The sequence below is a fragment of the Leclercia sp. UBA2479 genome (assembly GCF_002341985.1).
GTDB lineage: Bacteria > Pseudomonadota > Gammaproteobacteria > Enterobacterales > Enterobacteriaceae > Enterobacter > Enterobacter pneumoniae.
This window is the reverse complement of the sequence record NZ_DDPB01000006.1, coordinates 57,672-114,864: the sequence shown is the minus strand read 5'-3', so window position 1 is coordinate 114,864 and position 57,193 is coordinate 57,672. Positions and strand designations below refer to the sequence as shown.

Here is a 57,193-nt window from a genome sequence, read left to right as displayed (position 1 = left end):
GTGGGCGGTGATTTGCGCCAGCAGGGTATCCATGCTGCTCTGCTGCACGATTTTCATCTCATCGTTATGCAGGCTCGAGAACGTTTCACCGATGGCGAGCGCCAGATGTGGCTCGCGCGTCAGCGTCTGCGGAAAGTGCAGCGAATAGCTGCCAGGCGTAGATTCATACAACCCCTGCAGGGTGTTAGTCAGCCATCGTTCATCCAGATAAAAGGTCAGGTAGGTAAAGCCGCCTTCTACGGGCGCATCGCCGTCGTGGATCTCCCCCGGCTCCAGCAGAAACGCATCGCCCGGACGGCTATGATAACGCTCGCGACGGCAGTGAAACTGCTGCGTGCCGGAGAGAGTAATCCCCACCAGATAACTGTCGTGCCAGTGCGGATCGAAGGCGTGTCCTTCAAAGTGCGCCTTAATCGTTTCGATACCCGTTTCTGCATGCTGACGTAGCTCAAGCCAGTCTTTCGCCATACTTCCCCCTCTTTCACCGCCAGCATTGCCTGGCCTTGCGCGCCTGTCTGGAAGATTTGTGCAAATGCGACGCGCAAACCGCCAGATTGCCGTAATCTTAAGCAGTTGAACAGCTTTTCCCGAAATAGGGTTGACGGCGTTACGCGATTGCGGTTTAATGCGCCCCGTTGCCCGGATAGCTCAGTCGGTAGAGCAGGGGATTGAAAATCCCCGTGTCCTTGGTTCGATTCCGAGTCCGGGCACCACTATTTAGAAAAACCCGCCTATGGCGGGTTTTTTGCTTTCTGAAAGCGGACTCTCCCCTTCGGAACCGGTGCGACAGGCGCGCGATTCCACGCTTTCTACATAAGTCCCTGGCAAGCCATCACGAAATACCCATCCTCCCCTCATTCTGCGCTTGCTATAATTCAGCCACACTCACCCGCAGGCTTCCTTATGAATACATACCGTCTAACGCGCGACTGGCGATTGCCCACGGCAGGGTTGCTGGCCTTGATAGTCCTCTTTGCTGGCTTCACGCTGCACACTCACTGGAACGGCTTTATCCAGTGGTGCCTCGCCACCCAAATCACGCTGCATCGTTATCTGGTGATGTATCTGCTGCAACTGAATAACCATCAGTTCAGCGGCGGGCTATGGCTACTGACGGGGGCCTTTTTTTATGGCGTGCTGCACGCTATCGGCCCGGGGCATGGCAAATTTATCGTCACCACCTGGCTCAGCACCAATACCGAGAGCCAGCGGGCATCTCGCGTGGTGCCGTTTCTCGGGAGCCTGATGCAGGGTGTCAGCGCCATTCTGTTTGTGTTTATCCTCGCCGTCGGCCTGAATATGGCGTCTGGCGATCTCAGCACCAGCCGCTGGTACGTCGAGAAAATCAGCGCCGTGATGATCGGTTCATTCGGTGCCTTCATCATCTATCAGGCGCTAAAAAGCCTGCTGCCCCGCAAAATGACCCTCTTTGCCATCAAACCGCTGCACGAACACAGTGACCAGTGCGGATGCGGCCATCACGGCGTAGGGGCCGGGATGACGCAAGGCGACTGGAAAACGCGTCTGGGTGTGATTCTGGCGATTGGTGCGCGGCCCTGCAGCGGCGCCATCATGATTTTGCTGTTCTCGAATGCGCTGGGGATTGTCAGTTGGGGAATGGCGGCGGTCATGACCATGTCGCTTGGTACCGCGTTATCCATTATGGGCCTGTCCCTCGCGGTACGTTATGCCCGTGAGCGCACCGTGGCGCTGTTTGATAGCCCTGCGTCGTTACGCTGGCTGGCGCCCGCAGCCAGGATAGCCGGAGGCGTGGTGCTTATTCTGTTTGCCGTCGTGCTCTTTTTAACGGTGATCCCCATCAGCGCGGACGGCGACTTTATCGCCGCTGGCTGCTAATAAAAAACCCGGCTTGCGCCGGGTTTTTTATTACTCATTAATTCTCGGATGTTGATCAACAAGGCGAGAACGTTTTTTCTGTAACGCCTCAATTTCGGCGTCAATATCTTCAATCTTCTGCTCGACGTTATCGTAATGTTCGCGCAGGATCTCTTTCGCTTCCGCAATATCCGATGCCGCCGGTGTCGCGCCTTTCAGAGGACGGTTCGCCGTCTCCTTCATGGTCAGACCGGTCGCCAGACCAATGACCGCAATCACCATCAGGTAGTAGGCAGGCATCATCAGGTTCTGCGTGCTCTCTACCAGCGAGGCCGCCAGGGTCGGCGTCAGGCCGGCAATCAGCACTGAAATGTTAAACGCTGCCGCCAGTGCGCTATAACGAATATGCGTCGGGAACATCGCCGGCAGAGTGGATGCCATCACGCCAATAAAGCAGTTCAGGATCACCGCCAGCATCAGCAGACCGGCGAAAATCAGCCCCAGCACGTTACTGTTGATCAGGATAAAGGCCGGAATCGAGAGCGCGAACAGAGCAACGCTGCCGAGAATAATGAACGGTCGACGACCGAAACGGTCACTCAGCAGGCCCATAATCGGCTGCACAAACAACATCCCCACCATGATGGCGATGATAATGAGTACGCCGTGATCTTCCGAGTAGTGCAGGTTATGCGACAGATAGCTCGGCATGTAGGTCAACAGCATGTAGTAGGTCACGTTGGTGGAGATCACCAGACCAATACAGGTCAGCAGGCTACGCCAGTGTTTAGTGGCAATCTCTTTAAACGAGACTTTAGGCCCTTCCTGCAATCCTTCGCGATCGCCCTGCTCCAGCTTTTCGACATGCTGCTGGAAAGCCGGAGTCTCTTCAAGCGCGTGACGCAGATAGAGACCAATCACCCCGAGCGGCAGCGCCAGGAAGAACGGGATACGCCAGCCCCACTCCAGGAAGTTCGCTTCACCCACCACGGTGGAAATCAGGACCACCACACCCGCACCCAGCACAAAGCCTGCGATGGAGCCAAAGTCCAGCCAGCTTCCCATAAAACCACGCTTACGGTCCGGCGAATACTCAGCCACAAAGATTGACGCGCCGGTGTACTCACCACCGACCGAGAAGCCCTGGGCCATCTTACACAGCAGCAGCAGGATGGGCGCCCAGATACCAATACTGGCGTACGACGGTATCAAGCCAATACAGAAGGTACTGACGGACATGATAACAATAGTAATCGCGAGTATTTTCTGGCGACCATATTTATCGCCAAGCATCCCGAAGAACAGACCACCCAGCGGGCGGATTAAGAAGGGAACGGAGAACGTACCTAACGCTGCAATCATCTGCAGGCTAGGATCGGCGCCGGGGAAGAACACTTTACCTAACGCGTAGGCCACAAAGCCATACACGCCAAAATCGAACCATTCCATTGCGTTACCGAGCGAAGCCGCGGTTATCGCTTTGCGCAATTTACCGTCGTCAATGATAGTGACGTCACGCAGGGTGATGGGTTTAACCTTTTTCCTTTTAAGCATTGCTAACCTCGTAGACTAAGCCCTGTCCTTACCACAGTGCTTTAAGAGCACCTTGTGGACCCGGGAAGCGCATCGTGCGCATTCTCCTCTTTCAAGCGTAGCAGGTTTACTTACACTGACGTTCAAAGTCAGTACAACCGAACCTGTTGACGCCTGTCTGGGCAGTTAATGACCTCCTTACCCTACCAGCGTTTATATTTGTGATCAACTTCACATATATATTTAGCGACCTTAAGCCTACGTAATGAAAGGTCAATTTTCTCAATTGAGATACGTCTCAACCCCCACCTCTTAAATATCATTCCTTAAGTTATTATTCACACGAAAACAAAAAATAAACGACATTTCTTCACATCCAATTTACAGCAATTTTAATAATCAAAAGGGCGCCGATCGGTTTCCGAAAAATATGTGATCCAGATAACTAAAACACTGTTTTATTTTCATTGAATCGCCATTCCATCGATCGCATCATAAGTCTGGTCAACAGGGTTTAAATGCTTTCAGTCGAAGGCCAAAACCCAAACCGAATTATGTTTGCTGTATGAATAACGGATTGCCAGGCGCACAAAGCCCTCAATGCGTTGAATTCATTAAATTATTGGTTTCTAACTTGTCCGCCGGCGATGCGTGATGAGATGCGAGGGTACACGATGAAAATTAAAGCCGCGATTGAGCGCATTCCCGGTGGGATGATGTTGGTTCCGCTGGTGCTGGGTGCCATTTTAAATACCTTAGCGCCTAACACCGGGGCTTATTTCGGTGGATTCACTAAAGGTATGATTACCGGTACGGTGCCGATCCTGGCGGTATGGTTCTTCTGTATCGGTGCTTCCATTAATTTACGTGCAACCGGAACGGTATTACGTAAGTCCGGCACGCTGGTACTGACTAAAATTGCCGTTGCATGGATTGTGGCGATGCTCTGCGCGATGTTCATCCCAGAGAATGGGATCCAGACGGGCTTCTTTGCGGGTCTCTCCGTACTTGCCATCGTCTCTGCCATGGACATGACCAACGGCGGTCTCTACGCCAGTCTGATGAACCAGTATGGCACCAAAGAGGAGTCCGGTGCTTTCGTTCTGATGTCGCTGGAGTCCGGCCCGCTGATGACCATGCTGATCCTCGGCTCTGCAGGTCTGGCCTCGTTTGAAGCGCACCATTTTGTTGGCGCCATCCTGCCATTCCTGATCGGTTTCGCCCTCGGTAACCTGGACCACGACCTGCGTGACTTCTTCAGCAAAGCAACGCCGGTACTGATTCCCTTCTTCGGTTTCGCCCTGGGTAACACCATCAACCTGAACGTGATCCTTCAGACCGGCCTGCTGGGTATCGTGCTGGGCGTGGCGGTGATCATCATCACCGGTATTCCGCTGATTATTGCCGACCGCGTCATTGGCGGTGGCAATGGGACTGCGGGGGTGGCGGCATCATCCGCCGCGGGCGCTGCGGTGGCTAACCCGGTCATCATCGCGCAGATTAACCCGGCCTTTGAACCGGTTGCCGCATCCGCTACCGCACTGGTTGCGGCCAGCGTGATCGTCACCGCGATTCTGGTGCCAATTATCACTGCACTGTACGCCAGACGCTTCGGGAACATCCCGGCGCCGGAAGCTGAAGAACAAAGAGTGGAATCGCTGCACCACTAAGTGACTGACCCTCTCCCACGGGAGAGGGTTTTTACTCTGCGAAGACCTCTTCTACCATGGCTTTCGCCAGTCTTGTCGCCGAACAGAGTCTCGGCATCCCCAGCGCCACGTTTTGCCAGCTTTGCGTCACCGACCAGCAGACCGGATGACGGTCCACATCACACCAGTCGCCCAGCCAGCCCAGCATATCTTTATGATCGATCAGACCCGGAGACGCCGGTGTGGCAAGCCATTGATGGTAAAAATGGCGCGTGGCTGGCGCCGCATTAATGCCCAGCGCCAGGTAGTTCGCCACCTGATTTTGCAGCTCATCTTTCAGCATGGCGCTCACGTCGGCATTGGCCAGCCGGCAGGCGTCGCCAAACGCTCCCCAGCGCAACTCTTCCAGCGCCACATAACCGCGCCCGGCCAGGGACCAGCCGTCGTAATGGCCGGCCCGCCAGCGGGTAAAGATCTGTTCGGTATGCTCACCGGCCTGCACCGTTAAGCCGCGCTGGCCTAACGCTTTGACTTTCCAGACCGCACGCTGCTGGAAATGAGAAGAGAGGGTATCGTACTGCTGCAACAAGCCTGGCGGGGGCGCATTGCGCAGACCCGTGTGCTGGCGTAATGCGTCCAGTTTCTGTGTCATGCGGGTAAGCGCAAGATGGCCGGGATCAAACATGCCCGCCAGTTTCTCTGCCAGCCCAAGCCGCAGCGCAGCATTTTCGCTGAACATTCCCGCCATCGCCCATGGACGAAGCTGAGTCTGCGTCATGATCTCCTGGGTTAAACGTTCACGAAACTGCTGTTGCTGTGGCACGAGCGGGGTTTGACGCGTGGCATCCACCCCTTGCACCAAATCGACCATAAATTTGGGATGGATACACTCCAGCGTCCGCCCGGGACCGTCCAGTAGTTGTTTTGTCATGGTTGCTCTGCCGCGAATAGAGTTTGAATATCATCGCGTAACAGTCGGGTATCTTCCTGAATCCACGTCGCGGTGGAGATACACTGTGAAAGCAGCTGAGTGAGCGACCGGGTAGCATGCTCATTCTGCTGGCGCACCGCGAGGCTATCACGCAAGCTTTCTTGTAATCCTGCAAGACATAGCGAAAATTCCGCAAAGAAAGTCGCCATGCCTGCCGTAACAGAGACATCGACCTGCGCGGCCAAAGCTTTACGGATTTGTGCACAAAACTGCTCAATATGGTGATTAATTTTGTCATGCAGCTCAGCCACGTTGATCACGTAACGGGTATGTGTCACGACGTAGTCATCCCAGCCCCAGCCAGGATTATTCAGCCAGCGAGAGACCGTTTCACGCACGCTACTCGTGCCTGCCACCTGGCTCGCAGGAAGGTTCTCACGGGCAATCACGTCGTTAAACAGGCCGCGGGTATTAAAGTTAAGCTGGCTGGCCTGGAAGGCCGGGAAGCTGATCCGCGCCCGGAAACCGGCGTGGCTCAACTCTTCTTTGATACGTGTCTCAATGGGGCGCATGGCATCATTCAGCGAGCGCGCCAGGGTGGATTCAAGCTGATCGAAACGCAGAGCCAGTTCACGGCTGATACGCTCTTGCGCCGCCAGCAGAATCATTTCGCAGGAGGAGCGGATTTTACTGAGCACAATCTGCGCCTGGCCTTCATCTTCCAGCACCAGTAGCTCCGCGGCTGCAGGATCATCACTACGCAAACGCAGGTCATAGCCGGTCAGATCGCGCAGATTATTGCTGCTGAAGACCTGGCTTATCGCCTGCTGGATTTGCCCCTTCTGCCCGTTAATAAACCCCTCTGCCGTGCAGAGCGCCTCTTCGACTTCATGCCTCACCTCATCGCTGACCGACTCCTGACGACGCTGTAACAGGGCCATGTCCTCTTCCAGACGGGTGATATTGAGCTGTAGCTCATCAAAGGCTACCGTCAGCCCCTGATAGCGAAAATCGAGATATTCACGGGCATTTTGCGCGTAGTTTAATAACTTATGCGATGCAGAACGCAGGGCATACAGCGAAGCATTAGCATAAGCGGCATAAATCAGCTTGCGGATCGGCTGTTCAAACAGGGAATCTTCCCACAGCAGATCGGCAGAGTGACGAACATGCTCAATGTCGTCGAGATCGGCGGTGCGCCAGCGGCGGCCAAGCGCCGCTTCGGCAAAATCCTGTACCCAGCGCTGGCTCTGGTGATCCGGCAATTTACCGCGTTGATCCAGCTCGTGACGCGCACGGTTTGCCAGATATCCCCACATGGAAGAGACCGGGTAAATCTGCCCCGGAGAGATATACCCTTTCATCAGGGTGCCGGAGATCATTGCCCGCACCTGCTCTTCGTCATCGCTATTACGATCTTTCTGGTCGAATTTATTGACCAGCGCATAGAGCGGCACTGATCTCCCTGCCGCCGAAATGGCCTGACGCACCTCTTCGTCGGAGATCGACTTAAGTTGGGTGTAATCCATCACCGCCAGCACCGCCGAGGCGCGGGAGATCTGTTCTGCCAGCATCTTCTGCAGATGCGGTTGCCCGGCCTCGTTCGGCCCGGGGGTATCAAGAAGTGTTAAGTGTCCGAGATGCGCATCTAGCCCGGCCAGATGAACAAACTCCACCTCAATCACCGGAATGTGTTCGATAGCCGCATATTCAGAGAAGGGAAAGTCGGTTTCCAGCGCCTGGGAAAGCCGCACCAGATCATTTAAGTTTTTCAGACAATAGAAGATGGGCTGGGCGCCAAGATAACGTTTTTCAAACGCCTCCCCTTTTTCAATACGCCCCAGCAGGGCATTCATGTCTTTATCAATTTCCAGCTGTTGCGCCAGCTTGCCGCGATCGCAATTACTCAGCTTTATTTGCAGTTGCTTAATTAAGGTATCGATCGGCGCGACGTGCGAAAAGTTCAGCACTGGCTCCTTCTGGCCCGGCGTATGACGAATAAGCGTGGGGAGGGCCGTCATTGGGCGGTTGCGGTTTGGCAACACCTCCGTACCAACGATGGCATTGATGGTGGTCGATTTTCCGGCCTTCATGGTGCCAACAATCGCCAGCACCATCTCCAGCCGGGTAATTTTGCGCAGTTCATTGTTCAGCATCGACTGCTGGGCGTCTAAACCCCGGGCGCTGAAATGCAGCGGCAAGACATTATTGCTTTCACCCGTCAACGCCGTGGTAGTACTGTCCATTATCGCGACAGGCATCGCTTTTAAGGTTTCAAGGTTTTGCAAAGAGAGTTGCAGTAGCCGTTCCGCTTCCTGGCTCAATTCAAATATTGTTTGTGTGTGCATGCAATAACTTCCCTTAACGCAAATTTCTTAATTTTATTAAACCGAATAATTTTAATAATGAAGGATCGGTTTTATTGATTACATGTGGAAAATATCCCCACTAAAATATAAGCGATTGATGCTGTTGAAATTTTATATTTAAAAAATACATTAACAACGGAGCGAGCCCCTCGGTCAGGGAAACCGAAAGAGTAAGAGCGTAGCTCAAATTTAAGAAAGGTCAGGATATATCATTATTATTTCCCCTACCCAAAATGAGAGGGAGGAGAGCTCTACCCAAACAAAGTGTGGGTAGTTCGGGAAATCTAAAAAATAGCAAAGCTGCTCTTACCTTATCCGAAATGGCAGTACGTAGCAATTTGCCGCAATAAAATTCTGATTAATTCAATCATGGCCGTTACTCCGTTGGATGTGGGAGTTAGCATCGCTTAATTGACTGACAGAAAATGTCATCCGCCATACTTTTTTTTAAATTTCTTGATAAAAACAATGTCACCGACAACAGTAAGGTTTTACGTTATACTTGCCGCCTTTTTCGACAATACGTCGGTTTTTGGCGGGCACACTCCCGCCGCTTCGCACTATTTCAGGAGTCCATCATGCAGCTACCTCATTGCCCAAAATGCAATTCCGAGTACACCTACGAAGACAACGGTCTGTTTATTTGCCCGGAATGCGCCCACGAGTGGAACGATGCCGAACCGGCACCAGACAGTGACGCACTGATCGTGAAAGATGCGAACGGCAACCTGCTGGCCGATGGCGATAACGTAACCGTAATTAAAGATCTGAAAGTAAAAGGCAGCTCTTCCATGCTGAAAATCGGCACCAAAGTGAAGGGCATCCGTCTGGTTGAAGGCGATCACAACATTGACTGCAAAATCGACGGCTTTGGCCCTATGAAATTGAAATCTGAGTTCGTCAAAAAGAACTGATTTCTCCGCCCGGTGAGGCTTCGCTTACCGGGCGGACGAGAACAACACGTAACGGGCTTCTCTTACCTGAGGTAACGATTATGCCGTTAAGCCTCTGCCTCTCCTTCGCCGGCACTTGTGCAGAGGCAATCGCCTGTCATCGCCATCGCTTCAACTCTTCAAACTCCCGCAACCAGTACTTAACCTAAATGTCACATTGATCCGCCAGCATGAGGCCACATTTATCGTGAGGCCCGACACATGCACACTGTCATTCGCGTCGAAAAACTGAGTAAGTCTTTTAACCATAATAAGGCGCTGCATGCCGTTGATCTGACCGTCCAGCAGGGCGAAATGGTGGCGCTGCTGGGGCCTTCCGGTTCAGGAAAGTCGACCCTGCTGCGCCATTTAAGCGGCCTCATTACCTGCGATAAAACGCCGGAAAGCCACGTCGAGCTGCTGGGTAACACCGTCCTGCGCGCCGGCCGCCTGGCACGTGACATCCGTAAAAGTCGCGCCCAGACAGGCTACATCTTCCAGCAGTTCAACCTGGTGAACCGCCTGACGGTGCTGGAGAACGTGCTGATTGGCGCGCTCGGCAGCACCCCGTTCTGGCGCACTTGTCTGCGCTGGTTCTCCCCTTACCAGAAACAAGAAGCCCTGCAGGCGCTGACCCGCGTCGGCATGACCCACTTCGCCCACCAGCGCGTCTCCACCCTCTCCGGTGGACAACAGCAGCGCGTCGCCATTGCCCGTGCCCTGATGCAGAAAGCGAAAATCATTCTGGCCGACGAACCCATCGCCTCGCTGGACCCCGAGTCGGCGCGCATCGTGATGGAGACCCTGCGCGACATCAACCAGAACGACGGCATCACCGTGGTGGTCACGCTGCATCAGGTGGACTATGCCCTGCGCTACTGCGAGCGCATCGTCGCCCTGCGTCAGGGACATGTCTTCTTTGATGGCGCAAGCCATCAGTTCGATAACGAACGCTTTGACCATCTCTACCGCAGCATTAACCGCGTCGAAGAGCGCGCGCAGGCTGCTTAATTCACCCGATCCGAGGAAAGTACATGAGCTACAAAGCCGTTGCCGCGCTGGCCTTCACCAGCCTGTTCAGCATCAGCACCCTGTTAAGCCCGGCGTATGCCGAGGAGCAGGAGAAAGCGCTGAACTTTGGCATTATTTCGACGGAATCACAGCAGAACCTGAAACCTCAGTGGGAACCGTTCCTGAAAGATATGGAAACCAAACTGGGGATCAAAGTAAACGCCTTCTTCGCCCCGGACTACGCGGGCATCATCCAGGGGATGCGCTTTAACAAAGTCGACATCGCCTGGTACGGCAACCTCTCCGCGATGGAAGCGGTAGACCGCGCCAACGGCCAGGTCTTTGCGCAGACCGTGGCGGCAGATGGCTCTCCGGGCTACTGGAGCGTGCTGATCGTGAACAAAGACAGCCCGATCAATAACCTCAACGACATGCTCGCCAAACGTAAAGAGCTGACCTTTGGCAACGGCGATCCGAACTCCACTTCCGGGTTCCTGGTGCCGGGCTATTACGTCTTCGCCAAAAACAATATTTCAACCAACGAATTCAAACGCACCGTCAACGCCGGGCACGAAACCAACGCCCTGGCCGTGGCCAACAAGCAGGTGGACGTGGCAACTAACAACACCGAAAACCTCGACAAGCTGAAGACCTCCGCGCCGGACAAGCTGAAAGAACTGAAGGTGATCTGGAAATCACCGCTGATCCCGGGCGACCCGATCGTGTGGCGTAAAAACCTCTCAGAAAGCACCAAGGACAAGGTGTACGACTTCTTTATGGCCTACGGCAAAACACCGGAAGAGAAAGCCGTTCTGGAGAAGCTGGGCTGGGCACCGTTCCGCGCCTCAAGCGACCTGCAGCTGGTCCCGATTCGCCAGCTGGCGCTGTTTAAACAGATGCAGGGCGTGAAGGACAACAAGGGTCTGAAGGAGGAAGAGAAGAGCAGCAAATTGTCTGAAATTCAGGCACAGCTGGACGATCTCGACCGCCTGACCGCCGCGCTCGGCGCGATGACCAGCGTGAATAAAGCGGTGCAATAAATCTTTTCTCCTTCTCCCTGTGGGAGAGGGTAAAAACCGCACCGGACAGTCCCCTCTCCCTTGAGGGAGAGGGTTAGGGTGAGGGGGAAATGCACACGCTGATGCCCTCACCCCGGCCCTCTCCCACAGGGAGAGGGAGAACAGATTAAGGAGTCGCCATGCAAACCATCACTCTCCCACCGCCAAAGCGCAGCTGGTTCTCGCTGATCAGCTGGGCCATCCTGCTGGCGGTGCTTGTTATCTCCTGGAAGGGCGCGGAAATGGACCCGCTGCTGCTGGTGAAAGATTCCGGCAACATGGCCACCTTCGCCGCCGACTTCTTCCCGCCGGACTTCAGCCAGTGGCAGGACTACCTCGGCGAAATGGCCATCACCCTGCAAATCGCCGTCTGGGGCACCGCCCTCGCGGTCATCCTCTCGATCCCGTTTGGCCTGATGAGCGCCGAAAACATCGTGCCATGGTGGGTGTACCAGCCGATGCGCCGCCTGATGGACGCCTGCCGCGCCATTAACGAAATGGTCTTCGCCATGCTGTTCGTGGTCGCCGTTGGTCTCGGTCCCTTTGCCGGCGTAATGGCGCTGTTTATTCACACCACCGGCGTGCTCTCCAAGCTGCTCTCCGAGGCGGTGGAAGCCATCGAGCCTGGCCCGGTCGAAGGCATCCGCGCCACCGGCGCCAACAAAATTGAAGAGATTCTGTATGGCGTGTTGCCGCAGGTGATGCCGCTGCTTATCTCCTACTCCCTCTACCGCTTTGAATCCAACGTTCGCTCGGCCACCGTGGTCGGCATGGTTGGCGCAGGCGGTATCGGCGTCACCCTGTGGGAAGCGATTCGTGGTTTCCAGTTCCAGCAAACCTGTGCCCTGATGGTACTCATCATCATCACCGTCAGCCTGCTGGATTTCCTCTCTCAACGTTTGCGTAAGCACTTCATCTGAGAAGCGAGGCTTTGATTTCTATGCACTTATCCAGACATCCGACCAGCTACCCAACCCGTTGGCAAGAGATTGCGGCAAAGCTCGAAGTGGAACTTCGCACCCACTACCGCTGCGGGGACTATCTGCCCGCCGAGCAGCAGCTTGCCGACCGCTACGAAGTGAATCGCCACACCCTGCGCCGCGCCATTGACCAACTGGTGGAGCGCGGATGGGTACAGCGCCGCCAGGGCGTCGGCGTGCTGGTGCTGATGCGCCCGTTCGACTACCCGCTTAACGCGCAGGCGCGCTTTAGCCAGAACCTGCTCGACCAGGGCAGCCACCCCACCAGCGAAAAACTGCTCTCAGTATTACGTCCGGCCTCCAGCCACGTGGCGGACGCACTGGGCATTACCGAGGGTGAAAACGTTGTACACCTGCGCACCCTGCGCCGGGTCAACGGCGTGGCGGTGTGCCAGATCGACCACTACTTTGCCGACCTCTCCCTCTGGCCGGTGCTGCAACATTTCGCCAGCGGTTCGCTGCATGATTTTCTGCAGGAGGCCACGGGCATCGCGCTCAAGCGCACCCAGACGCGCATCAGCGCCCGCCGCGCGCAGGCAAAAGAGAGCAAGGTGCTGGAGATCCCCAACATGGCCCCGCTGCTCTGCGTGCGCACCCTCAACCACCGTGACGGCGAGATCAACGCGACGGAGTACTCCGTCAGCCTGACCCGCGCCGACATGATTGAATTCACCATGGAGCACTGAATGCACTTCGATACCGCCACCCGTCAGCACTGGATGCGCGTCCTGGCACATAGCGATCCCGGGGCGTTGCAGGCGCGCGTTTCTGCCCTTGCCCTCACGCCGACCTATGAACTGATCCGCGCACCGGAGAGTGGCCTGGTGCAGATCCAGGCGCGCATGGGCGGCACCGGAGAACGCTTTTTTGCCGGTGACGCCACCCTCACACGTGCTGTTGTGCGCCTGTCCAGCGGTACTCTGGGTTACAGCTATCAGCTGGGGCGTAACAAACATCATGCCGAGCAGTGCGCCGTTATCGACGCCCTGCTGCAAGAACAACCCTATTTCCAGTCATTGATGGAAACCTTGATTACCCCGCTGGAAGCTGACCGCGCCGCACGCCTTGCTGCGCGTAAGGCTGAAGTTAACACCAGCCGGGTCGACTTCTTTACGCTCGTTCGCGGAGATAACGCATGACGCTTCAACCCGCTTTTACCCTCGCCGTACAGGATGCCCAACAAAGTTTTCGTCGCCTGCTGAAAGCGATGAGCGAGCCGGGCGTCATCGTCTCGCTGCATCAGCTTGCGCAGGGCTGGTTGCCGCTGAACCTCGCCACCACCAGCGTGCTGCTGACGCTGGCCGACAACGATACCCCGGTGTGGCTCTCCGGTGCGCTGACCAACGACATCGCCTGTCAGAACCTGCGTTTTCACACAAACGCGCCACTGGTTGAACAGCCCCAGCAGGCGGTCTTCGCCGTGGCCGACGAGCAGATCAGCCACGAGCAGCTCAACGCCCTGAGCGAAGGCACTGCCGTGGCGCCAGAGGCCAGCGCCACGTTGATTTTGCAGGTCACCAGCCTGAGCGGTGGCCGCATGCTGCGCCTGACCGGGGCAGGCATAGCCGAAGAGCGCATGGTCGCCCCGCAGCTGCCGGAGTGCATTATTCATGAGCTGACCGAGCGTCCGCACCCGTTCCCGCTGGGTATCGACCTGATCCTCACCTGCGGCGAGCGCCTGCTGGCCATCCCGCGAACCACCCACGTGGAGGTGTGCTGATGTACGTTGCCGTCAAGGGGGGCGAGAAGGCGATTGCCGCCGCCCACATGCTGCAAGAGCAGAGACGACGGGGTGATGAACAGCTTCCCGAGCTGAGCGTCGCCCAGATAGAACAGCAGTTAAACCTGGCCGTCGATCGGGTGATGACCGAAGGGGGCATCGCGGATCGCGAACTGGCGGCGCTGGCGCTGAAGCAGGCCAGCGGCGATAACGTCGAAGCGATTTTTCTGCTGCGCGCCTACCGCACCACGCTGGCGAAGCTGGCGGTAAGCGAGCCGGTAAATACCCTGGAGATGCGTCTGGAACGCCGCATTTCGGCCGTTTACAAGGATGTTCCCGGCGGTCAGCTGCTTGGCCCTACCTACGACTATACCCACCGCCTGCTCGATTTCACCCTGCTGGCGAACGGCGACGCACCGTCGCTTGTCACCTCCGATGCCGCGCAGGAAGCCTCTCCGCACGTCTTTAGCCTGCTGGCGAAGCAGGGCCTCGCAAAAGCGGAAGAAGATTCCGGCACGGTACCTGACGACATTACCCGCACACCGCCGGTCTATCCGTGCTCGCGCTCGTCGCGCCTGCAGCAGCTGATGCGCGGCGACGAAGGGTATCTGCTGGCGCTGGCCTACTCCACTCAGCGCGGCTACGGGCGCAACCACCCGTTCGCGGCGGAGATCCGCAGCGGCTATATCGACATCGAGATCGTGCCAGAAGAGCTCGGTTTTGCGGTGAACGTCGGCGAACTGCTGGTCACTGAGTGTGAAATGGTTAACGGCTTTGTCGCACCAGAAAACGATGATCCACACTTTACCCGTGGCTACGGGCTGGTGTTCGGCATGAGCGAGCGCAAGGCAATGGCAATGGCGCTGGTTGACCGCGCCCTGCAGGCGCCAGACTACGGTGAGCACGCCGCCGGCCCGGCGCAGGACGAAGAGTTCGTGCTGGCCCACGCGGATAACGTCGAAGCCGCAGGCTTTGTCTCGCATCTCAAGCTGCCCCATTACGTCGACTTCCAGGCCGAACTGGAACTGCTGAAACGCCTGCAACGGGAGCGCAGAAATGGCTAACTTAAGCGGCTATAACTTTGCCTATCTGGATGAGCAAACCAAACGCATGATCCGCCGCGCCATCCTGAAAGCCGTGGCCATTCCGGGCTATCAGGTGCCGTTCGGCGGCCGCGAAATGCCGATGCCCTACGGCTGGGGGACCGGCGGCATTCAGCTCACCGCCAGCGTGATCGGCGAAGCGGACGTGCTGAAGGTTATCGACCAGGGGGCGGACGACACCACCAATGCGGTGTCGATTCGCAACTTCTTTAAGCGCGTCACGGGCGTGAACACCACTGAAAAAACCGAAGACGCGACGCTGATCCAGACCCGTCACCGCATCCCAGAAACGCCGCTCGCGGAAGATCAGATCCTGATTTTCCAGGTGCCGATCCCGGAGCCGCTGCGCTTTATCGAGCCGCGTGAAACCGAAACCCGCACCATGCACGCGCTGGAAGAGTACGGCGTGATGCAGGTGAAGCTGTACGAGGATATCGCCCGCTTCGGCCATATCGCCACCACCTACGCCTACCCGGTGAAGGTGAACGGGCGCTACGTGATGGACCCGTCGCCGATCCCGAAATTCGATAACCCGAAGATGGACATGATGCCCGCCCTGCAGCTGTTTGGCGCCGGGCGCGAAAAACGCATCTATGCCGTCCCGCCGTATACCCGCGTGGAGAGTCTCGATTTTGACGACCACCCGTTTACGGTGCAGGCCTGGGACGAGCCGTGCGCTATCTGCGGCTCGCAGCACAGCTATCTAGATGAAGTGGTGCTGGACGACACCGGTAAACGGATGTTTGTCTGCTCCGACACCGACTACTGCCGCCAACAGAGCGAGGCGAAAAGCCAATGAAACCGCTGCTTTCGGTTAACAACCTGACCCACCTTTACGCGCCGGGCAAAGGCTTTAGCGACGTGTCATTTGAACTCTGGCCAGGGGAAGTGCTGGGGATTGTCGGCGAGTCCGGCTCCGGCAAAACCACCTTGCTGAAATCGATCTCCGCGCGCCTGACGCCGCACAACGGCGACATTCTCTACGAAGGCGCCTCGCTGTACGGCATGAGCGAGGCCGAGCGCCGCCGCCTGCTGCGCACCGAGTGGGGCGTGGTGCATCAGCACCCGATGGACGGCCTGCGCCGTCAGGTTTCGGCGGGGGGCAATATCGGCGAACGGCTGATGGCGACCGGCGCGCGCCACTACAGCAACATCCGCGCTACGGCGCAGCACTGGCTGGAGGAGGTGGAGATCCCCGCCTCGCGCATCGACGACCTGCCCACCACCTTTTCCGGTGGGATGCAGCAACGGTTACAGATCGCCCGCAATCTGGTGACCCATCCGAAGCTGGTGTTTATGGATGAGCCTACGGGCGGGCTGGACGTCTCGGTACAGGCGCGCCTTCTCGACCTGCTGCGCGGCCTGGTGGTGGAGCTGAACCTGGCGGTGGTGATTGTCACCCACGATCTGGGTGTTGCGCGCCTGCTGGCGGACCGTCTGTTGGTGATGAAACAGGGTCAGGTGGTGGAAAGTGGGTTAACCGACCGCGTACTTGACGATCCCCATCATCCGTACACCCAGCTGCTGGTGTCATCGGTATTGCAGAACTAAGAGGCCAACATGATCCGCGTAGAAAACGTGAGTAAGACCTTTGTGCTCCACCAGCAAAGCGGCGTGCGCCTGCCGGTACTGCAACACGCCTCGCTGGAGGTCAGCAACGGCGAATGCGTGGTGCTGCACGGCCACTCCGGCAGCGGAAAATCGACCCTGCTGCGCTCCCTGTATGCCAACTACCTGCCGGACGAAGGCCACATTCATATTCGCCATCACAACGAGTGGGTGGATCTGGTGCAGGCTCCGGCGCGCAAAGTGCTGGAGGTGCGTCGCTCAACGATCGGCTGGGTCAGCCAGTTCCTGCGGGTGATCCCGCGGATCTCAGCCCTAGATGTGGTGATACAGCCCCTGCTGGATCTGGGCGTGCCGCGTGAAACCTGCGCCGCTAAAGCCGCCAGCCTGCTAACGCGCCTGAACGTGCCGGAGCGCCTGTGGCACCTTGCCCCCTCGACCTTTTCCGGCGGCGAACAGCAGCGCGTCAACATTGCCCGGGGGTTTATCGTCGATTATCCCATTTTGTTGCTCGACGAACCCACCGCCTCGCTCGACAACAAAAACAGCGCAGCGGTAATTGAACTGATCGAACAGGCCAAAGCGCGCGGCGCAGCGATCGTCGGGATCTTCCACGACGACGCCGTACGCGATCGCGTCGCAGACAGATTGCACCCGATGGGGACCCACGCATGATTATTAATAACGTCAAACTGGTGCTGGAAAATGAGGTCGTTGATGGCTCGGTTGAACTTCAGGAGGGCATCATCCGCGCCTTTGCCGAAACCCAGAGCCGCTCCCCGGAGGCGATGGATGGCGACGGCGGCTGGCTGCTGCCGGGGCTGATTGAGCTGCATACCGATAATCTGGATAAATTTTTCACCCCGCGCCCGAAAGTCGACTGGCCCGCCCATTCGGCGATGAGCAGCCACGACGCATTGATGGTCGCCAGCGGCATCACCACGGTGCTGGACGCGGTGGCAATTGGCGACGTGCGCGACGGTGGCGATCGTCTTGAGAATCTGGAGAAGATGATCAACGCCGTGGAAGAGACCCAGAAACGCGGCCTGAACCGTGCCGAGCACCGTCTGCATCTGCGCTGCGAACTGCCGCACCACACCACCCTGCCGCTCTTTGAAAAGCTGGTAGAGCGCGAGCCGGTTTCGCTGGTCTCGCTGATGGATCACTCGCCCGGCCAGCGTCAGTTCGCCAATATTGAAAAATACCGTGAGTACTACCAGGGCAAATATTCTCTGAACAACGAAGAGATGGCCCGCTACGAAGAAGAGCAGCTTCAGCTTGCAGCACGGTGGTCTCAGCCGAATCGCCTCGCCATAGCCGCATTGTGCCGGGATCGTCACATCGCGTTGGCCAGCCACGACGACGCCACGCCCGAGCATGTACGCGAATCTCATCAACTTGGCAGCGTGATCGCCGAATTTCCTACCACGTTTGCAGCGGCAGACGCCTCGCGCCTGCACGGCATGAATGTGCTGATGGGGGCACCTAACATCGTGCGCGGCGGCTCGCACTCCGGCAACGTGGCGGCCAGCAAACTGGCATCCCTTGGCCTGCTGGATATTCTCTCTTCCGATTACTACCCTGCGAGCCTGCTGGACGCGGCTTTTCGCGTGGCGGATGACGAAGGCAATAGTTTCACCTTGTCTCAGGCCATTCGCCTGGTGACAAAAAACCCGGCAACGGCGCTCAATCTTCACGATCGGGGCGAAATTGCCGAGGGCAAACGGGCGGATCTGGTGCTCGCGCATCGCAAAGGCGAGCACATCCATATCGACCACGTCTGGCGTCAGGGTAAACGGGTGTTCTGATGGGACGACTTATCTGGTTAATGGGCCCCTCGGGCTCCGGTAAAGACAGCTTATTGTCGGCGTTACGGCAGCAAGAACATACCCAACTGCTGGTGGCGCATCGCTACATTACCCGCGCGGCCAACGCCGGGAGTGAAAACCATATTGCCCTCAGCGAGCAGGAATTTTTTACCCGTGCCGGGCAAAATCTGCTGGCGCTGAGCTGGCACGCCAACGGCTTCTATTACGGGGTCGGTATTGAGATTGACCTGTGGCTGCATGCCGGGTTTGACGTGCTGGTCAATGGCTCACGCGCCCACCTGCCGCAGGCTCGTGCCCGCTATGAAGCGGCGCTGATGCCCGTCTGCCTGCAGGTGTCGCCAGAGATTCTGCGTAGCCGACTGCAAAGCCGGGGACGCGAGTCGGATCATGAGATAGAGCAGCGACTGGCGCGCGCGGCGCTCTATACCCCAGCGGACTGCCATCTCCTCAATAACGACGGAAGTTTGCTACAGTCAGTCGGTACCTTTTTATCGCTTATCCGTCAAAAGGAGAAACTGCATGCCTGACTGCCATCTTCGCCCCGCCGCCGCCGACGACGCCCAGACGGTTTACGCCCTGATCTGCGAACTGAAGCAGGCCGAGTTCGATCACCAGGCGTTTCACGCCGGTTTTCTTGCCAATCTTCAGGATCACAATATGCGCTATCAACTGGCCGAACTGGAGGGGCAGGTCATCGGCATGATCGGCCTGCATATGCAGTTTCATCTGCATCACGCCCGCTGGATCGGCGAAATTCAGGAGCTGGTGGTGATGCCGCAGGCGCGCGGCCTGAAGGTGGGCAGTCAACTGCTGGCCTGGGCCGAGGAGGTTGCCCGCCAGGCGGGAGCGGAACTGACAGAGCTCTCCACCAGCGTGAAGCGCACCGACGCTCACCGTTTTTACCTTCGTGAAGGCTATACGCAGAGCCATTTTCGCTTCACCAAACCGCTGTAGAGAGGGTGAGTGATGAGTTTGACGATTACGTTGACAGGCACCGGTGGTGCCCAGTTGGTACCGGTGTTTGGTTGCGACTGCATGGCGTGTCGTCGGGCGCGCTTGCAGGAGGAGTACCGCCGCCGTCCCTGTAGCGCGGTGGTCAAATTCAACGACGCAGTGACCTTGCTGGATGCGGGGATCCCGCAGCTGATGGATGACTGGCCCGCGGGCAGCTTCCAGCAATTTCTCCTCACCCATTACCATATGGATCACGTTCAGGGGCTGTTCCCGCTTCGCTGGGGCGTGGGCGCGACCATACCGGTCTACGGCCCGCCGGACGACGCCGGCTGCGACGATTTGTTTAAACACCCTGGGCTGCTGGATTTTAGCCATACGCTTGAGCCCTTTGTGGTTTTTGAACTCCAGGGGCTGCGGGTCACGCCCCTGCCGCTTAACCACTCAAAACTCACGTTTGGCTACCTGCTGGAGAGCGCCCATAGCCGCGTAGCGTGGCTTTCGGATACCAGCACGCTGCCCGAGAAAACGGTCAAGTTCTTACTCAATAACCAACCGCAGGTGATTATCATCGACTGCAGCCACGCACCGCGCGATGAAGCGCCGCGCAACCACTGCGATTTAAATACCGTGATTGCGCTAAATGAGGTCATTGGCTGTCCGCAGGTGATCCTCACCCACATTAGTCATCAATTCGACGTGTGGATGATGGATAACCCGCTACCGGAAGGGTTTGAAGCAGGGTATGACGGGATGGTGCTGGCGCTGGACTAGTTTTCTTCCTTCAGGAAAGCCGGAACCGATTTCCTCCCTCTCCCCGTACGAGAGAGTCGGAACGGATTTCCTCCCTCTCCCCGTGGGAGAGGGTCGGGGTGAGGGCATCAGACCGCACAATGTCACCGATCATAATCCTCTTCCAGCCTGCGCTCATCATCCTCTAAGCGACGCCTGTCATCATCAAGCTGGCGCTGACGCTCATCCAGGCGCTGGCGACGATCCTCTAGCTGCCTGCGGCGCTCGTCATACTGACGGCTGTCGCTACGCCGTCTCTGATCATAACGATCGTCGTCATCATTGTTGCGGTTGCTATTAGGGTTATAGGCGTCGTTGATCGCCTGCTGAATATTGCCAATGGCGTCATCAACAATATCGGCATGCGCCAGCTGACTGGTGAAAGACAGCAGGCAAAATATCAGGGCGGTAGAGTAAGGTTTCATAGAGCCAGTCTCGCAAAGGGGCTGGCTTTACGGTAATGAAAGGCCGATAACGCGAGTAGCGGAGGAATCTCAATTCAGCGTCACCTTCCGCAGCGCCTGCGCCAGCTGAGCGCGGGTAAAAGGTTTACGCAACAGCTCCACGTCGGGCAGCGCAGGGTTATGGGCCGGGCGCAGATCCTGGCCGCTCATCAGCAGCAGCGGCAGGTGGGGGAAATGGACGCGAACATGGTTGATCACCTCTGCGCCGCTTAACGCGCCAGGCAGCATTAAATCACTGATAAAGATCTCAATATCCGGCGAGGCCTCCAGCATCCGCAGTGCCTGCTGGCCGGTTTCAGCCTCCAGGGTCAGATAACCCAGTTGATGCAGCTGTTCGCACAACGTCTGACGCACATCGGCTTCGTCCTCCAGCACCAGTACCAGCCGGTCACTGTGCGGTGCCGCTTCAGCATGCGTCGTTTCGCTGTGGATCGCTGCCTGCTGGGTAGCCCGTGGCAGCTGCAGCCTGACGACGGTGCCCTGTCCCGGCGCACTCTCGATCTCGACCCGCCCGCCAGACTGACGCACAAAGCCATAGACCATCGACAACCCCAGCCCGCTGCCGCTCCCGGTCTGTTTGGTGGTGAAGAAGGGCTCAAATACCTGGGCTTTGATCGCCTGTGACATGCCGCAGCCATGATCGATAACCTCCAGCGCCACCATGTCCTGTCGCCGCCCGTCGCTACGGGTCACGCGCTGGTTCCAGGTGCGGATCTTAATCACGCTACTCTGCCCCTCCATCGCATCGCGTGCGTTCATCACCAGATTGATGATGGCGTTTTCCAGCTGACTGACGTCGATCCACGCCGGCCATGCCGGGTGCTGGGCTTCGATGTCCAGCGAAAGCGTGGCGGGCAGCGAGTGGCGCATCAGCTCCCCGAGGTTTTCCAGCATCGGTTTCATCTCTATCGCCCGTGGATGCAGCGACTGCTTACGCGAAAAGGCCAGCAAGCGCTGCGTGAGGAGCGCCCCGCGCTCCGCCGCTTTCAGGGCGCGCCCCACCCGTGACGCCTCTGGCGATGCAGGGTCAATCAGCTCCAGGCTGCCAATAATCACCGCCAACAGATTGTTAAAATCATGCGCCAGTCCGCCCGTCAGTTGCCCGACGGCCTTCATCTTCTGGCTATGCAGCAGCGCCTCTTCCAGCCCCTGACGTTCGATACGGTCAATCTCCATCTGGCCGCTCTTCTCCTTCAGCAACCGGGTCGTGTGCTGCAGAGACGCGGTATTTCGGGCAAAGACGCTGAACGAACGCGCCAGTTCCCCCAGTTCATCCCGGCGTTGCAGACCGGGTACCGACACCTCCTGCTCGCCATGAGCAAGGCGTGACATCGCCCGGGAGATCGCCGTCAGGTTAGACCCCAGATTGCGATAGATATACCAGCCGGCAAAACCGGTGATCACCAGCGCCAGCAGGGCAAACGCCGTGATAAACAGGCTGATTGAGCGCAGCTCATGGTGGCTCTGGCGAGTACGCAGTTCGGAGGCCGCCGCCACCTGCTCCACATAGAGATTAATGTCGCTGTTCAATATCGCTACCAGCGCCTTGATGTGGAACATATACCAGCTAATGGCCAGATCGCTCTCCTCCAGTTGCCTGGATAAGGGAGCCAGTCTGCGTAACTCGGCGTTAAAGTCCGGCAGCACGAAATTAACCAGAGGCTGTGCGGCGGTGTGCGGCAGCGAGGCCATCACCGCTTCCAGTTGCTGTATGGTCGCCCGGGGAGAGGGGGTTTCGATGGCCGCGATCAGTAACCGCGCCATCTCGCTCAGTAACTGCCCATCCGGCTGGTTACCGCCAAAGCGGCGGTTAATATCCTGCAGGTGTCGTAAATAACTCTGGCTCTGCCAGAGTGCGCTCAATAACGCATTGCGCTCCAGATGGCGGCGCTGGCCGCGCTCCAGCATCCCGGTGACGCTTTGCTGCAACGCATTGCTGCGCTCAATAATTCGCGCCACCAGCGCAGGCTCTTTGTGGGCCAGCGGTGCCGCTGCCAGCGTCTCCAGCGAGCGGCGCAGCGCCGTTTGCGTCTGCTTCAGCCGTTCCGCTTCGCTTTTGTACTCCAGCGCGCCTACCACCTGCGATAAACGTACTGCGGAGGTGGCCACATTCGCCGTCTCCCGCGCCAGATTCATGCTGCCGGTCATGTCGTCCAGCGTCTGCTGCTGCACCTGTTCCTGAATCTGGCTGGCGTGGCGAAACCCGAGTATCGCCACCCCGCTTACCATCAGCGTTACCGCAACGACCAGTAGATTGAAGATCAACAGGCGGCCGCGGGCGCTGGCAAAAAACGAGGGGCGGCGTGATGACATAGGGTTAGGTTCCTCGGCGTTTTTTGTCCCCTCACCCCGGCCCTCTCCCCAAAGGGGCGAGGGGGAAAGGCATGCACCGTGCGGTCCCCTCTCCCCGGTGGGGCGAGGGAGAAAGGCATGCACCATGCGGCTCCTTTGGGGAAAAGCATGCACCGCGCGGTCCCCTCTCCCCTGCGGGGAGAGGGTTAGGGTGAGGGGAAATGTGATCCACATTACTTATTCATAACTATGACAAATATGAATGGCTTCTGACATTTTGCATTTATCAGGGTGTGATGAAGTGCGGATATCTACCCCCTCAGGAGAGCCGCCATGAGCAGGACCCCGGTCTTAGAGATGCGCAACATTGCCAAAACCTTTGGCAACTTCCATGCGCTTAAGGGTGTGGATCTGACGGTCTTCCCCGGCGAAATCCATGCCCTGATGGGCGAAAACGGCGCCGGGAAGAGCACGCTGATGAAGATCCTCGCAGGCGCCTATACCGCCACCAGCGGTGAGATCCTGATTGATGGTCAGCCGTTTCATATCAAAGGGCCGAAGGATGCGCTGGCCGCAGGCATTACCCTGATCTACCAGGAGATGCAGCTGGCCCCCAACCTCACCGTGGCGGAAAACATTTTCCTCGGTAGCGAACTGTCACGCGGCGGGTTAGTGCAGCGCAAAGAGATGGCCGCCCAGGCGCAGGCGGTAATTGACCGTCTCGGTGCCCAGTTCAAAGCCACCGACCTGGTGATGAGGCTGACCATCGCCGAGCAGCAGCAGGTGGAGATTGCCCGCGCCCTGCACCGCAATAGCCGCATCCTGGTGATGGACGAACCCACCGCCGCCCTCTCCTCACGCGAAACTCACCGCCTGTTCGAACTCATTATGCGCCTGCGCGATGAAGGGATGGCGATCATCTACATCAGCCACCGCATGGCAGAGGTGTACGAGCTTTCCGACCGCGTCAGCGTGCTGCGCGACGGGCAATACGTAGGTAGCCTGACCCGCGACAGGCTTAACGCCCCGGAGCTGGTGCGCATGATGGTGGGCCGGCCTCTCAGCGATCTGTTTAACAAAGAGCGGGATATCCCTCTCGGCAGCCCGCGGCTCAACATTCATCACCTGACCGACAGCGGCAAAGTACAGCCGTGCAGCCTGCAGGTAAGATCCGGAGAAATCGTGGGACTGGCCGGGCTTGTCGGGGCGGGGCGTTCCGAGCTGGCGCAGCTGATCTTCGGGGTGCGCAAGGCCACCGGCGGCATGATTGAGGTGGACGGCGAGCCGGTGGTCATTCACTCCCCTCGCGCGGCCATCGACCATGGCATCGGCTTTTTAACCGAAAACCGCAAAGAACAGGGGCTGTTCCTGGAACTGGCAGCCCAGGAGAACATCACCATGGCGACGCTCGAGCGCGATGCCAGTTGGGGAATGTTAAACCGCAAAAAAGCCCAGTCGATCTCGGACGATGCCATCGCCCTGCTCAATATCCGCGTCCCCCACTCACAGGTGCGGGCGGGTGGCCTGTCGGGCGGCAATCAGCAAAAACTGCTTATCTCCCGCTGGGTCGCTATCGGCCCGCGCATTTTGATCCTCGATGAACCTACGCGCGGTGTGGACGTCGGCGCCAAAAGTGAGATCTACCGGATCATGAACCAGATGGCCCGCAAAGGGGTGGCGATCCTGATGATCTCCAGCGAACTACCCGAGGTGGTGGGAATGAGCGATCGGGTGTATGTCATGCGTGAAGGCAGCATTGCGGGTGAGTTGCACGGCGGGGATATCACGCAAGAAAACATCATGACGCTGGCAACCGGCGTTAACGACTCTCATCAACGGGCGGTATAACCATGACGCACTCCAACACTCCGCAGCAGGTGGCCAAATCGGCCTCCGCCAAAAAAATGCTAATGGGCGATCTGATGCAAACCATCGGCATTTTGCCGATTTTGATTCTGATCGTGGCGGTATTTGGTTTTATCGCCCCCAACTTCTTTACCGAGAGTAATCTGCTGAATATTACCCGCCAGGCGTCGATCAACATCGTGCTGGCAGCGGGAATGACCTTCATTATTTTGACCGGCGGCATTGACCTCTCGGTGGGCTCGATTCTGGGTACCACCGCGGTAGCGGCGATGGTGGTCTCGCTAATCCCGGAGTTCGCCATGTTGTCGGTGCCGGCGGCGCTGATGCTCGGCATGGTGCTGGGGCTGTTTAACGGCGCGCTGGTGGCCTTCGCCGGACTGCCGCCCTTTATTGTCACCCTGGGTACCTATACCGCGCTGCGCGGAGCGGCCTATCTGCTGGCCGACGGTACGACGGTGATCAACTCCAATATCAACTTCGAATGGGTCGGCAATAACTATCTCGGCCCGGTGCCCTGGCTGGTGGTGATCGCGCTGGCGGTGATCGTCGTCTGCTGGTTTATTTTGCGCCGCACCACCCTGGGGGTACACATCTACGCAGTCGGCGGCAACATGCAGGCGGCGCGCTTAACCGGCATCAAGGTATGGATGGTGCTGTTGTTTGTCTACGGCATGAGCGGCCTGCTCTCTGGCCTGGGTGGCGTGATGAGCGCTTCCCGCCTCTACAGCGCCAACGGCAACCTGGGCACCGGCTATGAGCTGGACGCCATCGCGGCGGTGATCCTCGGCGGAACCAGCTTTGTGGGGGGCATTGGCACCATCACCGGCACTCTGGTGGGGGCGCTGATTATCGCCACGCTTAATAACGGCATGACCCTGATGGGGGTCTCTTATTTCTGGCAACTGGTGATCAAAGGGGCGGTGATCATCATTGCAGTGCTGATCGATAAATACCGTACCCGACACCATCAAAGTGCATAACAACAATACCCTACGAATCGAGGAAAAAAGTATGCGTTTAAAACCTCTTGTTACCGCGCTCTGTGCCGGCGCACTGCTTGCCGCAACGCCGTTTGTGCAGGCGAAAGAACTGAAGTCCATCGGCGTGACGGTAGGTGACCTCGCCAACCCGTTCTTTGTACAGATCACCAAAGGCGCCGAGCTGGAAGCGCGCAAACTGGCGGGGGATAACGTGAAAGTGACGCTGGTCTCCAGCGGCTACGACCTCGGTCAACAGGTGTCGCAGATTGATAACTTTATTGCGGCGAAGGTCGACATGATCATTCTCAACGCCGCAGATTCTAAGGGTATCGGCCCGGCGGTGAAGCGGGCGAAGGAGGCGGGCATTATTGTGGTCGCGGTTGACGTGGCGGCAGAAGGTGCCGACGCGACCATCACCTCCGATAACACCCAGGCGGGGGAGATGGCCTGCAAATACATTACTGATCGCCTGAAAGGCAAAGGCAATGTGGTGATCATCAACGGGCCGCCGGTCTCTGCGGTACAAAACCGCGTGGAAGGCTGCCAGACCGAGTTCAAGCGTCATCCGGATATCAAAGTGCTTTCCGATAACCAGAACGCCAAAGGGAGCCGCGAAGGCGGGCTGGAGGTGATGACCTCCCTGCTGGCGGCTAATCCGAAGATTGATGGGGTCTTCGCGATAAACGATCCTACGGCGATCGGCGCCGATCTGGCAGCAAAACAGGCACAGCGTAAGGAGTTCTTTATCGTGGGGGTGGATGGCAGCCCGGATGCGGAAGAGGCGCTGAAGCGGGAGAACTCGCTGTTCGTGGCAACCCCGGCGCAGGACCCGCAGGTGATGGCGGCCAAAGCGGTCGAGATTGGCTATGACATCCTGCAGGGCAAACCGGCACCAAAAGAGCCGGTGCTGATCCCGGTCACGATGATTGATAAGAACAGTGTGGGTAATTACAAAGGCTGGACGGTGAAGTAACCGTTGTGCGGCCTGTTTCCCCTCACCCTCTCCCGCCTGAAGGCCGCAGGAGCTTTCCTCCCTCTCCCTTGAGGGAGAGGGTCGGGGTGAGGGGGACAGCACATCATTCAAGGAGTCCCCATGAAACGCTCCGACATAAACGAAATCCTCGGCCACACGCGGCAATTTTTCTCTATGCACAATGTGCATTTACCCCCTTTCGCCAGCTTTCCCCCCACCCAGTGGCAACAGCTGGATCGCCACGCCTGGCGTGAAGTATTCGACCTGAAACTGGGCTGGGACGTGACGACCTTTGGCAGCAATAACTTTTACGCCCAGGGGCTGACGCTGTTTACCCTGCGCAACGGTTCACCCAACGGCGTGCCTTATGAGAAGTGCTACGCCGAAAAAATCATGCACGTCCGCGACGGGCAAGTTACCCCCATGCACTTCCACTGGCGAAAACGCGAAGACATCGTTAACCGCGGTGGGGGAAATTTAATTATCGAGCTGTGGAATGCGGACGGGCACGAAGAGACCGAAAACACCGACGTGACGGTGGTTATCGACGGCAACATCCAGACTCATGCACCGGGAAGTCAGCTACGCCTGACGCCTGGCGAGAGCATCTGCCTGACGCCGGGTTTGTATCACAGCTTCTGGGGCGAGCGCGGCTTTGGCGATGTGCTGGTTGGCGAGGTGTCATCGGTCAATGACGATGAACACGATAACCACTTTTTGCAGCCATTAGCCCGCTACAACCCTGTCGAAGAGGACGAGCCCGCCGTGCTGGTGCTGTGCAACGAGTACAACCTGTTTCGCCTGTAAGGAGTGAACCATGCCATTAATCTCTCTCGCCGACGGGCTGGCTCACGCCCGTGAGCATCGCTATGCCCTGGGGGCGTTTAACGTTCTCGACTCCCATTTCCTGCGGGCGCTGTTTGCCGCCGCCAGGCAAGAAAACTCCCCGTTTATCATCAACATCGCCGAAGTGCATTTTAAGTATCTCTCCCTCGACTCGCTGGTGGAAGCGGTAAGGTTCGAAGCTGCCCGACATGATATCCCCGTGGTACTTAACCTCGATCATGGCCTCCATTTTGAGGCGGTAGTGCGGGCATTGCGCTTAGGGTTCAGTTCGGTGATGTTCGACGGCTCCACCCTCAGCTACGAGGAGAATATTCGCCAGACCCGCGAAGTGGTGAAAATGTGCCATGCGGTTGGGGTGTCGGTAGAGGCCGAACTGGGGGCGGTGGGAGGCGATGAAGGGGGCGCGCTCTACGGTCATGCGGATGAAGCGTTCTTTACCGATCCGCGGCTCGCCCGTGATTTCGTCGATCAAACCGGTATCGATGCCCTGGCGGTGGCGATCGGCAATGCGCACGGCAAATACAAAGGTGAGCCGAAGCTGGATTTCGCCCGGCTCGACGCCATTCGCCAGCAGACCGGTCTGCCGCTGGTGCTGCATGGGGGTTCCGGCATTAGCGATGCGGATTTCCGCCGCGCCATCGAACTGGGTATTCATAAAATCAATTTCTATACCGGTATGTCGCAGGCGGCGTTGACCTCGGTAGAGCAGCGGATGGCCAACCGACAGCCGATTTATGACGAGTTCGCAGAGTTGCTGCTGGGCATTGAAGAGGCGATCGCCGACACCGTGGCTGAGCTGATGCGTATCTTCGGCAGCGCGGGGCAAGCCTGATGGAACGCAAGGGCATTATCGCCGCAGGCAATATGCTGGTGGATCATGTTCACCAGGTCGTCAACTGGCCAGAGCGCGGCTGGCTGGCAGAGATCACCCACAGCGAGCGCGCCACCGGAGGCGCTCCGCTCAACGTCCTGCTTACGCTGGCAAAAATGCACACAGGCCTGCCTTTGCAGGCGGTGGGGCTGATTGGCGAAGATAACGACGGCGATTACATTATGGCGATGCTCGACCAGTATCACGTCAACCGCCAGCGGGTAGAGCGTACCAGCTTTGCCCCCACATCCATGTCGCAGGTAATGACCGACCCCAGCGGCCAGCGCACCTTTTTCCACTCTCCCGGCGCCAATCGTCTGCTGGATCTTCCGGCCTTCGAGCGGCTGGACGACAGCCTGAAAATCTTTCACCTCGGTTATCTGTTGCTGCTGGATAGCCTGGACATGCCGGACGCGTCGTTCGGTACCCGCGGGGCTCGCCTGCTGGCACAAATGCGCGATCGGGGCTTCAAAACCTCCCTCGACCTGGTCTCCCGCAAGGGCGACCCACGCTATCAGCCGCTGGTGCGCCCTGCCCTGCGTCACGTTGATTATCTGGTCATTAACGAGCTGGAGGCGGGGGAGTTCAGCGGACTGGAGATGCGCGACAGCCAGGATACGCCCGATCTGGCCAATATCGCCCGGGCGGCCGCGCGGCTGCTGGCGGCAGGGGTCAACGAGCGGCTGGTAATTCACTGCCCGGAAGGCGCATGGGGGCAAGAGCCCGGTCAGGAGGGGCGCTGGATCCCCTCCTGGCGGCTGTCGCAAGCAGAGATCATCGGTAGCGTGGGGGCGGGCGACGCGTTTTGCGCCGGTTTTTTATACGGTTGCCATGAGTCGCGGCCGCTGGAGGAGAGTATCCTGCTGGCCCACGCCTGCGCTCGCGCCAGCCTGCTGGCGGCCAATGCTATCGACGGTGCGAAAACGTTGCCGGAGTTACAGCAGTTTATTGATGAGCATCGTCAGGCATTAAGCGGCGCGGTCGCCGTCCAGCACATCGGCTGAAAAGACATAGCCCAGCCCGCGGATGGTTTTAATGAGCAGCGGCTGATGTGGATTCACCTCAATTTTGCGCCGCAGACGCATAATCAGCACATCGATGGTGCGGTCAAACACGTCGGCGCTTTCGCTATGCGTCAGTTCCAGCAGCTGTTCACGGCTCAGCACCCGGCGGGCGTTTTGCGTCAGCGCCAGCAGCAGGCTGTACTCTCCCTGGGTAAGCGGCACTACGCTGCGCTGGGCGTCGCTCAGTTCGCAGCGTTGGGTATCCAGCGTCCAGCCGTTAAAGCTGATACCGCCGTGACGAACGGCGACCGGCTCGGCGGCCAGCGCCCCGGTACGACGTAACACCGCTTTGACCCGGGCCACCACCACCCGGGGATTGAAAGGCTTACCGATGTAGTCGTCGGCCCCCATCTCCAGCCCCACCACCACATCCGATTCGCTGCCTAAGCCGGTAAGCATGATGACCGGAAGCGCCGGACGCTGTTTTTGTAGCTGCTGTAAAACCTGCAACCCGTTGATGTCAGGCAACATCATATCCAGCAGCACCAGCGCGATGGAGGCGTCGCTCTGCGCCAGGCGCAGGGCTTCATGGCCGGTATGGCACACATGCACCGTAAAGACATGCTCGTTCAGCACATCCTGCAGCAGTTCGCACACGGCGGTATCGTCATCGACGACCAGGATCGCGGGTTTCATCGCACAGTTCCGTCAGGGAAGTCACTTTCAGTCTGGCCGATTCTGCCACTGGCTCCAGCCGTTTCGACTTTTGTGTATCGAAATTTCAGGCGACATCACATCCCGCAGGGGATTTTGTCGAATGACTGTTTTCTATCAGGGTATTGACCAGGGATCCGCCGTAAAGTCAGGGTATTTCCACAATAAAAATAGGTCTTATGGGCCTGCATAATAACCATGAATTCGATTATCTGGAGCGATACCGATGAAAAACGTCATCACGGTTTGCCCCTATTGCGCCTCCGGTTGCAAGTTAACGCTGGTGGTCGATAACGGCAAAATCGTTCGGGCCGAGCCCGCACAAGGTAAGACCAATCAAGGGACGTTGTGCCTGAAGGGCTACTACGGCTGGGACTTTATTAACGATACCGGGATCCTGACCCCGCGGTTAAAAACCCCCATGATCCGCCCTGTCCGCGGCGGTAAGCTCGTCGCCGTAAGCTGGGACGAGGCGCTGGACTATGTTGCCCGGCGCCTGAGCGCCATCAAAGAACAATACGGGCCGGATGCCATCCAGACGACGGGCTCGTCTCGCGGTACCGGGAATGAAACCAACTATGTGATGCAGAAATTTGCCCGCGCCGTTATTGGCACCAATAACGTCGACTGCTGCGCGCGCGTCTGACACGGCCCCTCGGTTGCAGGTCTGCACCAGTCGGTGGGTAACGGCGCCATGAGCAATGCCATCAATGAGATCGATAATACCGATCTGGTCTTTATTTTTGGCTACAACCCGGCCGATTCACACCCAATCGTGGCGAATCACATCATTCAGGCGAAACAGAACGGCGCGAAAATTATTGTCTGCGATCCCCGGCGGATAGAGACTGCCCGCATCGCCGACCTGCATATCGCGCTGAAAAATGGTTCGAATATCGCCCTGCTCAATGCTATCGGGCAGGTGATCATTACCGAGAAATTGTATGACGCGAGCTTTATCGCCGCACGAACGGAAGGTTTCGACGAATATCGAAACGTTGTCGAAAACTATTCGCCGGAGTCGGTAGAAGCCATCACCGGCGTCAGCGCCCGGGATATCCGTCAGGCCGCGCGGATGTATGCCGGGGCAAAAACCGCCACCCTGCTGTGGGGCATGGGAGTGACGCAGTTCTGGCAAGGCGTGGAGACTGTACGTGCCCTCACCAGCCTGGCGATGCTGACGGGCAATCTCGGCAAGGCGCACGTGGGCGTTAATCCGGTACGTGGGCAAAATAATGTTCAGGGGGCCTGCGATATGGGCGCCCTGCCGGATGTCTATCCGGGCTATCAGCCGGTAACCGTCGCGGCAAATCGCGAAAAATTTGCCCGGGCCTGGGGCGTTGAGCATCTGCCCGAGCGGCCCGGCTATCGGATAAGCGAGCTGCCGCATCGCGTTGCGCAGGGTGAGGTGCGGGCCGCGTACATCATGGGCGAAGACCCCCTACAAACTGATGCCGAACTGTCGGCGGTGCGTGAAGCTTTCGCGGCGCTGGATCTGGTCATTGTGCAGGATATCTTTATGACCAAAACGGCCGCCGCCGCCGACGTCATACTGCCGTCTACGTCCTGGGGCGAACATGAAGGGGTCTACACCGCAGCAGATCGGGGATTCCAGCGTTTTTTCAAGGCGGTGGAGCCCCAGTGGGATTTGAAAACGGACTGGCAGATCATCAGCGAGATCGCGACCCGAATGGGTTATCCCATGCACTATAACAACACGCAGCAGATCTGGGATGAACTGCGCTATCTCTGCCCCAACTTTACCGGCGCCACCTACGAAAAAATGGGCGAGCTGGGGTATATCCAGTGGCCGTGCCGGGATGAGTCCGCCCACGATCAAGGAACCTCCTGGCTCTTTGCCGAATCCTTCGATACCCCGAACGGGCTGGCACAGTTCTACACCTGCGACTGGTCGGCGCCGATAGATAAGCTGAGCGCTGCGTATCCGATGGTGCTCTCTACCGTACGCGAGGTAGGCCATTACTCCTGCCGCTCCATGACCGGTAACTGCGCCGCCCTCTCTGCCCTGGCGGATGAACCCGGCTATGTGCAGATCAATACCGCCGATGCCGCCCGGTTAGGCATTGAAGATGAGGCGCTGGTCTGGGTGCAATCGCGCAAAGGACGTGTAATGACCCGGGCGCAGGTCAGCGAACGGCCAAACCGAGGCGCGGTATATATGACCTATCAATGGTGGATTGGGGCCTGCAACGAACTGGTGACGGAAAACCTGAGCCCGATAACAAAAACGCCGGAATATAAATATTGTGCCGTAAGGGTTGAGCCGATTGCCGATCAGGCGGCGGCCGAACGCGATGTACAAGAGGAATATAAGCAGCTTAAAAACCGACTTCGTGAAAGCGCTGCGGGATAGTTTATTTATCCCGCTTTTATAATATTCACAGAAACTCATTTCTGTGAATATTATTATGCGGCCTTCCTTCCAGAAAAATGTAATTAACCCGTTATGTATTTACATCTTTGCTTTTTATTTCATACGAATAAGAATAACGGCGGGTGCTTAAGGCTTTCTGTCTTAAGCCGTGTTGAGAGACAGAAAGTGAAAAGCCCCGGTAATGTTTCCATTAACCGAGGCTACCTTCTCTCAACTCCCAACAAATTGAAGGTAGCCTCTTATTCTTTTATTTGCAAGGAGTAAAAGGCATGACGCCATTAAAGTATGTGTTGGGCATCCTGGTAATTATTTGCCTGACAATTGTGTTATTCACCTTTATTAATCGCGGTGCATTATGCGAACTCACAATAAAGAGTGGGCAACATGAAGTGGCGGCTAAATTAGCCTGCGGTGCAGGCTAACTTCAGCGGGCGGGGTTTCCCGCCCGATTGTGGGATGTTGTGCCTTAACGCACCCTTTTTTTTCTTCTCGTACCCCGCTTATACTGCGCGCAATCTCCTTAAAAGAAATGAACAGATGAAACATCTTCTCTACCTGCTGCTGCTCTCCTCTTCCCTGGCCTGCGCCGATGAGATTGGTAGCCAGTACCAGGCTCAGGCCGAGGCGGGCGACAGTCGCGCCCAGTATCTTCTTGCAGAGACCTGGTACAGCTCCGGTAACGATAAACAGGCTGAGGTGTGGGCCGAAAAAGCGGCCACCGGCGGCGATGTTGATGCCATGGCGCTGCTGTCGCAGATCAAGTTCAAGCACGGCGATTACCCGCAGGCAAAAGGGCTGGCCCAGCAGGCAATGCTGGCTGGCAGTATGCCCGGCACCGTGATGCTGGCGCGCCTGCTGGTCAATACCGAAGCCGGAACCCCCGACTATCCGCAGGCGCTTACCTTGCTGCAAAAAGCGGCAGCCAATACCGAAGATGACGCCGCCGTGGATGCCCAACTGCTGCTGGGGCTGATCTACGCGAACGGCGTGGAAGTGGCGCAGGATGATGTTCAGGCTGCAGATTGGTTTAAGCGCAGCTCTACCCTTTCGCGCACCGGTTATGCCGAGTACTGGGCAGGGAAGGTATTTCAGCAGGGAGAGAAAGGCTTTATCACGCCAAATAAACAGAAAGCGCTGTACTGGTTTAATCTGAGCTGTACTGAAGGGTTTGATACCGGCTGCGAAGAGTTTGAGGCGTTAAGCGGGGAGTAAATTCCGCCCTCGCAAGAGGGCGGAAGCGGCATTACCGATCGGCAGTCTTATCAAAACGGCCCAGCACCTCGCGTTCATACGCCAGCGCTTTTTTATGGTCGAATTTGTGTTCCCATTTAGAGATAACCAGTACCGCCAGAGCATTCCCCACCACGTTCAGCGCGGTACGCGCCATGTCGAGAATACGGTCAACACCGGCGATAAACGCCAGTCCTTCCAGCGGGATCCCCACGCTTCCCAGCGTGGCCAGCAACACCACAAAGGAGACGCCCGGCACGCCCGCGATCCCTTTCGAGGTCACCATCAGGGTCAGTACCAGCACGATTTCCTGCCACAGCGAGAGGTCGATACCGTACAGCTGGGCGATAAAGATCGCGGCAATACTCTGGTACAGCGTTGAGCCATCGAGATTAAAGGAGTAGCCGGTCGGCACCACGAAGCTGGTAATCGACGCCGGTGCGCCATAGGCTTCCATCTTCTCGATGATACGCGGCAGTACACTCTCGGAGCTGGCGGTAGAGTAGGCCAGAATCAGCTCATCTTTCAGGATACGAATCAAAATCCAGATGCTTAACCCGCACAGACGCGCCACGATGCCCAGCACCACCAGCGCGAAGAACAGGATGGCGAAGTGTACCAGGATCACCAGCTTCGCCAGCGGCCACAGGGAGGCAAAACCGAAGTTGGCCACGGTGACGGAGATCAGCGCGAACACCCCTACCGGCGCATAACGCATCACCATGTGGGTAACTTTGAACATGGTTTCGGAGATGGAGCGGAACACGGTGACCAGCGGCTCGCGGTGAGTAGAAGGCAGCGATGCCAGACCCAGGCCAAACAGGACGGAGAAGAAGATAATTGGCAGCATTTCGCCCTTCGCCATGGAGGCCACGATATTGGTGGGAACCAGCGCGAGGATCGTGCCCATCAGGCCATGGGAATGGCTTTGCACGTCGGCCGTTGTGCTTTGGTATTTCGAAATATCCACCGTTGCCAGCTGCGACATATCAATACCCGCACCAGGCTGGAATACGTTTGCCAGCGTGATGCCAAGAATGATAGCCACCGTAGTGATCACTTCGAAATAAAGGATGGTTTTTGCCCCGATACGTCCCAGCTGTTTCGCATCACCCACGCCCGCAATACCCACCACCAGCGTTGAGATAACAATTGGGACCACAATCATCTTTATCAGATGAATAAAGATATCGCCTGCCGGCGACAGCAAGTTGGCGATCAACCATTCGCGGCTGTCACTGTGATAATGCAGATAACTACCCAACAAGATACCCAGCACAAGGGCCAGCAAAATTTGCCAGGCCAGGCTGACTTTCAAATTTTTCATAAAAACAGACTTCCTCAATGAAGTGATCGGCCTCGCGAAAGCGTGAGGACGACACATACTGAAAGGGTATGAATTGTGTTGCGTTCATTTATGGGGTTTTTTAACGCGGCGTATCAGTATCATTTGCATGCCATGCTGCGCAAGCCTTTAAGAACGAGGCATTTGACTGACAAAATGCTTTATGACGCTAATTTCCACCAGTGATGATTAATAACCTTTTGTTATAAAAACGCTTTTTTATCCATAAATGTAAATAATTATTGAGGGCAATTATTTTAAGATAAAGTGTTATTCGGTCGTTTTTTGAACTCCTGAATTATTGCGTGATCTGTCGCCCAAATAGTAAACAAAGCTGGCAAAGCCCCTACTATTAACGTTTTTGCGACATATTATTAACATCTTACAAGGAGAAAAAAAGCCATGAGCCAAATCCACAAACACGACATTCCCGCAAACATTGCGGACCGCTGCCTGATCAATCCGGAGCAGTACAAGGAGAAGTACCAACAGTCTCTCTCCAGCCCTGAAATCTTTTGGGGTGAGCAGGGAAAAATCCTCGACTGGATGACCCCTTATCAGAAGGTAAAGAACACCTCCTTCGCGCCGGGTAACGTCTCGATTAAATGGTATGAAGACGGCACCCTGAACCTGGCCGCGAACTGTCTCGATCGCCATCTCGCCGAGCGCGGCGACCAGACGGCCATTATCTGGGAAGGCGACGACGCCTCGCAGAGCAAAAACATCACGTACCGCGAACTGCATCGCGACGTATGCCGCTTTGCCAACGTGCTGCTCTCTCAGGGCATCAAAAAAGGGGATGTGGTCGCTATCTATATGCCAATGGTACCCGAAGCTGCGGTTGCCATGCTGGCCTGCGCCCGCATCGGTGCCGTGCACTCCGTGATTTTTGGCGGCTTCTCGCCGGAAGCGGTTGCCGGCCGCATTATCGACTCCAGCTCAAAACTGGTGATCACCGCCGACGAGGGCGTACGTGCCGGCCGTACCATTCCGCTGAAAAAGAACGTCGATGACGCCCTGAAAAACCCGAACGTCACAAGCGTAAGCAACGTAGTGGTGTTCAAACGCACCGGTAGCAACATTGAGTGGCAGGCGGGCCGCGATCTCTGGTGGAGCGATCTGATTGAGCAGGCCAGCGACCAGCATCAGCCTGAGGAGATGAACGCGGAAGATCCGCTGTTTATCCTTTATACCTCTGGCTCCACCGGCAAGCCGAAAGGGGTACTGCATACCACCGGCGGCTACCTGGTGTATGCGGCGACCACCTTCAAATATGTCTTTGATTACCATCCGGGCGACATCTATTGGTGTACTGCTGACGTAGGCTGGGTCACCGGCCACAGCTATTTGCTGTATGGTCCGCTGGCCTGTGGCGCCACCACGCTGATGTTCGAAGGGGTGCCAAACTGGCCAACCCCGGCGCGCATGAGCCAGGTGGTGGATAAGCATAAAGTGAATATTCTCTACACCGCCCCTACCGCGATTCGTGCCCTGATGGCAGAAGGCGATAAAGCGATTGAAGGGACCGATCGCTCCTCCCTGCGTATCCTGGGCTCCGTGGGTGAACCCATCAACCCGGAAGCGTGGGAGTGGTACTGGAAGAAGATTGGTAATGAAAAATGCCCGGTTATCGACACCTGGTGGCAGACCGAAACCGGCGGTTTCATGATCACCCCGCTGCCGGGTGCGACCGAACTGAAAGCGGGTTCTGCCACGCGTCCTTTCTTTGGCGTCCAGCCTGCGCTGGTGGATAACGAAGGTAATGCGCTGGAGGGGGCTACCGAGGGCAACCTGGTGATCACCGACTCCTGGCCAGGCCAGGCGCGTACGCTGTTTGGCGATCATGACCGCTTCGAGCAGACCTACTTCTCTACCTTTAAAAATATGTATTTCAGCGGTGACGGTGCCCGTCGCGATGAAGATGGTTACTACTGGATCACCGGCCGCGTGGATGACGTGCTGAACGTCTCTGGCCACCGTCTGGGTACCGCTGAAATCGAATCGGCGCTGGTGTCGCATCCGAAGATCGCGGAAGCCGCTGTCGTCGGCATCCCCCACAATATTAAAGGCCAGGCGATTTATGCCTATGTCACGTTAAATCATGGCGAAGAGCCAACGCCGGAGCTCTATGCCGAGGTGCGCAACTGGGTACGTAAAGAGATAGGCCCGCTTGCCACGCCGGATGTGCTGCACTGGACAGACTCCCTGCCGAAAACCCGTTCCGGCAAGATTATGCGCCGTATTCTGCGCAAAATCGCCGCAGGCGATACCAGTAATCTTGGCGATACCTCAACGCTCGCGGATCCTGGCGTGGTGGAAAAACTGCTCGAAGAGAAGCAGGCCATCGCAATGCCTTCATAATTTTCTCCCTCTCCCCGTGGGAGAGGGGCGGTCTGATGCCCTCACCCTAACCCTCTCCCTCAGGGAGAGGGAACAAAAACAAACCAACCTTACCTTTGGAGACTCTGTGATGAATGACCATATTTGTCAGCAGATAGAGAATAGTGCGCACTACAGGGAGCTCGTGGAAAAACGGCAACGGTTTGCCTTCATGCTGTCCATCATTATGCTGATTATCTATGTCGGCTTTATTCTGCTGATTGCGTTCGCGCCGCACTGGCTCGGCACGCCACTGCATGCGGGCACCAGCGTCACGCGCGGGATCCCGATTGGCATTGGTGTGATTGTGATTTCGTTTGTGCTGACGGGCGTCTATGTCTGGCGCGCTAACGGCGAATTTGATCGTCTGAACAAGGCCGTACTGCGCGAGGTAAAAGCATCATGAAGAGAGTTCTGACGGCGCTCGCCGCCACCCTTCCCTTTGCGGCAAACGCTGCGGATGCCATTACCGGTGCGGTTGAACGCCAGCCCACCAACTGGCAAGCCATTGTGATGTTCCTTCTTTTTGTGGTGTTTACGCTCTACATCACTTACTGGGCATCAAAACGCGTTCGCTCCCGTAACGACTACTACACCGCAGGCGGTAACATTACCGGCTTCCAGAACGGGCTGGCGATTGCCGGTGACTTTATGTCTGCCGCCTCCTTCCTCGGGATCTCCGCGCTGGTGTACACCTCCGGCTACGACGGGCTGATTTACTCTCTCGGCTTCCTGGTCGGCTGGCCGATTATTCTGTTCCTGATCGCCGAGCGTCTGCGTAACCTCGGGCGTTATACCTTTGCCGACGTGGCATCCTATCGTCTGAAGCAAGGTCCTATCCGCACGCTTTCCGCCTGCGGCTCGCTGGTGGTGGTCGCCCTTTACCTCATTGCCCAGATGGTGGGTGCCGGTAAGCTTATCCAGCTGCTGTTCGGCCTCAACTACCACATTGCCGTGGTGCTGGTGGGCGTACTGATGGTGATGTATGTACTGTTTGGCGGCATGCTCGCCACCACCTGGGTTCAGATCATCAAAGCCGTGCTGCTGTTGTTTGGTGCCAGCTTTATGGCCTTTATGGTGATGAAGCACGTTGGATTTAGCTTCAATAACCTGTTTACCGAAGCGATGGCAGTCCACCCGAAAGGGGAAGCGATCATGAGCCCCGGCGGGCTGGTGAAAGATCCGATATCCGCCCTGTCGTTAGGGCTGGGGCTGATGTTTGGTACCGCAGGCCTGCCGCACATCCTGATGCGTTTCTTCACCGTGAGCGATGCACGTGAAGCGCGTAAGAGCGTCTTCTACGCCACCGGCTTTATGGGTTACTTCTACATCCTGACCTTTATCATCGGTTTTGGTGCGATCATGCTGGTGGGGGCGAACCCGGCCTTCAAAGACGCAGCGGGCGCGCTGATTGGCGGCAACAACATGGCGGCGGTGCACCTGGCCGATGCCGTGGGCGGTAACTTGTTCCTCGGCTTTATCTCTGCCGTGGCCTTCGCCACCATTCTGGCGGTGGTCGCCGGCCTGACGCTGGCGGGCGCATCTGCGGTTTCTCACGACCTGTATGCCAACGTCTGGCGTAAAGGGGCGAGCGAGCGCGATGAGCTGAAAGTGTCCAAAATCACGGTACTGGTGCTGGGGGTGGTCGCCATCCTGCTGGGGATCCTGTTTGAAAACCAGAACATCGCCTTCATGGTCGGCCTGGCCTTCTCCATCGCAGCGAGCTGTAACTTCCCTATCATTCTGCTCTCCATGTACTGGTCAAAACTGACGACGCGTGGCGCGATGATTGGCGGCTGGCTTGGCCTGCTGACGGCGGTGATCCTGATGATCCTCGGCCCGACCATCTGGGTACAGATCCTCGGACATGAAAGCGCGATCTTCCCGTATGAATATCCGGCGCTCTTCTCTATCGCGGTGGCCTTCATCGGTATCTGGGTCTTCTCTGCCACTGACAACTCAGCGGAAGGGAATCTTGAGCGCGAGAAATTCCGCGCCCAGTTTATCCGTTCACAAACCGGTCTCGGCGTTGAGCAGGGCCGCGCACACTAAAATGGCTCCCCGGCCTCTGGTCGGGGATCACAGTTTTCCCCTCTTCAGGTGACGTTAATCACGTCACCAAAACAAAAAAAGCCGACCCACTTCACAGGCTTTATCTCTGTTTCGTAAAGGCCATCACACTTTTCCCGTTTTTACCTCAAACCCCCCCTTTCCCTCTGCGGCCAGTACAGACAACCCTGGCCACAGTTTTTATGCTTTAACGCAAGCTTTCGGCAAATTGCGTGAGACGCGCCGGGCTAAGCAGGAGCGGCAGGAACAGCGGCCCGCCGGCGGGAGGATGCGCCAGCCAGTGCGCCAGCGTTTCGGCGTATTCGTGCAGATGTTGTTGGTGTCGCTGCAGGGTCGTCGCGGGCAGGCTGTTTGCACCGTAATGGTCAAGCCACAGCACATCGGTGACAGCCGCCGCCACGCGGGAGAACATCTGGCTGTAGATTTCTGCGCTACGCCAGGCGGCCAGCAGGATCTCCAGGGTGTCGTTCGGGCAGGCGATACGCGGCATCAACTCACGCAGGTTTTGCACCGTGCGCGACGCGAGGAAGCAGGCGGCCTCTTTTTCCAGCGCGACCCGCTCTCGCTGCTCTTTGCCAAGCGCGGGATCGTCGGCCGGCATCAGCGGTTGCCAGGCATGCAGCCAGTTGGCACTACGGGTGTCCATATGCAGCAGTTGTTGCGCCTGGGCCACGCTCTCCGGGATTTGGCTTTGATAGTGCAGTCGCCGCCCAAGGAAGTTTGGCGTCTTACAGAGCCAGTCGTAGCTGGCATGCAAAATGGCCGCGAACTGATGCTTTTCCTGCAGGGAGCGAAAACCGAGCTGCTGTTGCTCTGCCCAGCGCTCAAACGGCGTGGTCCGTGCGGCATCGTCCTGCTGGTTTGCGGCAGACAGACCGAAGAGATTGATGGCGTTAGCCGAGTCCATCACCCGGCTATCCGGCAGCCACTGCCAGCTCACCCGTGAGGTAATGGCTTCGATTTCGTTTTCAGCCGCGCTTAGCGCCCAGCTCAGGCGCCCACTGATCTCATCGGCCAGATAGCAAGGCAGCGCGGTCCAGCCATATCCGGTGCCGAAAAGATCGTATTCGATCCACTTTTTATGCCCCGGCAGCGTGGCGATGTGGGGATGGTTGGCAAAACCGGGGTGGTAATCCAGCTCCGTGGCTTTAATCGAGGCGCGTACATCGTCTGATAAACGGGCCAGGATGCCGGACAGCTGCTGTCGCGGCCAGCTGTCATCAATGAAATCACGCAAGATCAGTTTCTTGCCCTGCCCGCGCAGTAGGCTCCAGACATCATGCAGGCTCTGCTGCCAGCGGGTGGTCTGAAAATCGGGGGTGGTGAGGCTAAGAATCAGGCCGCTGAGATGGGGCAAAGAGGCTAATAACGGATGCAGAATTGACGCATAGAAAGGGTGCCAGAAATCGGGCGTGCTTTTTTCATCAAAGCTCAGTTCAGGAAATTTACGCTTAATAATGTCGTCGTTCGGCGCGGCCTCTCCCTGAAGCCAGAACGTTAAATTATTTTCCGCCAGGTAACGATCGACACGTTTTAAATATTGCAGCGCGTAATTTTGCTGATGAATTAAGTTCTCGACGTTAAGTTTCGCGCTTAACGGCGAGGGCGTCGCAAGAAGAGAGAGCAGTTCCTGTTGGTGCAGGATGATGCCGGTGAAACCATGCTGCTTTGCGCTTGCCACTCCCTGAATAAACCAGGGCCAGTGCCAAATAAAGGTGCTATTCAGCTCCATCAATTGATGTGGAATACGTTTCATTGCGCCACCTTGCTGATATTTATTTTCTTATCTTAATCGAGGATGCCATGAAAAAATATGCGCTGGTCGGAACGGGAGGTCGTGCGGGTTTATATATCTCTGCCATTGGGGGAGCCTGGCGTGAAAATGCCAGGATGGTCGCGTTTTGCGATACCAACCAGACGCGCATGGACTATGCGAACCAGTTACTCCAGAACGAAGGGGCCGCGCCGGTCTCTACCTGGAAAGCGGAGCAGTTTGAAGAGATGATCCGCGAAACCCGCCCGGACAGCATCATCGTGACCACAATGGACCGCACCCACGATGACTATATCGTTCGCGCCCTGCACGCCGGGTGCGATGTGATCACCGAAAAGCCGATGACCATCGATGAGAAACGTGCGCTGCGCATTCTTGATGCCATTGAGGAGACGGGCCGCAGCGTACGCGTGGCCTTTAACTACCGCTATGCGCCGCACCACAGCAAAGTGCGTGAACTGCTGATGCAGGGGGTGATTGGCAAGGTCACCTCCGTTCACTTCGAATGGCTGCTTAACACCGAACACGGCGCGGATTATTTCCGTCGCTGGCACCGCGAAAAGCGCAACAGCGGTGGCCTGCTGGTGCATAAATCCACCCACCACTTCGACCTGATGAACTTCTGGCTGGGCAGCTATCCGGAGCGGGTCTACGCCGAAGGTAGCCTGCAGTTCTACGGTAAAGAGAACGCAGAAAAACGCGGCGTGACCCGGTTCTATCCCCGCGCCCACGGCTTCGCCGAAGCGAAAGACGATCCGTTCGCGCTGCATATGGCAGATAACGCCCAGCTTAAAGCGCTCTATCTGGATGCCGAACATGAAGATAACTACTTCCGCGATCAGAGCGTATTCAGTTATGGCATCACCATCGAAGACACTATGTCGGTGCTGGTGAAGTATCAGAATCAGGTCCAGCTTACCTATTCACTGAACGCCTATCTGCCCTGGGAAGGGCTCAACGTGGTCTTCAACGGCACCGAAGGTCGTCTGGAGATGAAAATCATTGAGAAATCTTACGTTAACGCCGGGGGTAAACGCGAAAACGAGGGGAGCCTGGAGCAGTGCGACATCACCGTCTTCCCGATGTTCGCCGAGCCGTGGAAGGCAGAATTCAGCCTGGGCGAAGGGGGGCACGGCGGCGGCGATAACGCCATGCTGGCCGATCTGTTTGGCGAGCCGGGCAACGATCCCCTGCAGCGTGCAGCCGATCACCGCGCCGGGGCGATGTCTATCCTCACCGGCATTGCGGGCAATCTCTCTATGCAGCTGCAGCGACCGGTGAACTTTACGGAGTTTGAGCTGGTCTCTCGTCTCACTAAATCTTAAGTGCTTTTCAACGGCGCGGCAGGACGCTGCGCCGAAACTGCTGGTCAGTATTGTGCAGTTACTCACCTGTTTAATAACAATAATGCTGCCTCTGTCCCGGAGACAAAAATGAATAAACTCGTATCAGGTGTCATCGCATCGCTGTTATTTTCCTGTACTTCCACCTGGGCGCAACAGCCCGTTGAATTACGTATGTCCTGGTGGGGGGGCAACAGTCGCCATCAGGCCACGCTGAAGGCGCTGGAAGCCTTCGAGAAAACCTATCCCCATATCCACGTGAAGGCCGAATACACCGGCTGGGACGGGCACCTCGCGCGCCTGACCACGCAAATGGCCAGCGGCACCGAACCGGACGTCATGCAAACCAACTGGCCGTGGCTAAGTATCTTTTCTAAAAACGGCGAAGGGTATTACGACCTCTATAAACTCAAAGATACGCTGGATTTAGGTCAGTATTCCGCCAACGATCTCGCCTCCACCACGATGAAAGGCAAACTTAACGGCTTGCCTATCTCAGTCAACGCGCCGGTCTTTTACTACAACGACGTCACCTGGCAAAAGGCCGGGCTGGCTTATCCCAAAGACTGGGATGCGTTTTTTGCCGCCGGAAAAGTGTTCCAGCAAAAATTGGGCAATAACGCCTATCCCTACGCGATGGTGGATCAGGATGTCATCTTGCTGCTGAATACCTGGATGATGCAGAAGTATCAAAAACCGATGTTTAACCGCGACGGGTCGTTCGGCTGGGACGATGCCCAGTGGGCGGAAGCGTTTAGCTTTTTGAAGCGCTTAAGTGACGAGCATGTCCTGCCCTCGCCAAAAACACTCTCCGCCTACGGCAAGGGGAATCTCTATGAGATGAAGCCCTGGATCAACGGCGAATGGGGCGGCCTGTTTACCTGGAATATCACGATCCGGATGTTTGCCAACAACATGACGCCACCGGCGAAGCTGGTGCTGGGAGATTACGTGATGCAGCCTGGCGCAAAAGAGTCTGGCGCTTACTTTAAAACGGCGCAGATGCTGTCGGTGGCGAAATCCACAAAACATCCGAAAGAGGCCGCTTTACTGATCAATTTCTTGCTCAACGATCCGCAGTCGGTAGAAGCACTGGGGCTGGAGCGCGGTATTCCGCTGAACAAATCGGCAGAAACGCTGCTCACCGGGAAGGGGATTATCGACCCGAACGATCCGGTGATTGCCGGTTTGCGCCAGGCCCAGGCGCTGCACACCACAGTAGTCGCCACTCCGTATATTGAGGATTTACAAATCATCGATCAGTTCACCTCGGCGCGTGAAAAGCTAGACCAGGGCCAGCTCACGCCTGCCCAGGTTGCGGCCGAGTTTCGCCAGCAGGTTGAACGCATTGTGCGCCGTCTGAATCGCTAATCCATTAGGCCGCTGGCAACGGCGGCCTAAAACATCACCCACGCCACCAGCGGCGCAATCAGTACCATCACTACGCCAGAGAGCATCATCACCAGACTGGCGACCACCCCCTCCTGCTGACCCAGCTCATAGGATCGGGCGGTGCCCGCCCCGTGGGAGGCGGCACCGAAGCCGGCCCCTTTCGCCATCCCCTCGCGGATGGAGAGGCGTAAAAACAGCATATCGCCTACCGCCATGCCAAACACCCCAGTGACGACAACAAACAGCGCCACCAGATCGGGCTGTCCGCCAAGCGGTTTCGCCGCGGCCAGAGCAAAAGGGGTCGTGACCGAGCGCACCGCGAGGCTACGCTGGATCTCGTCAGAGAGCGTGAACAGCCGCGCCAGCCAGACTGAACTGGTGACGGCCACCACCGTCGCGGTGATGACGCCCGCGGTGAGCGACATCCAGTGGCGCTTAATCACCGCCAGGTTGTCGTAAACCGGTACCGCAAACGCAATGGTCGCCGGCCCAAGCAGCCACAGCAGCCAGTGCGATTCGCCAATATAGTTTTGCCAGGAGATATGGCCCAGGATCAGCATCAACACCAGCAGGATCGGCGTGAAGACCAGCGGCATTAGCGGCAATTTATGAAAGCGGCGATAGAGGCGTTTATTGGCGAAATAGATCACCAGCGTAATCACCAGACAGAAGAGGCTTATCTGAAAATTACTCATCTTTCAACCTGCTGATCTCAAAGCGATAGACCCTGTCTACCACCCACGCGGTGGCGCCCAATACCATCAGCGTACTGAGGGCAATCACCGCAAAGATACGCCAGCCGTCCACCATCAGCAACTGGGCATAATTCACCACCGCCACCACCGCAGGGACAAAGAAGAGCAGCATCTCCGCCAGCAGCCAGCGGGCCCCCGCGCGTACCCACTTCAGGGGGATAATGCGACAGAGGATCAGGGCCAACATCAGTAACATGCCCACCAGGTTGGCAGGCAGCGGCAGATGCAGCCAGTTCACCAGATACTCCGCAAAAACGAACAGCGCGGCATACAGCAGTACCTGTAAGGGCACCTGGAGTCGTTGCACAACGGCAGGCGTAACACGACTTAACGCCACGGCCATGGCTTATTCCTCAAAATGAGACGGAGCGCCAGTATAGTGAGCACACCTAATCCACTGAAATGAATTAAAATCATCGAATGTATAGTTTCGAGGAATAGTTATGGACATCAGAACGCTGCGCTATTTTGTCGAAGTGGTACGCCAGCAGAGTTTTACTCGCGCAGCGGAGAAGTTGTTTGTCACCCAACCCACCATCAGCAAGATGCTGAAAAACCTCGAAGATGAACTCAACTGTAATTTGCTCATTCGCGACGGACGCAAGCTGCTGCTCACTGATACCGGCCGGGTGGTGTTCGAACGTGGGCTGGCGATTCTGGCCGAGTTTCGGCAACTCGAAGCTGAACTCAGTGATATCAACCACCTGAACAAAGGCTTACTGCGTCTGGGCATTCCGCCGATGGTCGGGATGATGATGGCCGGGCCCATCAGCCTGTTCCGTCAGCGCTATCCGGGCGTGGAGCTTAAAATCGCCGAGTTTGGCGGGCTAACCGTGCAACAGGCGGTGATTAACGGCGAGCTGGATCTGGCGATGACCGCCCTCCCCGTTGAAGAGGAGAGCGGCCTCGCGACCCTGCCGCTGTTCAGCCACCCGCTGTGCGTACTGGTGCCACGCTCGGGTGACTGGCTCAAGATTGACAAGGTTAAACCCGAGCTGCTGGCCGGGCATCCACTGCTCATTTATAACGAAGACTTCGCCCTTAGCCGCCAGTTAATGCAGCTCTTTAATCAACACGACGTGAAGCCCCGCATTGCCGTGCGCAGCGGGCAGTGGGATTTTCTGGCCGCCATGGTGCAGGCCGGGGTAGGCATTGCGATTCTGCCGCAGCCCATCTGCGAGCGGCTGGACAAAAATACGCTGCGCTGGATCCCGCTGGAGAGCGATCTCCACTGGCAGTTGGGGATGATTTGGCGTGAAGGGGTCTATTTATCCCACAGCGCACGGGCGTGGCTGCAGTGTTGCGAAGGATTCTGGAGCCCCTCACCCTGAACGGATGAGGGGCAAAAGACTACGGGTTCTCAACCAGCAGCGCTTCCAGCAAATCGAGGTCGTGGAGCATCTTTTGCAGCGTTTCGTTACTGATCTCGCGCGTGGCGCGCAGGTGGTACAGCTCAGCACGCTCTGAACGCAGCGCCGCCAGACGGAATCGACGTTCCAGTCTCTCTTCCTGCATTGAACTCTCTACATCGTTACGGCCATCGGCGCGGCGACGCAGATTACCAATGACGCGAGAACTCACCTCGGTGAGCAGTTGAGTATCAATATTCTCTTCGGTATCTGCCGCCAGGCGCTCTTCCATCTTCTGGATCGCCACGATAGCGACCTCGGCGATGGCCGCACGGGCAATACGCTCTTCTTTGTGCTGCTGAACGTGGTCAGCCACCTCCATGTGCTGCAGCAGAATAGGCAGCATCACCACGCCGACAAACAGCGAGAACAGAATTACCCCAGCCGCCAGGAACACCAGCTCATAACGCGCCGGGAAGACATCGCCGGTGGGCAGCAGCAGCGGAATAGAGAGCACACCGGCGAGGGTGATCGCCCCACGTACTCCGGCGAAGGTCGAAATCAGCAGTTCGCGCGTGGTCCAGGAACCGAACTCCATCGGTTTTTTATTCAGGAAACGCACGCTAAACCGTTTCATGGTCCACAGCCAGCCAAAACGTACCAGCATCAGCGCGGCGTAGATCAGCACGATATCGGTAAAGAGCATCCATGTTTCGACGTTAGGGTCCGCCTCTGCCGCCACCAGCGAGGATTCAAGAATGCCCGGCAGCTGTAGACCCAGCAGCAGAAAGACCATGCCGTTAAAGACAAATTCCAGCATCGACCAGGTGCTGTTAGCACGCAGACGCATCGCCAGCGGCGCCCGGCGCATCACGCCGGCGCGGGTGATGGTCATCCCCGCCGCCACGGCCGCCAGGATGCCCGACACGCCTATGTGTTCGGCAATCAGGTATGAGGCGAATGGCAGCAGGAACAACAGCACAATCTGCGTTGCCGGCTCATCCCCGCCCCAGCGGCTGAGGAAGCCCAGTGAACGGCCATAAAGCCAGCTGACCACGAAGCCCGCCAAAATACCGCCAATCGCCACCTTGAGGAACTCCATGGTCGCGCCGCCGACGGTAAAGATCATGGTGCCCATCGCTACGGCGACGGCAAATTTCAGCGCCACCAGGCCAGAGGCGTCGTTCATCAGCGCCTCGCCCTGCAAAATGCCCATGATTTTCTTTGGAATTCGCCCTTCTCCGACGATCCCTGACAGGGCCACGGCATCGGTGGGTGAGAGCACGGCCGCCAGCGCGAAGGCCGGAATCAGCGGAATACCGGGTACTACCCAGTAAATCAGGAAGCCAATACCCACGACGGTGACCACCACCAGCGCCAGCGCCAGGCCTAAAATCTCGCGACCGTGTTCCAGGAACTCACGGGTCGGGGTTTTCCAGCCGTCGGCAAAGAGCAGCGGCGGGATAAAGAGAACCAGAAACAGCTCAGGATCGAACTCGACGTGCAGCCCAAACGTGGGCCACGCCAGCAGCGCACCGATTGCGATTTGCATCAGCGGCAGCGGTAACTGGAAGGGTAATACGCGGGTTATTACCCCGGAAAGTGAGACCACAAGGGTCATGATCAATATGGTGAAGAAAATTTCCATGCGTTCCCTGTTTGCGATGTGTCTGTTTTAGTCAATCGTAAGGCGTCGTGCCTTAAGTCTATCTTCTTCAGAGTAACGCAATTGACAACGCGATGGGGTCCGAAAATAAAAAACGGGCGGCCTGAGCCACCCGTTTTAGCAAGAAAGATCAAATTAGATGGCCCAGCCACCCGCGTAGAAGGTCACCAGCGCCACGGCGATCACCACGGTACCGATGTTCAGCTTACGCCACTCTCCCGAGACCAGACGGCCAATCACCAGCGAGGCGAAACCGATCATGATGCCGGTCACGATGTTGCAGGTCAGCACGATGAAGACGGCAGTAATCAGCCCCGCCATGGCATCCACGAAATCGGCAAAGTCGATTTTCGCGACGTTGCTCAGCATCAGCAGACCTACATACATCAGCGCTGGCGCCGTTGCGTAAGCCGGTACCAGGTAAGAGAGCGGAGAGAGGAACAGGATCAGCAGGAAGAGCACGCCCACGGTAATGGCCGTCAGACCGGTTTTACCGCCCGCCGCCGTACCCGCTGCGGATTCGATATAAACCGCCGCCGGAGCCGCCCCCACCAGGCCTGAGAAGACGCTGCTCAGGGAGTCGGTGGTCAGCGCCTTGCCGCCATCGATAATCTGACCGTCTTTATCCAGCAAGTTAGCCTGGCCCGCTACGGCACGGATGGTACCGGTGGCATCAAACACAGCGGTCATGACCAGCGCCAGCACGCTTGGCAGGATCACCGGATTCAGCGCGCCCACAATATCCAGGCTACCAATCAGGGAGTTACCTTTGTCATCACTCAGGGATGGCATAGCGAAAATACCGGAGAAGTGCACCGTCGGGTCGAAAATCAGCCCCACGATGGAGATACCGATAATGGTCAGCAGAATGCCGCCCGGCACTTTCAGTTTTTCCAGACCAATGATCACCGCCAGGCCAATAAGGGACATGATCACCGGGAAGCTGGCGAAGTGGCCCAGCGCAACCGGCAGGCCGTCCAGTGGGTTCTTGATTACCAGACCCACGCCGTTCGCGGCGATGAGCAGCAGGAACAGGCCGATACCGATACCGGTGCCGTGCGCCACGCCCTGCGGCAGATTGCGCAAGATCCAGCTACGAATACCGGTGGCGGAGATGACCGTAAAGAGCACCCCCATCAGGAACACGGCCCCCAGAGCTACGGGGACGCTAATCTGCTGTCCCAGTACCAGGCTGAACGCGGTAAAGGCGGTCAGTGAAATGGCGCAGCCAATCGCCAGCGGCAGATTGGCCCACAGCCCCATCACAATGGAGCCAACGCCCGCAACCAGACAGGTCGCCACGAAGACCGCCGCCGGCGGGAAGCCCGCTTTGCCCAGCATACCCGGTACCACGATGACGGAATAAACCATCGCGAGGAAGGTCGTCAGACCGGCCAGAACCTCCTGACGCACGGTGCTGCCGCGAGCAGAAATTTTAAACATGGCGTCAAGCGAACCGCCATTACGCGCAGATGGCGTAGACATAGAAAACATCCCCTGAAGATTTTTTTATCGTTCGTTGTTAAGCGTGGTGGACACTCCACTGCCAGCGAAACGTCATATCCTTGTGCTGCGTTTGCGACGAAAAAGGGGCGTCACAAAAAAAGCAAACGTTTAGCTCCGCGCTTAAAAACGGGTGGTGAAATTAAGGCAAACGATTATCCAGCCTAAAGACCGGGCTTTTCAACTGAACTTTGCTGTTTTTCGCTAAAATTCACTTTTGACGATGAAGAAATAACCAGCGGATGCGCAAACGTTATCGTATATGCGCAATAGGGTTACAGGTTTACGACTCGCCAGGGAGTTCGAACGGGCCGCCTTGTTGTATGGCGCGCTGCCAGGCCGGTCTCATTTCAACTTTTTTCTTCCATGCCTGCAGATGCGGGAGATCGTTAATACCGCCGCGCGCCAGCAGCGCCATGACCGGAAAACTCATCTGAACATCAGCCATGCTAAGGCGATCGCCGGCAAACCAGCTGTTTTGTGCCAGACACGACTCCAGATACCGGGCGTGGGTTTCGAGCTGTTTATTGAGATACGCTTTCTGCACCCCTTGCCCCAGCACTTTTCCCAGCGAACGCAGCCCAAAGGGCACCGGCGGTTTACCGAGGCTGGCAAACACCAGCTTCATTAATAGCAGTGGCATGAGCGAACCTTCCGCATAATGCAGCCAGAAGCGGTAGTTCAGTCGCTGCTCGGGGCTGTCAGGCTTGAGCTGCGACGCGCTGTCATAGGTTTCCTGCAGATACTCCAGAATCGCGCCCGACTCCGCCAGAATCAGACCGTTATCTTCCACCACCGGGGACTTGCCCAGAGGGTGGATTTTTTTCAACGCAGGCGGCGCCAGCATGGTTTTCTCACGCTGATAGCGAACAATCTGGTAAGGCAGAGAGAGCTCCTCAAGAGCCCAAAGTACCCGCTGTGATCGGGACTGGTTTAGGTGGTGAACCGTAATCATGGGCAGCTCCTGATATTCATACAAACTAACTATAGAAAATTGCACAACCTGGCGAAAATATTTCGCCGAGTTTTTACCCTTTTACGCTGGCGAAGCTCCCGTCCCTGGATAGACTTAAAGTGTCAGCACAAACCGGAACCTCGCAACGGCTCGACTGAGGGGTGTTGATGTCGGGGGAAACCCCCCTGTGAAATAAGCGGGATAGAGAGAAAGACAAAGACCGGGAATAAACTAAAGCGCCTTAATGGCGCTTTAGTTTTTTACAGACCCTGCGGATCTTCTTCCAGCAGGCGTGCGCCGGTACCCTGTTGGCCCAGTTTGTCGCCAGGGTTACGCAACGGACAATCGCTTCGCGACAAACAACCACACCCGATACAGCCGTCCAGCTCATCGCGCAGCGCGACCAGCGTATGAATGCGTCGATCCAGTTCATCACGCCACTGGGAGGAGAGCGCTTTCCACTCCTTCGCGCTCAGCGTATGCCCTTCCGGCAGCACGCCTAACGCATCACCAATCGTCGCCAAAGGGATGCCGATACGCTGAGCAATCTTGATGATCGCAACATAACGCAACACATCACGCGTATAGCGCCGCTGATTCCCGGCGTTCCGGATGCTTTTAATTAACCCTTTGCTTTCATAGAAATGGAGCGCCGATACCGCCACCCCGCTACGCTTCGCCACTTCACCTGGCGTCAATAGCGCTTTAATACGCGGTAATTTCTTTTCCATAAAACCTCTTTACCTCAAGTTAACTTGAGGAATTATACTCGCCCGCAGACAAAACGACGAATCAACAGATACAGGTGTATCCAGAGAGAGGCAGCTTTATGTCGCATCAACAGATTATTGAGACACTTATTGAATGGATTGATGATCACATCGACCAGCCATTAAACATTGATGTGGTCGCCAAAAAATCGGGTTACTCGAAATGGTACCTGCAGAGAATGTTCCGCAATGTTATGCGTCAGACGTTGGGTGAGTATATCCGCCAGCGTAGATTGTTAATGGCAGCGCAGGCACTGCGCACTACCCAGCGGCCGATTTTTGATATCGCGATGGATCTCGGATATGTGTCGCAGCAGACGTTTTCCCGCGTTTTCCGCCGGGAGTTCGATCGTACCCCCAGCGACTATCGCCACCAGCTTAACTAACAGGCCGGGCAACTAGCCCCGCAATAGGCTGCTGTTGCCAGGTCATAAACTCGTGGGGTGGCATCGCCTTTGCGAAGTGCCAGCCCTGACAGTATTGCACCCCGCGTTTGTGTAGCCAGGCGACCTGCTCTGCCGTCTCCACCCCTTCGGCGATGGTCTTCAGACGCAGGCTTTGTGCCATTTCAATAATGTGCTCGGCAATCAGATGGCTGGTACTGTTGGTGGTAAGAGTGTCGATAAAGGTCTTATCAATTTTGAGAATATCGACATTCAGCGAGTAGAGATTGTGCAGGTTAGAGTAACCTGTACCGAAATCATCGATCGCCACCTCGTAACCCGCCTGCCGGAAGGCCTGAATCACCGGGGTCGTTTTGGGCACGTCGATAAAACCACGTTCGGTCACTTCAATTTTAATTTGCTGCGCGCGTACAGAATAGTGGCGAGCCTTGTCGCTAATCATGGCGATGAGCCGTGAGGAGTGGAAATCTGAAGCCGAGAGGTTAATGGTGACGTAGAGGTGCGGTCTGGACGCCAGAAAATGGCCGAGATCGTTAAAGACCTCTTCGACCACGTAGTCGGTGATGCGCTCGATCATCCCCTCTTTTTCTGCCAGAGGAATAAATTCCGCCGGGCTCATCACCGGGCCGCTAAAACCGGGCCAACGCAGTAACGCTTCCGCGCCTACACACTCGTTATTTTTGATATCGATAATTGGCTGATAATGCACGCAAAGCTGGCGATTATTTAACGCCCGGTGCAATAAACGCCCCGGCGAATTTAATTCACGGCGAGTTCGCGACCAGACTAATAATATGATGACGCTACAGATCATTCCCAGCGGCAGCGTTAATGTGGCTTCGTGGTAAAGCACATCGTAGAAACGCTGATTGGTAGTTGAAACAATTGCCGCAACGGGGCGCTTTTCTGAATGAACGATGGTGTAAAAACGGCCATCCTCCTGAAACGTGGTTTCCTTATCGCCAGTCAGCGTTTTTAATATATTTTTATCCGCGTTTTCACTGACCGAGAAAAAAGCATTGGTGACCGTATCAAATATGCCCCACGCCAGGGAGTGATCGGTTGACATTACTTCACTGTATGAGAGCGGATTCACCACCACCACATAATTGCCGCGCTGCATATACGTCATTTTATATCCCGCAAAGAAGGGCGTATCGCGGAAATAATATATAGCCACATCAGGCTTACGCGTGTAATTGGCGTGTGGGATGGTATATGCTGTGGCGGGCGTTAATACGGTGGAACAGCGAAATTCACGCCCTTCGGCATAGATTAAATCAGCAATATAGAGACGCCCGCGAACAATATTCAACATATACTGGCGGTGAGCAGGCGAGCAAACATTACCCTGATAGTGTTCAGCGGCATTGCGCGCTAAATCCACTTGATGAATGACGAGTTCAGTTTTATCTAAGGCAAGCTGTGCGAAAGAGCGCAATTGATTACGGGTTTCTGAAACAGCACGCAGTTGGGCAAACCAAAGCGCAAGCATCACCGGTAGTAAAACTACCATGATGATCCCCACACCTCTCAGCACCTTGCCGCGCGCGCTATGATTCATTTCCGCCCTATATCCCTGCTTTTAATGTGCCTGTAGTATTGAAGGCCGGATGCTTTGATAAACAGGTGATTACGTTGCATGAATCATGCGAAGTTAGCAACTGACTTTTATCATCAAAATCCTAATATTTGGTTATGACGATAATATTTGTCCGTAAGCCAAACTAAAAGTATGCGTTCAGTTTTTATTAAGTTAAATAATTTTCCAGCACCGACGGCAGATTTTTTCGATTACGCCACAGCGGATCGCTGATTAAGTCAAACTCCTGACAGCATGAAAAAAGCACAATCGGGTGATGTCAGTTCTGGCTATTTACCCATTCAACAGAGTTGAGTGATTTATAAATAATCAACGGCGACGATTGTTTTTCCTCTTCCTGCCCGCTTGGCATCATAAAGTGCTTTATCGGCGCGAATGAGTAATGAGGAAGTATCATGTCCACCGCCCATCACCTCTACTATCCCCGCACTGAAGGAGAGCGTGAGCGCCCTGTTGCCCACCTGTAACGGCCGGGCCAACAGCGTCTGATGCAGCATGAGTGAGAGCTGCAGCGCCGCGTCGCTGTGCGTGCCTGGCATCAAGAGCAGAAATTCTTCTCCGCCCACCCGCCCGAGTGCGGCGTCGGCCGGGGTCATCTCGCGGATGCGTTCGCAAAAGTGTACCAGCGCCCGATCGCCGACCAGATGGCCCCATTGATCGTTGATTTGTTTAAAGAAATCCAAATCAAACATCACCACGCAAAAGGGAGTTTCAGCTGCGAGACCATGACTGACCTCCAGCGCGGTGGTGAGCTGCTGAAGAATAGCCGATCGATTAAAGCAGCCGGTCAAATCATCGGTGGTCGCCTTTTTCTCAAGCTGTTTCTCGACGCGCTTACGCTCAGTAATATCCAGCCCAATGTTAAGGATTGAACCGTCCGGCAATAAGATATTCGACCAGAGAATGGTCAGCTGTGCCCCATCCCGGCGTACCGGGTGCCATTCGTACATATCATTTAGCGGAACCGTATTGACGGATTCACGCACCCGCCGGCGAACCTCAGGATCGGGATAGAAGAGCGCCAGCGGATCGGCATGCTCATTGAGCTCGGCCATTTTCCAGCCAAAGACCTTTTCACACTCTGCGTTCCACAGCACGCAGCGGCTACGGCGATCGAATGAATTCATCAGCACCGGGGCACGTTCGAAAAGGGTTTGGTATTGGGTGACGACCCGCTGCATCTCAATGGCGGTACGTTCGCGCGCTATAATTTCGACAAAATAGTCTTTCAGCTTTTCCACCAGGATCACCACGATATCTTTCAGCACAGAGAGTGGCGTCTGCGGATCAGAAAAACCGAGGAAAAAATAGCCGCTACAGAGGTGACCGTGAGGGGTGATTTTGCAAAGTACGCCGCTTTGCAGCTGGGTATAACCGGGATGGCGGTCAGAAAAGAGGTGTTTACCCATGTTGTCTTTCCAGTAAATGACACGCCACGCGCGGTGATGTCGCTGCAACAGGGCGCTCGCCAGAAAATTGCCGACCTCCAGTGAATGACAGGTGAGCTCTCCGGCACTGACTATCTGCTGAAGGCCGTTCTCATCATCGACGGTAATCCAGCTCAGGCGGGCGCCAAAGGCGTGGTTAATTGTCTCAAGCAACTCCAGCAACGTTGATTGCGAAGACAACTGCGGCATAAGTTTTGCCAGCGTGCGCAGGGCCACCGTACTGTCATTAACGATCTCGCGATATGATTCATTCATCGTTTATTCGCGCTCATTAAATAAGAGAGAATGACCGCAACGAATAAGTCAGGATTGGAAAAGCAATACCTTAATTATTTGCTTTTCGATGCCATTTAAGGACGCGTGTGTATTGAAAAAATAACAGTTAAATAATAAAAGCCAGAAAATTCAAATACCTGAATTATTTATTACGAGTAAATTTTTTTGTCCGTTCAAGCATAATCCATAGTTTAATGCCTGTAAATATTGCACAAATTGCTTATTCATGTGCAAGTTTATCTATCATGATGAATTCGCTGGAAACACTTGTTAAACAGGTCGCTTAGCAAGCGAAGATATATTTATCTGGCCCTAATAACCACGCAATTAAAATGGCTAAAAAGATGCCGTTTTTTTGCGCTCCGCTACTGGCGAATAAAAGAACAAATGTGATATAGTTCACACATATTGTGTAACGAGAAACGCTGTTTCATTGTTGTGTGTCTAAGTCTGCCGATAGCCAGTTTGCCACCTCTGTGAGCAATATCGCTATTTCCGGCGACGTTCATTTTGAGGATCGGTTTTATGGCAACCCTAACTACCAGCGTAGTGCTTTTACGCTGGCCGCTGTTTAGCGCTGTACTGATGTTTCTGGCCAGCACGCTGAATATCCAGTTCCGGAAAGCAGATTACGCGGGGCTGGCGGTGATTAGCACCTTCCTGGGTGTCGCTGCTGCCTGCTGGTTTGCGACGGGGTTACTGGGTATCACGCTGATCGATGCGGCAGTGATCTGGAATAACGTAAAAGAGATCATGGTAGAGGCAATGAGCCATACCCCGCCAGACTGGCCGATGATGTACACCTGATGCTGAAAATAAGCGATAAAAAACCCAGACATGGTCTGGGTTTTTTTATGTGCATCGCAAATGCGGATAATCAGAACGGAATGTCGTCGTCAAAATCCATTGGCGGTTCGTTAGACGGTGCCGGAGCAGATTGCTGCTGCGGACGGGACTGCGCGCCGCCGCTGAACTGGTTTCCGCCCTGCGGCTGCTGAGGCTGACCCCAACCGCCCTGCTGCTGGTTCTGACCGCCACCCGCCGGTGCGCCGCCGCCCTGACGGCCACCCAGCATCTGCATGGTGCCGCCCACGTTCACCACCACTTCAGTGGTGTATTTTTCTGCGCCGGACTGATCGGTCCATTTGCGGGTACGCAGCTGGCCTTCGATGTAGACCTGAGAACCTTTACGCAGATATTCGCCGGCCACTTCTGCCAGCTTGCCAAACAGCACGACACGGTGCCATTCGGTCTGCTCTTTCATCTCACCGGTCGCTTTATCACGCCAGGATTCGGAAGTAGCCAGCGTAATGTTGGCAACTGCACCACCACTCGGCATGTAGCGTACTTCCGGGTCCTGGCCCAGATTACCGACGAGAATCACCTTGTTTACGCCTCTGCTGGCCATGATCGTGTCTCCTGAATACGTTTCTTAATAGTGTAAACGCGCGAGTGTACCATTTCCACGCGTCAATTTGCATAGTTGCGTGGCGGGTCCAGAAAACTCTCGCGAGCTCGACATTGTTACACAACCCGCCGGAATTTGCATTCCAATACTGTATATTCAAACAGGTTAATTTGTGTCATAATTAGCCGTTTATGCCGGTTGTCCTTCAAACAAACCAGGCATTCCGTGTTCCAACCGGGAAAGGTGAATGGATAAGATCGAAGTTCGGGGCGCCCGCACCCACAATCTCAAGAATATCAACCTCGTCATCCCTCGCGACAAACTGATCGTCGTGACCGGGTTGTCGGGTTCTGGCAAATCTTCTCTGGCTTTCGACACCTTATATGCCGAAGGGCAGCGTCGTTACGTTGAATCACTCTCAGCCTATGCGCGTCAGTTCCTGTCGCTCATGGAGAAGCCGGATGTAGACCATATTGAAGGGCTATCGCCGGCCATCTCAATCGAGCAGAAATCTACCTCGCACAACCCGCGCTCGACGGTAGGGACAATCACGGAAATCCATGATTACCTGCGTCTGCTGTATGCCCGCGTTGGTGAGCCACGCTGCCCGGACCACGACGTGCCGCTGGCGGCGCAAACCGTCAGTCAGATGGTGGATAACGTACTGGCGCAGCCAGAGGGCAAACGCCTGATGCTGCTGGCTCCCATTATTAAAGAGCGTAAAGGCGAGCACACAAAAACGCTGGAAAACCTGGCCAACCAGGGTTACATCCGCGCCCGTATCGACGGAGAAGTGTGCGATCTCTCCGATCCGCCAAAGCTAGAGCTGCAAAAGAAACACACCATCGAAGTGGTTAT

The 57,193-nt window shown here is 56.4% G+C and carries 53 protein-coding genes and 1 tRNA gene (2 of these 54 only partly in view); 36 read left to right on the top strand and 18 right to left on the bottom strand.

Annotated elements, in window-relative coordinates; all coding sequences use genetic code 11:
- A protein-coding gene (locus B3B59_RS05450; RefSeq protein ID WP_040077547.1) for an AraC family transcriptional regulator crosses the window boundary here: on the bottom strand, positions 1-468 show its 5' portion. Its footprint begins 378 nt before the window's first position; only the first 468 of its 846 coding nucleotides appear in the window; the start codon lies at positions 466-468; its stop codon lies off the left edge, out of view.
- Between the two features lie 169 nt (positions 469-637).
- On the opposite strand from B3B59_RS05450, the gene B3B59_RS05445 reads away from it, so the two are divergent.
- Positions 638-713: transfer RNA gene (locus B3B59_RS05445), tRNA-Phe, on the top strand.
- Between the two features lie 190 nt (positions 714-903).
- Positions 904-1,857 (top strand): nickel/cobalt transporter, encoded by a 954-nt coding sequence (locus B3B59_RS05440; RefSeq protein WP_286808317.1) that lies wholly within the window; start codon positions 904-906, stop codon positions 1,855-1,857.
- 30 nt (positions 1,858-1,887) lie between these two features.
- On the opposite strand, the gene proP is transcribed toward B3B59_RS05440, so the two are convergent.
- Positions 1,888-3,390 carry a glycine betaine/L-proline transporter ProP gene (gene proP, locus B3B59_RS05435; RefSeq protein ID WP_046885497.1) on the bottom strand — a complete coding sequence of 501 codons (1,503 nt, stop codon included), beginning with the start codon at positions 3,388-3,390 and terminating at the stop codon, positions 1,888-1,890.
- Positions 3,391-4,043: 653 nt separating this feature from the next.
- Here proP and kdgT point away from each other — a divergent pair.
- A complete protein-coding gene (gene kdgT / locus B3B59_RS05430; RefSeq protein ID WP_040077550.1) occupies positions 4,044-5,039 on the top strand; it encodes a 2-keto-3-deoxygluconate transporter in 996 nt (331 codons plus the stop codon).
- A gap of 31 nt (positions 5,040-5,070) precedes the next feature.
- On the opposite strand, the gene B3B59_RS05425 is transcribed toward kdgT, so the two are convergent.
- Together B3B59_RS05425 and crfC are read right to left on the bottom strand one after the other, a co-directional pair.
- A complete protein-coding gene (locus tag B3B59_RS05425; RefSeq protein WP_046885498.1) occupies positions 5,071-5,949 on the bottom strand; it encodes a diguanylate cyclase regulator RdcB family protein in 879 nt (292 codons plus the stop codon).
- Positions 5,946-8,297, bottom strand: a complete 2,352-nt coding sequence (gene crfC, locus B3B59_RS05420) for a clamp-binding protein CrfC (protein ID WP_286808314.1) — start codon at positions 8,295-8,297, stop codon at positions 5,946-5,948. Before crfC ends, B3B59_RS05425 begins: the two co-directional genes overlap by 4 nt.
- A gap of 599 nt (positions 8,298-8,896) precedes the next feature.
- Here crfC and B3B59_RS05415 point away from each other — a divergent pair.
- The 15 genes from B3B59_RS05415 to phnP all read left to right on the top strand — a co-directional run bounded on the left by B3B59_RS05415 (position 8,897) and on the right by phnP (position 20,242).
- A complete protein-coding gene (locus B3B59_RS05415; protein WP_040077554.1) occupies positions 8,897-9,232 on the top strand; it encodes a zinc ribbon domain-containing protein YjdM in 336 nt (111 codons plus the stop codon).
- 240 nt (positions 9,233-9,472) lie between these two features.
- Positions 9,473-10,261 carry a phosphonate ABC transporter ATP-binding protein gene (phnC, locus tag B3B59_RS05410; RefSeq protein ID WP_286808313.1) on the top strand — a complete coding sequence of 263 codons (789 nt, stop codon included), beginning with the start codon at positions 9,473-9,475 and terminating at the stop codon, positions 10,259-10,261.
- A 23-nt stretch (positions 10,262-10,284) separates the two neighbouring features.
- Positions 10,285-11,301, top strand: a complete 1,017-nt coding sequence (gene phnD / locus B3B59_RS05405) for a phosphonate ABC transporter substrate-binding protein (protein ID WP_286808311.1) — start codon at positions 10,285-10,287, stop codon at positions 11,299-11,301.
- Positions 11,302-11,459: 158 nt separating this feature from the next.
- Positions 11,460-12,239 (top strand): phosphonate ABC transporter, permease protein PhnE, encoded by a 780-nt coding sequence (phnE, locus tag B3B59_RS05400; protein ID WP_212478528.1) that lies wholly within the window; start codon positions 11,460-11,462, stop codon positions 12,237-12,239.
- Between the two features lie 20 nt (positions 12,240-12,259).
- Positions 12,260-12,985 carry a phosphonate metabolism transcriptional regulator PhnF gene (phnF, locus tag B3B59_RS05395; protein ID WP_046885503.1) on the top strand — a complete coding sequence of 242 codons (726 nt, stop codon included), beginning with the start codon at positions 12,260-12,262 and terminating at the stop codon, positions 12,983-12,985.
- A complete protein-coding gene (gene phnG / locus B3B59_RS05390; RefSeq protein WP_286808310.1) occupies positions 12,986-13,438 on the top strand; it encodes a phosphonate C-P lyase system protein PhnG in 453 nt (150 codons plus the stop codon).
- Positions 13,435-14,019, top strand: a complete 585-nt coding sequence (gene phnH / locus B3B59_RS05385; RefSeq protein WP_040077560.1) for a phosphonate C-P lyase system protein PhnH — start codon at positions 13,435-13,437, stop codon at positions 14,017-14,019. Before phnG ends, phnH begins: the two co-directional genes overlap by 4 nt.
- Positions 14,019-15,083, top strand: coding sequence for a carbon-phosphorus lyase complex subunit PhnI (locus tag B3B59_RS05380; protein ID WP_286808308.1), 1,065 nt, complete (start codon positions 14,019-14,021; stop codon positions 15,081-15,083). Before phnH ends, B3B59_RS05380 begins: the two co-directional genes overlap by 1 nt.
- A complete protein-coding gene (gene phnJ, locus B3B59_RS05375; protein ID WP_233803211.1) occupies positions 15,076-15,921 on the top strand; it encodes an alpha-D-ribose 1-methylphosphonate 5-phosphate C-P-lyase PhnJ in 846 nt (281 codons plus the stop codon). The genes B3B59_RS05380 and phnJ overlap by 8 nt, the downstream gene beginning before the upstream one ends.
- Positions 15,918-16,673 carry a phosphonate C-P lyase system protein PhnK gene (gene phnK / locus B3B59_RS05370; RefSeq protein WP_046885507.1) on the top strand — a complete coding sequence of 252 codons (756 nt, stop codon included), beginning with the start codon at positions 15,918-15,920 and terminating at the stop codon, positions 16,671-16,673. Before phnJ ends, phnK begins: the two co-directional genes overlap by 4 nt.
- Before the next feature lie 9 nt (positions 16,674-16,682).
- Positions 16,683-17,363, top strand: coding sequence for a phosphonate C-P lyase system protein PhnL (gene phnL, locus B3B59_RS05365; protein WP_046885508.1), 681 nt, complete (start codon positions 16,683-16,685; stop codon positions 17,361-17,363).
- Entirely contained in the window at positions 17,360-18,496 is a 1,137-nt protein-coding gene (phnM, locus tag B3B59_RS05360) for an alpha-D-ribose 1-methylphosphonate 5-triphosphate diphosphatase (RefSeq protein ID WP_046885509.1), read from the top strand. Before phnL ends, phnM begins: the two co-directional genes overlap by 4 nt.
- Positions 18,493-19,044, top strand: a complete 552-nt coding sequence (gene phnN, locus B3B59_RS05355; RefSeq protein WP_286808572.1) for a ribose 1,5-bisphosphokinase — start codon at positions 18,493-18,495, stop codon at positions 19,042-19,044. Before phnM ends, phnN begins: the two co-directional genes overlap by 4 nt.
- Complete coding sequence (gene phnO, locus B3B59_RS05350) at positions 19,037-19,471, top strand: aminoalkylphosphonate N-acetyltransferase (protein WP_040077569.1); 435 nt, start codon at positions 19,037-19,039, stop codon at positions 19,469-19,471. The genes phnN and phnO overlap by 8 nt, the downstream gene beginning before the upstream one ends.
- Positions 19,472-19,483: 12 nt before the next feature.
- Positions 19,484-20,242, top strand: a complete 759-nt coding sequence (gene phnP / locus B3B59_RS05345) for a phosphonate metabolism protein PhnP (RefSeq protein WP_040077570.1) — start codon at positions 19,484-19,486, stop codon at positions 20,240-20,242.
- Positions 20,243-20,364: 122 nt separating this feature from the next.
- Here phnP and yjdP read toward each other — a convergent pair whose 3' ends face one another.
- On the bottom strand, positions 20,365-20,685 hold the full coding sequence (gene yjdP, locus B3B59_RS05340; RefSeq protein ID WP_286808305.1) for a DDRRRQL repeat protein YjdP: 321 nt from the start codon (positions 20,683-20,685) through the stop codon (positions 20,365-20,367).
- Positions 20,686-20,754: 69 nt separating this feature from the next.
- On the bottom strand, positions 20,755-23,037 hold the full coding sequence (locus tag B3B59_RS05335; RefSeq protein ID WP_286808303.1) for an ATP-binding protein: 2,283 nt from the start codon (positions 23,035-23,037) through the stop codon (positions 20,755-20,757).
- A 312-nt stretch (positions 23,038-23,349) separates the two neighbouring features.
- Between B3B59_RS05335 and B3B59_RS05330 the strand changes: the two genes are divergently transcribed.
- From B3B59_RS05330 to B3B59_RS05305, 6 genes are all read left to right on the top strand, one after another.
- Positions 23,350-24,864, top strand: a complete 1,515-nt coding sequence (locus B3B59_RS05330; RefSeq protein ID WP_046885512.1) for a sugar ABC transporter ATP-binding protein — start codon at positions 23,350-23,352, stop codon at positions 24,862-24,864.
- Positions 24,865-24,866: 2 nt separating this feature from the next.
- Entirely contained in the window at positions 24,867-25,862 is a 996-nt protein-coding gene (locus B3B59_RS05325) for an ABC transporter permease subunit (protein WP_286808302.1), read from the top strand.
- Positions 25,863-25,893: 31 nt separating this feature from the next.
- Positions 25,894-26,835, top strand: coding sequence for an ABC transporter substrate-binding protein (locus B3B59_RS05320; RefSeq protein WP_046885513.1), 942 nt, complete (start codon positions 25,894-25,896; stop codon positions 26,833-26,835).
- A gap of 120 nt (positions 26,836-26,955) precedes the next feature.
- The gene (locus tag B3B59_RS05315) at positions 26,956-27,642 is read left to right on the top strand and encodes a D-lyxose/D-mannose family sugar isomerase (protein ID WP_046885514.1); all 687 of its coding nucleotides are present in this window, start codon (positions 26,956-26,958) and stop codon (positions 27,640-27,642) included.
- 10 nt (positions 27,643-27,652) lie between these two features.
- Positions 27,653-28,513, top strand: coding sequence for a ketose 1,6-bisphosphate aldolase (locus B3B59_RS05310; RefSeq protein ID WP_233803221.1), 861 nt, complete (start codon positions 27,653-27,655; stop codon positions 28,511-28,513).
- Positions 28,513-29,556: a carbohydrate kinase family protein gene (locus tag B3B59_RS05305; RefSeq protein ID WP_046885516.1), complete on the top strand. Its 1,044-nt coding sequence runs from the start codon at positions 28,513-28,515 to the stop codon at positions 29,554-29,556. Before B3B59_RS05310 ends, B3B59_RS05305 begins: the two co-directional genes overlap by 1 nt.
- On the opposite strand, the gene B3B59_RS05300 is transcribed toward B3B59_RS05305, so the two are convergent.
- Positions 29,521-30,252, bottom strand: a complete 732-nt coding sequence (locus B3B59_RS05300) for a response regulator (RefSeq protein ID WP_040077577.1) — start codon at positions 30,250-30,252, stop codon at positions 29,521-29,523. The two genes, B3B59_RS05305 and B3B59_RS05300, sit on opposite strands and share 36 nt — an antisense overlap.
- Positions 30,253-30,496: 244 nt before the next feature.
- Here B3B59_RS05300 and fdhF point away from each other — a divergent pair, with 244 nt between their 5' ends.
- From fdhF to B3B59_RS05285, 3 genes are all read left to right on the top strand, one after another.
- On the top strand, positions 30,497-32,644 hold the full coding sequence (gene fdhF / locus B3B59_RS05295; protein WP_286808301.1) for a formate dehydrogenase subunit alpha: 2,148 nt from the start codon (positions 30,497-30,499) through the stop codon (positions 32,642-32,644).
- A 290-nt stretch (positions 32,645-32,934) separates the two neighbouring features.
- Complete coding sequence (locus tag B3B59_RS05290; protein ID WP_046885518.1) at positions 32,935-33,087, top strand: Hok/Gef family protein; 153 nt, start codon at positions 32,935-32,937, stop codon at positions 33,085-33,087.
- Positions 33,088-33,202: 115 nt separating this feature from the next.
- Positions 33,203-33,877: a tetratricopeptide repeat protein gene (locus B3B59_RS05285; RefSeq protein WP_046885519.1), complete on the top strand. Its 675-nt coding sequence runs from the start codon at positions 33,203-33,205 to the stop codon at positions 33,875-33,877.
- 31 nt (positions 33,878-33,908) lie between these two features.
- Here the strand turns inward: B3B59_RS05285 and gltP are convergent, their stop codons facing one another.
- Complete coding sequence (gene gltP, locus B3B59_RS05280; protein ID WP_046885520.1) at positions 33,909-35,222, bottom strand: glutamate/aspartate:proton symporter GltP; 1,314 nt, start codon at positions 35,220-35,222, stop codon at positions 33,909-33,911.
- Positions 35,223-35,642: 420 nt separating this feature from the next.
- On the opposite strand from gltP, the gene acs reads away from it, so the two are divergent.
- From acs to actP, 3 genes are all read left to right on the top strand, one after another.
- Positions 35,643-37,601 carry an acetate--CoA ligase gene (gene acs, locus B3B59_RS05275; protein ID WP_286808298.1) on the top strand — a complete coding sequence of 653 codons (1,959 nt, stop codon included), beginning with the start codon at positions 35,643-35,645 and terminating at the stop codon, positions 37,599-37,601.
- Positions 37,602-37,710: 109 nt separating this feature from the next.
- Complete coding sequence (locus B3B59_RS05270; RefSeq protein WP_046885522.1) at positions 37,711-38,025, top strand: DUF485 domain-containing protein; 315 nt, start codon at positions 37,711-37,713, stop codon at positions 38,023-38,025.
- Complete coding sequence (actP, locus tag B3B59_RS05265; protein WP_046885523.1) at positions 38,022-39,671, top strand: cation/acetate symporter ActP; 1,650 nt, start codon at positions 38,022-38,024, stop codon at positions 39,669-39,671. The genes B3B59_RS05270 and actP overlap by 4 nt, the downstream gene beginning before the upstream one ends.
- A 205-nt stretch (positions 39,672-39,876) precedes the next feature.
- Here actP and B3B59_RS05260 read toward each other — a convergent pair whose 3' ends face one another.
- The gene (locus tag B3B59_RS05260) at positions 39,877-41,445 is read right to left on the bottom strand and encodes a hypothetical protein (protein WP_286808295.1); all 1,569 of its coding nucleotides are present in this window, start codon (positions 41,443-41,445) and stop codon (positions 39,877-39,879) included.
- Positions 41,446-41,492: 47 nt separating this feature from the next.
- On the opposite strand from B3B59_RS05260, the gene B3B59_RS05255 reads away from it, so the two are divergent.
- Together B3B59_RS05255 and B3B59_RS05250 are read left to right on the top strand one after the other, a co-directional pair.
- On the top strand, positions 41,493-42,788 hold the full coding sequence (locus tag B3B59_RS05255; RefSeq protein ID WP_286808293.1) for a Gfo/Idh/MocA family protein: 1,296 nt from the start codon (positions 41,493-41,495) through the stop codon (positions 42,786-42,788).
- Positions 42,789-42,896: 108 nt separating this feature from the next.
- Complete coding sequence (locus B3B59_RS05250; protein WP_286808291.1) at positions 42,897-44,177, top strand: ABC transporter substrate-binding protein; 1,281 nt, start codon at positions 42,897-42,899, stop codon at positions 44,175-44,177.
- Between the two features lie 26 nt (positions 44,178-44,203).
- Here B3B59_RS05250 and B3B59_RS05245 read toward each other — a convergent pair whose 3' ends face one another.
- Positions 44,204-44,893: an LrgB family protein gene (locus tag B3B59_RS05245; protein ID WP_046885526.1), complete on the bottom strand. Its 690-nt coding sequence runs from the start codon at positions 44,891-44,893 to the stop codon at positions 44,204-44,206.
- Positions 44,886-45,296, bottom strand: coding sequence for a CidA/LrgA family protein (locus B3B59_RS05240; RefSeq protein WP_286808289.1), 411 nt, complete (start codon positions 45,294-45,296; stop codon positions 44,886-44,888). The genes B3B59_RS05245 and B3B59_RS05240 overlap by 8 nt, the downstream gene beginning before the upstream one ends.
- Before the next feature lie 100 nt (positions 45,297-45,396).
- On the opposite strand from B3B59_RS05240, the gene B3B59_RS05235 reads away from it, so the two are divergent.
- A complete protein-coding gene (locus B3B59_RS05235) occupies positions 45,397-46,284 on the top strand; it encodes a LysR family transcriptional regulator (RefSeq protein ID WP_046885528.1) in 888 nt (295 codons plus the stop codon).
- A gap of 19 nt (positions 46,285-46,303) precedes the next feature.
- On the opposite strand, the gene B3B59_RS05230 is transcribed toward B3B59_RS05235, so the two are convergent.
- From B3B59_RS05230 to soxR, 4 genes are all read right to left on the bottom strand, one after another.
- Positions 46,304-47,950 carry a Na+/H+ antiporter gene (locus B3B59_RS05230; protein WP_046885529.1) on the bottom strand — a complete coding sequence of 549 codons (1,647 nt, stop codon included), beginning with the start codon at positions 47,948-47,950 and terminating at the stop codon, positions 46,304-46,306.
- A gap of 153 nt (positions 47,951-48,103) precedes the next feature.
- Positions 48,104-49,453, bottom strand: coding sequence for a guanine/hypoxanthine transporter GhxP (gene ghxP / locus B3B59_RS05225; protein ID WP_040077592.1), 1,350 nt, complete (start codon positions 49,451-49,453; stop codon positions 48,104-48,106).
- A gap of 301 nt (positions 49,454-49,754) precedes the next feature.
- A complete protein-coding gene (locus B3B59_RS05220; RefSeq protein ID WP_286808287.1) occupies positions 49,755-50,426 on the bottom strand; it encodes a glutathione S-transferase family protein in 672 nt (223 codons plus the stop codon).
- Positions 50,427-50,686: 260 nt separating this feature from the next.
- Positions 50,687-51,157, bottom strand: a complete 471-nt coding sequence (gene soxR / locus B3B59_RS05215; RefSeq protein ID WP_040077594.1) for a redox-sensitive transcriptional activator SoxR — start codon at positions 51,155-51,157, stop codon at positions 50,687-50,689.
- Between the two features lie 98 nt (positions 51,158-51,255).
- On the opposite strand from soxR, the gene soxS reads away from it, so the two are divergent.
- Entirely contained in the window at positions 51,256-51,582 is a 327-nt protein-coding gene (gene soxS, locus B3B59_RS05210) for a superoxide response transcriptional regulator SoxS (protein ID WP_040077595.1), read from the top strand.
- Here soxS and B3B59_RS05205 read toward each other — a convergent pair.
- Together B3B59_RS05205 and B3B59_RS05200 are read right to left on the bottom strand one after the other, a co-directional pair.
- Complete coding sequence (locus tag B3B59_RS05205; RefSeq protein ID WP_263616649.1) at positions 51,575-53,164, bottom strand: EAL domain-containing protein; 1,590 nt, start codon at positions 53,162-53,164, stop codon at positions 51,575-51,577. The two genes, soxS and B3B59_RS05205, sit on opposite strands and share 8 nt — an antisense overlap.
- Before the next feature lie 338 nt (positions 53,165-53,502).
- Positions 53,503-54,906 carry a sensor domain-containing diguanylate cyclase gene (locus B3B59_RS05200; protein ID WP_286808284.1) on the bottom strand — a complete coding sequence of 468 codons (1,404 nt, stop codon included), beginning with the start codon at positions 54,904-54,906 and terminating at the stop codon, positions 53,503-53,505.
- 546 nt (positions 54,907-55,452) lie between these two features.
- Between B3B59_RS05200 and B3B59_RS05195 the strand changes: the two genes are divergently transcribed.
- Positions 55,453-55,734, top strand: a complete 282-nt coding sequence (locus B3B59_RS05195; protein WP_040077599.1) for a YjcB family protein — start codon at positions 55,453-55,455, stop codon at positions 55,732-55,734.
- Between the two features lie 70 nt (positions 55,735-55,804).
- On the opposite strand, the gene ssb1 is transcribed toward B3B59_RS05195, so the two are convergent.
- Entirely contained in the window at positions 55,805-56,335 is a 531-nt protein-coding gene (gene ssb1, locus B3B59_RS05190; protein WP_006177466.1) for a single-stranded DNA-binding protein SSB1, read from the bottom strand.
- Between the two features lie 247 nt (positions 56,336-56,582).
- Here ssb1 and uvrA point away from each other — a divergent pair, with 247 nt between their 5' ends.
- On the top strand, positions 56,583-57,193 hold the start of the coding sequence (uvrA, locus tag B3B59_RS05185) for an excinuclease ABC subunit UvrA (RefSeq protein WP_040077600.1). Its footprint extends 2,212 nt past the window's final position; the window shows 611 of its 2,823 coding nt (coding positions 1-611); its start codon is at positions 56,583-56,585; the stop codon falls past the right edge of the window.

What these genes read in the sequence shown, in the direction of transcription:
- B3B59_RS05285 (WP_046885519.1), top strand. Translation starts at nt 33,203, where the DNA reads ATGAAACATCTTCTCTACCTGCTGCTGCTCTCCTCTTCCCTGGCCTGC.
- phnJ (WP_233803211.1), top strand. Translation starts at nt 15,076, where the DNA reads ATGGCTAACTTAAGCGGCTATAACTTTGCCTATCTGGATGAGCAAACC.
- B3B59_RS05325 (WP_286808302.1), top strand. Translation starts at nt 24,867, where the DNA reads ATGACGCACTCCAACACTCCGCAGCAGGTGGCCAAATCGGCCTCCGCC.
- phnD (WP_286808311.1), top strand. Translation starts at nt 10,285, where the DNA reads ATGAGCTACAAAGCCGTTGCCGCGCTGGCCTTCACCAGCCTGTTCAGC.
- B3B59_RS05200 (WP_286808284.1), bottom strand. Translation starts at nt 54,906, where the DNA reads ATGAATGAATCATATCGCGAGATCGTTAATGACAGTACGGTGGCCCTG.
- B3B59_RS05425 (WP_046885498.1), bottom strand. Translation starts at nt 5,949, where the DNA reads ATGACAAAACAACTACTGGACGGTCCCGGGCGGACGCTGGAGTGTATC.
- ssb1 (WP_006177466.1), bottom strand. Translation starts at nt 56,335, where the DNA reads ATGGCCAGCAGAGGCGTAAACAAGGTGATTCTCGTCGGTAATCTGGGC.
- B3B59_RS05250 (WP_286808291.1), top strand. Translation starts at nt 42,897, where the DNA reads ATGAATAAACTCGTATCAGGTGTCATCGCATCGCTGTTATTTTCCTGT.
- kdgT (WP_040077550.1), top strand. Translation starts at nt 4,044, where the DNA reads ATGAAAATTAAAGCCGCGATTGAGCGCATTCCCGGTGGGATGATGTTG.
- B3B59_RS05270 (WP_046885522.1), top strand. Translation starts at nt 37,711, where the DNA reads ATGAATGACCATATTTGTCAGCAGATAGAGAATAGTGCGCACTACAGG.
- B3B59_RS05220 (WP_286808287.1), bottom strand. Translation starts at nt 50,426, where the DNA reads ATGATTACGGTTCACCACCTAAACCAGTCCCGATCACAGCGGGTACTT.
- B3B59_RS05380 (WP_286808308.1), top strand. Translation starts at nt 14,019, where the DNA reads ATGTACGTTGCCGTCAAGGGGGGCGAGAAGGCGATTGCCGCCGCCCAC.
- B3B59_RS05330 (WP_046885512.1), top strand. Translation starts at nt 23,350, where the DNA reads ATGAGCAGGACCCCGGTCTTAGAGATGCGCAACATTGCCAAAACCTTT.
- B3B59_RS05245 (WP_046885526.1), bottom strand. Translation starts at nt 44,893, where the DNA reads ATGAGTAATTTTCAGATAAGCCTCTTCTGTCTGGTGATTACGCTGGTG.
- soxS (WP_040077595.1), top strand. Translation starts at nt 51,256, where the DNA reads ATGTCGCATCAACAGATTATTGAGACACTTATTGAATGGATTGATGAT.
- actP (WP_046885523.1), top strand. Translation starts at nt 38,022, where the DNA reads ATGAAGAGAGTTCTGACGGCGCTCGCCGCCACCCTTCCCTTTGCGGCA.
- crfC (WP_286808314.1), bottom strand. Translation starts at nt 8,297, where the DNA reads ATGCACACACAAACAATATTTGAATTGAGCCAGGAAGCGGAACGGCTA.
- phnE (WP_212478528.1), top strand. Translation starts at nt 11,460, where the DNA reads ATGCAAACCATCACTCTCCCACCGCCAAAGCGCAGCTGGTTCTCGCTG.
- B3B59_RS05335 (WP_286808303.1), bottom strand. Translation starts at nt 23,037, where the DNA reads ATGTCATCACGCCGCCCCTCGTTTTTTGCCAGCGCCCGCGGCCGCCTG.
- phnF (WP_046885503.1), top strand. Translation starts at nt 12,260, where the DNA reads ATGCACTTATCCAGACATCCGACCAGCTACCCAACCCGTTGGCAAGAG.
- B3B59_RS05195 (WP_040077599.1), top strand. Translation starts at nt 55,453, where the DNA reads ATGGCAACCCTAACTACCAGCGTAGTGCTTTTACGCTGGCCGCTGTTT.
- B3B59_RS05415 (WP_040077554.1), top strand. Translation starts at nt 8,897, where the DNA reads ATGCAGCTACCTCATTGCCCAAAATGCAATTCCGAGTACACCTACGAA.
- acs (WP_286808298.1), top strand. Translation starts at nt 35,643, where the DNA reads ATGAGCCAAATCCACAAACACGACATTCCCGCAAACATTGCGGACCGC.
- gltP (WP_046885520.1), bottom strand. Translation starts at nt 35,222, where the DNA reads ATGAAAAATTTGAAAGTCAGCCTGGCCTGGCAAATTTTGCTGGCCCTT.
- phnG (WP_286808310.1), top strand. Translation starts at nt 12,986, where the DNA reads ATGCACTTCGATACCGCCACCCGTCAGCACTGGATGCGCGTCCTGGCA.
- B3B59_RS05310 (WP_233803221.1), top strand. Translation starts at nt 27,653, where the DNA reads ATGCCATTAATCTCTCTCGCCGACGGGCTGGCTCACGCCCGTGAGCAT.
- B3B59_RS05235 (WP_046885528.1), top strand. Translation starts at nt 45,397, where the DNA reads ATGGACATCAGAACGCTGCGCTATTTTGTCGAAGTGGTACGCCAGCAG.
- B3B59_RS05230 (WP_046885529.1), bottom strand. Translation starts at nt 47,950, where the DNA reads ATGGAAATTTTCTTCACCATATTGATCATGACCCTTGTGGTCTCACTT.
- phnP (WP_040077570.1), top strand. Translation starts at nt 19,484, where the DNA reads ATGAGTTTGACGATTACGTTGACAGGCACCGGTGGTGCCCAGTTGGTA.
- phnO (WP_040077569.1), top strand. Translation starts at nt 19,037, where the DNA reads ATGCCTGACTGCCATCTTCGCCCCGCCGCCGCCGACGACGCCCAGACG.
- yjdP (WP_286808305.1), bottom strand. Translation starts at nt 20,685, where the DNA reads ATGAAACCTTACTCTACCGCCCTGATATTTTGCCTGCTGTCTTTCACC.
- soxR (WP_040077594.1), bottom strand. Translation starts at nt 51,157, where the DNA reads ATGGAAAAGAAATTACCGCGTATTAAAGCGCTATTGACGCCAGGTGAA.
- B3B59_RS05300 (WP_040077577.1), bottom strand. Translation starts at nt 30,252, where the DNA reads ATGAAACCCGCGATCCTGGTCGTCGATGACGATACCGCCGTGTGCGAA.
- B3B59_RS05320 (WP_046885513.1), top strand. Translation starts at nt 25,894, where the DNA reads ATGCGTTTAAAACCTCTTGTTACCGCGCTCTGTGCCGGCGCACTGCTT.
- phnL (WP_046885508.1), top strand. Translation starts at nt 16,683, where the DNA reads ATGATCCGCGTAGAAAACGTGAGTAAGACCTTTGTGCTCCACCAGCAA.
- ghxP (WP_040077592.1), bottom strand. Translation starts at nt 49,453, where the DNA reads ATGTCTACGCCATCTGCGCGTAATGGCGGTTCGCTTGACGCCATGTTT.
- B3B59_RS05315 (WP_046885514.1), top strand. Translation starts at nt 26,956, where the DNA reads ATGAAACGCTCCGACATAAACGAAATCCTCGGCCACACGCGGCAATTT.
- phnK (WP_046885507.1), top strand. Translation starts at nt 15,918, where the DNA reads ATGAAACCGCTGCTTTCGGTTAACAACCTGACCCACCTTTACGCGCCG.
- B3B59_RS05290 (WP_046885518.1), top strand. Translation starts at nt 32,935, where the DNA reads ATGACGCCATTAAAGTATGTGTTGGGCATCCTGGTAATTATTTGCCTG.
- proP (WP_046885497.1), bottom strand. Translation starts at nt 3,390, where the DNA reads ATGCTTAAAAGGAAAAAGGTTAAACCCATCACCCTGCGTGACGTCACT.
- B3B59_RS05260 (WP_286808295.1), bottom strand. Translation starts at nt 41,445, where the DNA reads ATGAAACGTATTCCACATCAATTGATGGAGCTGAATAGCACCTTTATT.
- phnH (WP_040077560.1), top strand. Translation starts at nt 13,435, where the DNA reads ATGACGCTTCAACCCGCTTTTACCCTCGCCGTACAGGATGCCCAACAA.
- phnC (WP_286808313.1), top strand. Translation starts at nt 9,473, where the DNA reads ATGCACACTGTCATTCGCGTCGAAAAACTGAGTAAGTCTTTTAACCAT.
- B3B59_RS05255 (WP_286808293.1), top strand. Translation starts at nt 41,493, where the DNA reads ATGAAAAAATATGCGCTGGTCGGAACGGGAGGTCGTGCGGGTTTATAT.
- B3B59_RS05205 (WP_263616649.1), bottom strand. Translation starts at nt 53,164, where the DNA reads ATGAATCATAGCGCGCGCGGCAAGGTGCTGAGAGGTGTGGGGATCATC.
- B3B59_RS05440 (WP_286808317.1), top strand. Translation starts at nt 904, where the DNA reads ATGAATACATACCGTCTAACGCGCGACTGGCGATTGCCCACGGCAGGG.
- B3B59_RS05240 (WP_286808289.1), bottom strand. Translation starts at nt 45,296, where the DNA reads ATGGCCGTGGCGTTAAGTCGTGTTACGCCTGCCGTTGTGCAACGACTC.
- phnM (WP_046885509.1), top strand. Translation starts at nt 17,360, where the DNA reads ATGATTATTAATAACGTCAAACTGGTGCTGGAAAATGAGGTCGTTGAT.
- B3B59_RS05305 (WP_046885516.1), top strand. Translation starts at nt 28,513, where the DNA reads ATGGAACGCAAGGGCATTATCGCCGCAGGCAATATGCTGGTGGATCAT.